Origin of the sequence: Robertmurraya dakarensis, from assembly GCF_900156875.1 — a bacterium.
GTDB classification, from domain to species: domain Bacteria; phylum Bacillota; class Bacilli; order Bacillales; family Cytobacillaceae; genus Robertmurraya; species Robertmurraya dakarensis.
On the sequence record NZ_LT707409.1, the window covers coordinates 1,581,388 to 1,639,058 of the forward strand.

General features: G+C 38.0%; 61 protein-coding genes and 1 riboswitch (2 of these 62 only partly in view). Of the genes, 18 read left to right on the forward strand and 43 right to left on the reverse strand.

Annotated features, from left to right (window positions below; all coding sequences use genetic code 11):
* Positions 1 to 143, forward strand: the 3' end of a protein-coding gene (locus tag CZ487_RS16430) for an ABC-F family ATP-binding cassette domain-containing protein (protein WP_077213357.1). It extends 1,477 nt beyond the left edge of the window; the window shows 143 of its 1,620 coding nt (coding positions 1,478–1,620); the start codon falls outside the window, past its left edge; it ends in the stop codon at positions 141 to 143.
* Positions 144 to 189: 46 nt separating this feature from the next.
* On the opposite strand, the gene CZ487_RS26370 is transcribed toward CZ487_RS16430, so the two are convergent.
* Positions 190 to 327 carry a YuzL family protein gene (locus tag CZ487_RS26370; protein ID WP_139339585.1) on the reverse strand — a complete coding sequence of 46 codons (138 nt, stop codon included), beginning with the start codon at positions 325 to 327 and terminating at the stop codon, positions 190 to 192.
* 107 nt (positions 328 to 434) lie between these two features.
* Here CZ487_RS26370 and CZ487_RS16435 point away from each other — a divergent pair, with 107 nt between their 5' ends.
* From CZ487_RS16435 to pflA, 6 genes are all read left to right on the forward strand, one after another.
* Complete coding sequence (locus tag CZ487_RS16435; protein WP_077213358.1) at positions 435 to 677, forward strand: YkuS family protein; 243 nt, start codon at positions 435 to 437, stop codon at positions 675 to 677.
* A 175-nt stretch (positions 678 to 852) separates the two neighbouring features.
* Complete coding sequence (gene modA, locus CZ487_RS16440) at positions 853 to 1,635, forward strand: molybdate ABC transporter substrate-binding protein (protein ID WP_077213359.1); 783 nt, start codon at positions 853 to 855, stop codon at positions 1,633 to 1,635.
* A gap of 3 nt (positions 1,636 to 1,638) precedes the next feature.
* Complete coding sequence (modB, locus tag CZ487_RS16445) at positions 1,639 to 2,292, forward strand: molybdate ABC transporter permease subunit (RefSeq protein ID WP_077213360.1); 654 nt, start codon at positions 1,639 to 1,641, stop codon at positions 2,290 to 2,292.
* A gap of 112 nt (positions 2,293 to 2,404) precedes the next feature.
* On the forward strand, positions 2,405 to 2,857 hold the full coding sequence (locus tag CZ487_RS16450; RefSeq protein ID WP_077213361.1) for a cupredoxin domain-containing protein: 453 nt from the start codon (positions 2,405 to 2,407) through the stop codon (positions 2,855 to 2,857).
* 361 nt (positions 2,858 to 3,218) lie between these two features.
* Positions 3,219 to 5,444 (forward strand): formate C-acetyltransferase, encoded by a 2,226-nt coding sequence (gene pflB / locus CZ487_RS16455; RefSeq protein WP_077213362.1) that lies wholly within the window; start codon positions 3,219 to 3,221, stop codon positions 5,442 to 5,444.
* Positions 5,445 to 5,522: 78 nt separating this feature from the next.
* Positions 5,523 to 6,260 (forward strand): pyruvate formate-lyase-activating protein, encoded by a 738-nt coding sequence (pflA, locus tag CZ487_RS16460; RefSeq protein WP_077213363.1) that lies wholly within the window; start codon positions 5,523 to 5,525, stop codon positions 6,258 to 6,260.
* Positions 6,261 to 6,304: 44 nt separating this feature from the next.
* Here the strand turns inward: pflA and nadE are convergent, their stop codons facing one another.
* The 3 genes from nadE to CZ487_RS16475 form a co-directional block, all read right to left on the reverse strand.
* Positions 6,305 to 7,123 (reverse strand): ammonia-dependent NAD(+) synthetase, encoded by an 819-nt coding sequence (gene nadE, locus CZ487_RS16465; protein ID WP_077213364.1) that lies wholly within the window; start codon positions 7,121 to 7,123, stop codon positions 6,305 to 6,307.
* Positions 7,124 to 7,162: 39 nt separating this feature from the next.
* On the reverse strand, positions 7,163 to 8,629 hold the full coding sequence (locus CZ487_RS16470) for a nicotinate phosphoribosyltransferase (protein WP_077213365.1): 1,467 nt from the start codon (positions 8,627 to 8,629) through the stop codon (positions 7,163 to 7,165).
* A gap of 102 nt (positions 8,630 to 8,731) precedes the next feature.
* Entirely contained in the window at positions 8,732 to 9,274 is a 543-nt protein-coding gene (locus CZ487_RS16475) for a cysteine hydrolase family protein (RefSeq protein ID WP_077213366.1), read from the reverse strand.
* Positions 9,275 to 9,531: 257 nt separating this feature from the next.
* Here CZ487_RS16475 and CZ487_RS16480 point away from each other — a divergent pair, with 257 nt between their 5' ends.
* The gene (locus CZ487_RS16480) at positions 9,532 to 10,110 is read left to right on the forward strand and encodes a biotin transporter BioY (protein WP_077213367.1); all 579 of its coding nucleotides are present in this window, start codon (positions 9,532 to 9,534) and stop codon (positions 10,108 to 10,110) included.
* A gap of 59 nt (positions 10,111 to 10,169) precedes the next feature.
* On the opposite strand, the gene CZ487_RS16485 is transcribed toward CZ487_RS16480, so the two are convergent.
* The 3 genes from CZ487_RS16485 to CZ487_RS16495 all read right to left on the reverse strand — a co-directional run bounded on the left by CZ487_RS16485 (position 10,170) and on the right by CZ487_RS16495 (position 11,197).
* The gene (locus CZ487_RS16485; protein WP_337189747.1) at positions 10,170 to 10,580 is read right to left on the reverse strand and encodes a hypothetical protein; all 411 of its coding nucleotides are present in this window, start codon (positions 10,578 to 10,580) and stop codon (positions 10,170 to 10,172) included.
* A 119-nt stretch (positions 10,581 to 10,699) separates the two neighbouring features.
* Positions 10,700 to 10,906 carry a DUF6501 family protein gene (locus CZ487_RS16490; protein ID WP_077213368.1) on the reverse strand — a complete coding sequence of 69 codons (207 nt, stop codon included), beginning with the start codon at positions 10,904 to 10,906 and terminating at the stop codon, positions 10,700 to 10,702.
* A 39-nt stretch (positions 10,907 to 10,945) separates the two neighbouring features.
* Positions 10,946 to 11,197, reverse strand: a complete 252-nt coding sequence (locus CZ487_RS16495) for a hypothetical protein (protein ID WP_077213369.1) — start codon at positions 11,195 to 11,197, stop codon at positions 10,946 to 10,948.
* Between the two features lie 233 nt (positions 11,198 to 11,430).
* Here CZ487_RS16495 and sda point away from each other — a divergent pair, with 233 nt between their 5' ends.
* Positions 11,431 to 11,562 carry a sporulation histidine kinase inhibitor Sda gene (sda, locus tag CZ487_RS16500; RefSeq protein ID WP_077213370.1) on the forward strand — a complete coding sequence of 44 codons (132 nt, stop codon included), beginning with the start codon at positions 11,431 to 11,433 and terminating at the stop codon, positions 11,560 to 11,562.
* 78 nt (positions 11,563 to 11,640) lie between these two features.
* On the opposite strand, the gene odhB is transcribed toward sda, so the two are convergent.
* Both odhB and CZ487_RS16510 read right to left on the reverse strand, forming a co-directional pair.
* Positions 11,641 to 12,894, reverse strand: coding sequence for a 2-oxoglutarate dehydrogenase complex dihydrolipoyllysine-residue succinyltransferase (gene odhB / locus CZ487_RS16505; RefSeq protein WP_077213371.1), 1,254 nt, complete (start codon positions 12,892 to 12,894; stop codon positions 11,641 to 11,643).
* A 1-nt stretch (position 12,895) separates the two neighbouring features.
* Positions 12,896 to 15,736, reverse strand: coding sequence for a 2-oxoglutarate dehydrogenase E1 component (locus tag CZ487_RS16510; protein ID WP_077213372.1), 2,841 nt, complete (start codon positions 15,734 to 15,736; stop codon positions 12,896 to 12,898).
* Positions 15,737 to 16,161: 425 nt separating this feature from the next.
* Here CZ487_RS16510 and CZ487_RS16515 point away from each other — a divergent pair, with 425 nt between their 5' ends.
* The 5 genes from CZ487_RS16515 to metH all read left to right on the forward strand — a co-directional run bounded on the left by CZ487_RS16515 (position 16,162) and on the right by metH (position 24,448).
* Positions 16,162 to 16,353, forward strand: coding sequence for an H-type small acid-soluble spore protein (locus CZ487_RS16515; protein ID WP_419865725.1), 192 nt, complete (start codon positions 16,162 to 16,164; stop codon positions 16,351 to 16,353).
* Positions 16,354 to 16,518: 165 nt separating this feature from the next.
* Positions 16,519 to 16,633, forward strand: a riboswitch (SAM riboswitch).
* A gap of 235 nt (positions 16,634 to 16,868) precedes the next feature.
* A complete protein-coding gene (locus CZ487_RS16520) occupies positions 16,869 to 17,981 on the forward strand; it encodes a methionine biosynthesis PLP-dependent protein (protein ID WP_077213374.1) in 1,113 nt (370 codons plus the stop codon).
* Positions 17,978 to 19,123 (forward strand): cystathionine beta-lyase, encoded by a 1,146-nt coding sequence (gene metC / locus CZ487_RS16525; RefSeq protein ID WP_077213375.1) that lies wholly within the window; start codon positions 17,978 to 17,980, stop codon positions 19,121 to 19,123. Before CZ487_RS16520 ends, metC begins: the two co-directional genes overlap by 4 nt.
* 17 nt (positions 19,124 to 19,140) lie before the next feature.
* Positions 19,141 to 20,994, forward strand: coding sequence for a bifunctional homocysteine S-methyltransferase/methylenetetrahydrofolate reductase (locus CZ487_RS16530; RefSeq protein ID WP_077213376.1), 1,854 nt, complete (start codon positions 19,141 to 19,143; stop codon positions 20,992 to 20,994).
* Positions 20,987 to 24,448 carry a methionine synthase gene (gene metH / locus CZ487_RS16535; protein ID WP_077213377.1) on the forward strand — a complete coding sequence of 1,154 codons (3,462 nt, stop codon included), beginning with the start codon at positions 20,987 to 20,989 and terminating at the stop codon, positions 24,446 to 24,448. Before CZ487_RS16530 ends, metH begins: the two co-directional genes overlap by 8 nt.
* Before the next feature lie 17 nt (positions 24,449 to 24,465).
* Here the strand turns inward: metH and CZ487_RS16540 are convergent, their stop codons facing one another.
* The 7 genes from CZ487_RS16540 to CZ487_RS16565 form a co-directional block, all read right to left on the reverse strand.
* A complete protein-coding gene (locus CZ487_RS16540; protein ID WP_077213378.1) occupies positions 24,466 to 24,711 on the reverse strand; it encodes a hypothetical protein in 246 nt (81 codons plus the stop codon).
* Between the two features lie 138 nt (positions 24,712 to 24,849).
* Complete coding sequence (locus CZ487_RS16545) at positions 24,850 to 25,866, reverse strand: aliphatic sulfonate ABC transporter substrate-binding protein (RefSeq protein ID WP_077213379.1); 1,017 nt, start codon at positions 25,864 to 25,866, stop codon at positions 24,850 to 24,852.
* Between the two features lie 16 nt (positions 25,867 to 25,882).
* Positions 25,883 to 26,638, reverse strand: a complete 756-nt coding sequence (locus tag CZ487_RS16550) for an ABC transporter permease (RefSeq protein ID WP_077213380.1) — start codon at positions 26,636 to 26,638, stop codon at positions 25,883 to 25,885.
* Complete coding sequence (locus CZ487_RS16555) at positions 26,635 to 27,411, reverse strand: ABC transporter ATP-binding protein (RefSeq protein WP_077213381.1); 777 nt, start codon at positions 27,409 to 27,411, stop codon at positions 26,635 to 26,637. Before CZ487_RS16555 ends, CZ487_RS16550 begins: the two co-directional genes overlap by 4 nt.
* 150 nt (positions 27,412 to 27,561) lie before the next feature.
* Positions 27,562 to 27,717: a hypothetical protein gene (locus CZ487_RS27225; protein WP_202617843.1), complete on the reverse strand. Its 156-nt coding sequence runs from the start codon at positions 27,715 to 27,717 to the stop codon at positions 27,562 to 27,564.
* Positions 27,718 to 27,867: 150 nt separating this feature from the next.
* The gene (locus CZ487_RS16560; protein WP_077213382.1) at positions 27,868 to 28,440 is read right to left on the reverse strand and encodes a hypothetical protein; all 573 of its coding nucleotides are present in this window, start codon (positions 28,438 to 28,440) and stop codon (positions 27,868 to 27,870) included.
* 202 nt (positions 28,441 to 28,642) lie between these two features.
* A complete protein-coding gene (locus CZ487_RS16565; protein WP_077213383.1) occupies positions 28,643 to 28,987 on the reverse strand; it encodes a hypothetical protein in 345 nt (114 codons plus the stop codon).
* A gap of 137 nt (positions 28,988 to 29,124) precedes the next feature.
* Between CZ487_RS16565 and CZ487_RS16570 the strand changes: the two genes are divergently transcribed.
* On the forward strand, positions 29,125 to 29,322 hold the full coding sequence (locus CZ487_RS16570) for a hypothetical protein (protein ID WP_077213384.1): 198 nt from the start codon (positions 29,125 to 29,127) through the stop codon (positions 29,320 to 29,322).
* Between the two features lie 82 nt (positions 29,323 to 29,404).
* Here CZ487_RS16570 and CZ487_RS16575 read toward each other — a convergent pair whose 3' ends face one another.
* The 14 genes from CZ487_RS16575 to CZ487_RS16640 all read right to left on the reverse strand — a co-directional run bounded on the left by CZ487_RS16575 (position 29,405) and on the right by CZ487_RS16640 (position 39,832).
* On the reverse strand, positions 29,405 to 30,427 hold the full coding sequence (locus CZ487_RS16575; protein WP_237562908.1) for a PAS domain-containing sensor histidine kinase: 1,023 nt from the start codon (positions 30,425 to 30,427) through the stop codon (positions 29,405 to 29,407).
* A 4-nt stretch (positions 30,428 to 30,431) separates the two neighbouring features.
* Positions 30,432 to 30,884, reverse strand: a complete 453-nt coding sequence (locus tag CZ487_RS16580; RefSeq protein WP_077213386.1) for a GAF domain-containing protein — start codon at positions 30,882 to 30,884, stop codon at positions 30,432 to 30,434.
* 15 nt (positions 30,885 to 30,899) lie between these two features.
* On the reverse strand, positions 30,900 to 31,553 hold the full coding sequence (locus CZ487_RS16585; protein WP_077213387.1) for a response regulator: 654 nt from the start codon (positions 31,551 to 31,553) through the stop codon (positions 30,900 to 30,902).
* A gap of 26 nt (positions 31,554 to 31,579) precedes the next feature.
* The gene (locus CZ487_RS16590) at positions 31,580 to 32,233 is read right to left on the reverse strand and encodes a sensor histidine kinase (RefSeq protein ID WP_077213388.1); all 654 of its coding nucleotides are present in this window, start codon (positions 32,231 to 32,233) and stop codon (positions 31,580 to 31,582) included.
* Between the two features lie 251 nt (positions 32,234 to 32,484).
* A complete protein-coding gene (locus CZ487_RS16595; protein WP_077213389.1) occupies positions 32,485 to 33,792 on the reverse strand; it encodes an MFS transporter in 1,308 nt (435 codons plus the stop codon).
* Positions 33,789 to 34,073: a hypothetical protein gene (locus CZ487_RS16600; RefSeq protein WP_077213390.1), complete on the reverse strand. Its 285-nt coding sequence runs from the start codon at positions 34,071 to 34,073 to the stop codon at positions 33,789 to 33,791. The genes CZ487_RS16595 and CZ487_RS16600 overlap by 4 nt, the downstream gene beginning before the upstream one ends.
* On the reverse strand, positions 34,060 to 34,371 hold the full coding sequence (locus tag CZ487_RS16605) for a hypothetical protein (RefSeq protein ID WP_077213391.1): 312 nt from the start codon (positions 34,369 to 34,371) through the stop codon (positions 34,060 to 34,062). Before CZ487_RS16605 ends, CZ487_RS16600 begins: the two co-directional genes overlap by 14 nt.
* Positions 34,372 to 34,377: 6 nt before the next feature.
* Entirely contained in the window at positions 34,378 to 34,569 is a 192-nt protein-coding gene (locus CZ487_RS16610; RefSeq protein WP_077213392.1) for a hypothetical protein, read from the reverse strand.
* Complete coding sequence (locus CZ487_RS16615) at positions 34,559 to 35,083, reverse strand: QcrA and Rieske domain-containing protein (RefSeq protein WP_077213393.1); 525 nt, start codon at positions 35,081 to 35,083, stop codon at positions 34,559 to 34,561. The genes CZ487_RS16610 and CZ487_RS16615 overlap by 11 nt, the downstream gene beginning before the upstream one ends.
* 12 nt (positions 35,084 to 35,095) lie before the next feature.
* Positions 35,096 to 35,653 (reverse strand): 4Fe-4S dicluster domain-containing protein, encoded by a 558-nt coding sequence (locus tag CZ487_RS16620; RefSeq protein ID WP_077213394.1) that lies wholly within the window; start codon positions 35,651 to 35,653, stop codon positions 35,096 to 35,098.
* A complete protein-coding gene (locus CZ487_RS16625; RefSeq protein WP_077213395.1) occupies positions 35,654 to 37,810 on the reverse strand; it encodes a molybdopterin oxidoreductase family protein in 2,157 nt (718 codons plus the stop codon).
* Positions 37,797 to 38,882, reverse strand: a complete 1,086-nt coding sequence (locus tag CZ487_RS16630) for a hypothetical protein (RefSeq protein WP_077213396.1) — start codon at positions 38,880 to 38,882, stop codon at positions 37,797 to 37,799. The genes CZ487_RS16625 and CZ487_RS16630 overlap by 14 nt, the downstream gene beginning before the upstream one ends.
* Positions 38,883 to 39,130: 248 nt before the next feature.
* A complete protein-coding gene (locus CZ487_RS16635) occupies positions 39,131 to 39,421 on the reverse strand; it encodes a hypothetical protein (RefSeq protein ID WP_077213397.1) in 291 nt (96 codons plus the stop codon).
* A gap of 51 nt (positions 39,422 to 39,472) precedes the next feature.
* On the reverse strand, positions 39,473 to 39,832 hold the full coding sequence (locus CZ487_RS16640) for an aminoacyl-tRNA hydrolase (protein ID WP_084783318.1): 360 nt from the start codon (positions 39,830 to 39,832) through the stop codon (positions 39,473 to 39,475).
* 258 nt (positions 39,833 to 40,090) lie between these two features.
* On the opposite strand from CZ487_RS16640, the gene CZ487_RS16645 reads away from it, so the two are divergent.
* Positions 40,091 to 40,663 carry a cell wall hydrolase gene (locus tag CZ487_RS16645; protein WP_077213398.1) on the forward strand — a complete coding sequence of 191 codons (573 nt, stop codon included), beginning with the start codon at positions 40,091 to 40,093 and terminating at the stop codon, positions 40,661 to 40,663.
* Between the two features lie 27 nt (positions 40,664 to 40,690).
* Here CZ487_RS16645 and CZ487_RS16650 read toward each other — a convergent pair whose 3' ends face one another.
* The 4 genes from CZ487_RS16650 to CZ487_RS16665 all read right to left on the reverse strand — a co-directional run bounded on the left by CZ487_RS16650 (position 40,691) and on the right by CZ487_RS16665 (position 45,211).
* On the reverse strand, positions 40,691 to 41,386 hold the full coding sequence (locus CZ487_RS16650; RefSeq protein WP_077213399.1) for a serine/threonine protein kinase: 696 nt from the start codon (positions 41,384 to 41,386) through the stop codon (positions 40,691 to 40,693).
* 120 nt (positions 41,387 to 41,506) lie between these two features.
* Positions 41,507 to 42,532, reverse strand: coding sequence for an FUSC family protein (locus tag CZ487_RS16655; protein ID WP_077213400.1), 1,026 nt, complete (start codon positions 42,530 to 42,532; stop codon positions 41,507 to 41,509).
* Between the two features lie 99 nt (positions 42,533 to 42,631).
* The gene (locus tag CZ487_RS16660) at positions 42,632 to 44,218 is read right to left on the reverse strand and encodes a class I adenylate-forming enzyme family protein (protein ID WP_077213401.1); all 1,587 of its coding nucleotides are present in this window, start codon (positions 44,216 to 44,218) and stop codon (positions 42,632 to 42,634) included.
* Positions 44,219 to 44,233: 15 nt separating this feature from the next.
* Complete coding sequence (locus CZ487_RS16665) at positions 44,234 to 45,211, reverse strand: phosphotriesterase family protein (RefSeq protein WP_077213402.1); 978 nt, start codon at positions 45,209 to 45,211, stop codon at positions 44,234 to 44,236.
* 270 nt (positions 45,212 to 45,481) lie between these two features.
* Here CZ487_RS16665 and CZ487_RS16670 point away from each other — a divergent pair, with 270 nt between their 5' ends.
* Positions 45,482 to 46,381 carry a VanW family protein gene (locus CZ487_RS16670; RefSeq protein WP_077213403.1) on the forward strand — a complete coding sequence of 300 codons (900 nt, stop codon included), beginning with the start codon at positions 45,482 to 45,484 and terminating at the stop codon, positions 46,379 to 46,381.
* 30 nt (positions 46,382 to 46,411) lie between these two features.
* Here CZ487_RS16670 and CZ487_RS16675 read toward each other — a convergent pair whose 3' ends face one another.
* Positions 46,412 to 47,215 (reverse strand): alpha/beta hydrolase family protein, encoded by an 804-nt coding sequence (locus CZ487_RS16675; protein WP_077213404.1) that lies wholly within the window; start codon positions 47,213 to 47,215, stop codon positions 46,412 to 46,414.
* A 189-nt stretch (positions 47,216 to 47,404) separates the two neighbouring features.
* Here CZ487_RS16675 and CZ487_RS16680 point away from each other — a divergent pair, with 189 nt between their 5' ends.
* On the forward strand, positions 47,405 to 48,646 hold the full coding sequence (locus CZ487_RS16680) for a PD40 domain-containing protein (RefSeq protein ID WP_077213405.1): 1,242 nt from the start codon (positions 47,405 to 47,407) through the stop codon (positions 48,644 to 48,646).
* Between the two features lie 113 nt (positions 48,647 to 48,759).
* On the opposite strand, the gene CZ487_RS16685 is transcribed toward CZ487_RS16680, so the two are convergent.
* The 8 genes from CZ487_RS16685 to CZ487_RS16720 form a co-directional block, all read right to left on the reverse strand.
* On the reverse strand, positions 48,760 to 49,905 hold the full coding sequence (locus CZ487_RS16685) for an alanyl-tRNA editing protein (protein ID WP_337189748.1): 1,146 nt from the start codon (positions 49,903 to 49,905) through the stop codon (positions 48,760 to 48,762).
* Between the two features lie 161 nt (positions 49,906 to 50,066).
* Complete coding sequence (locus CZ487_RS16690) at positions 50,067 to 51,035, reverse strand: ABC transporter ATP-binding protein (protein ID WP_077213406.1); 969 nt, start codon at positions 51,033 to 51,035, stop codon at positions 50,067 to 50,069.
* An 18-nt stretch (positions 51,036 to 51,053) separates the two neighbouring features.
* Positions 51,054 to 51,962, reverse strand: coding sequence for a C40 family peptidase (locus CZ487_RS16695; protein ID WP_077213407.1), 909 nt, complete (start codon positions 51,960 to 51,962; stop codon positions 51,054 to 51,056).
* Positions 51,955 to 53,055 (reverse strand): dipeptide epimerase, encoded by a 1,101-nt coding sequence (locus CZ487_RS16700; RefSeq protein ID WP_077213408.1) that lies wholly within the window; start codon positions 53,053 to 53,055, stop codon positions 51,955 to 51,957. The genes CZ487_RS16695 and CZ487_RS16700 overlap by 8 nt, the downstream gene beginning before the upstream one ends.
* Positions 53,056 to 53,148: 93 nt before the next feature.
* Entirely contained in the window at positions 53,149 to 54,774 is a 1,626-nt protein-coding gene (locus tag CZ487_RS16705; RefSeq protein WP_077213409.1) for a peptide ABC transporter substrate-binding protein, read from the reverse strand.
* A gap of 102 nt (positions 54,775 to 54,876) precedes the next feature.
* On the reverse strand, positions 54,877 to 55,875 hold the full coding sequence (locus CZ487_RS16710) for an ABC transporter ATP-binding protein (protein WP_077213410.1): 999 nt from the start codon (positions 55,873 to 55,875) through the stop codon (positions 54,877 to 54,879).
* 5 nt (positions 55,876 to 55,880) lie between these two features.
* Complete coding sequence (locus tag CZ487_RS16715; RefSeq protein WP_077213411.1) at positions 55,881 to 56,834, reverse strand: ABC transporter permease; 954 nt, start codon at positions 56,832 to 56,834, stop codon at positions 55,881 to 55,883.
* Positions 56,835 to 57,671: the 3' portion of an ABC transporter permease gene (locus CZ487_RS16720; RefSeq protein WP_077213412.1), read on the reverse strand. Its footprint extends 96 nt past the window's final position; 837 of the gene's 933 nt are visible here — the last part of the coding sequence; its start codon lies beyond the right edge, outside the window — the gene reads right to left on this strand; it ends in the stop codon at positions 56,835 to 56,837.

Below are 57,671 nucleotides of genomic sequence, written 5' to 3' on the forward strand. Positions count from 1 at the left end.
CTCATGACCATCAATTTATTGAAACAATTGCTAATCGTATCATTGAGTTTACTCCTAAAGGAATGATTGATAAGCAAATGAGTTATGATGAGTATTTAGAAAATGAAGAACTTCAAAAAGAAATCCAGGAAATGTATAAATAATATTCAAAAACGAGAGAGTCTCAAAGGAGGCTCTCTCGTTTTTGAATCATACATCACGTTTTTTCGTCTTTTTTCTAGCTGATGAGACACTTTTTCCATCAATTTCAACATTAGTTGTACCCTGTCCTTCAACTTGTGAAGAGTTTAAGCCAATTGTTGAAGGATCTGCTTTTCTTTTTTTCACTTTATCAGCACCTCCATCCTTACTTTTACATAATTGTCTCGTTTTTATTCAATCGCATATTTTTGTAAAAAAAACACATTCTATTCTATGGAGGAGGTGTAAAAGTTATGGCGAAAATTGGTGTAGAACAATCTCTGAAAAATGTTCAGCAAGCACTTCGGGAAAAAGGCTTTGATGTGGTAGAATTAAGCCAAGAATTAGATGCAAACGGATGCGATTGCTGTGTTATTACAGGACTAGATTCAAATGTAATGGGAATGCAGGACACAGTCATTTCTGGTCCCGTCATAGAGGCAAATGGATTGTCTGCTGATGAGGTATGTCAGCGAGTGGAGCAAAATTTACAATAATATCCTACTAAGACTAAAGATATTTCTTTAGTCTTTTCTTTTTCCTCTCACAAATTTCTCTTATGTTCTATCATCATTTTGTAATCTAATTTACTAAAAATGATTTTATCTATTTTTAACTGCCATTTTCCGTTATAATTCCTAATATGCAACAACCTTTTGGAGGCATGACAGAATGAAATACATAAGCTTAAAAATCTCCCTGCTGCTTATCCTTGCTTTCCTAGCAGGCTGCAGCAATGATTCACCCCAGGACAGTAATGAAGAGATCACTTTAACCGTATCGGCAGCAGCAAGTCTCAACGAAGCCCTTACGGAAATTAAAGCCATTTATGAGGAAGAAAATGACAGTGTTGAATTAGTATTGAATTTTGGCGGCTCTGGTTCCCTTCAACAGCAAATAAAACAAGGTGCTCCTGTGGATATCTTTATCTCTGCCGCTGAACAACCATTTGCAGAATTAGTCTCCAATGACTTAATCGATCAATCTAACCAAACGGAGCTAATTGGAAATAGCCTCGTTCTAATTGCGCCAATGGATTCTAATCTAGCAGCTATTGAAGAATTAACGAAGAGTTCAGTAAAGAAAGTAGCCGTAGGCACAACAGATACTGTCCCAGCAGGTCATTATGCGAAGCAGTCTTTACTCTCAATAGACCAGTGGGAGTCGATTAGCAAAAAAACGGTATTTACGAAGGATGTTAGACAAGTGCTTACTTACGTTGAAACAGGCAATGTGGATGCTGGTTTTGTTTATAAAACGGATGCCCAAGCATCTGAGAAAGTGAAAATCGTTACGGAACTTGCTGACGATTCTCATGATCCAATCGTTTACCCCGCCGGAGTTGTAAAGGCATCTAAAAATCATGAACACGCCGTGCTTTTTTATCATTATCTTCAAACGAATAATGTACAGAAGATATTTGAAAAATATGGCTTTCGCGTATGGAAAAGATAGTATATGAATGAACATTTCTGGTCTCCTGTGAAACTATCAATTGAAGTAGCATCCATATCCTTAGTAATTGTTTTATTTACAGGAATACTATTAGCAAGACTCATGTACCGCAAGAATTTTAAAGGGAAAATCGCTGTCGAAACTGCTATGTTACTTCCCCTTGTTTTACCCCCAACTGTTGTTGGGTTTTTATTAATTGTTATTTTTGGAGTTAATAGTCCTGTAGGAAGATTGATTGACACCATCTTCGGACAGCCTATTATGTTTACCTGGTGGGCGGCAGTACTTGCTTCGACTGTTGTAGCCTTTCCCCTAATGTATCAATCCTGTGTCACCGGATTTAAATCGGTTGATAAAGGGATTGAAGAAGCTGCTAGAGTCGATGGTGCGTCAGAATGGAAAGTCTTTCTTTTTATTACCTTACCTCTGGCTTATAAATCAATTATTTCAGGAGGAATTTTAAGCTTTGCTCGTGCACTTGGTGAATTTGGTGCAACACTGATGTTCGCTGGCAACTTGCCTGGCAAAACACAAACCATGCCTATGGCCATTTATGTTGCATTAGAATCGGGCAATACTGGCTTAGCATGGATGTGGGTAATCATCACAATTGTCATCTCCTTTGGAATGCTCCTAGTTTCCACTTTAATCAAGTAACCGTCACACCATCAGGAGTGGCGGTTTTTTTTGTGAAAAATTTTTAACAATAAGACAAGTATCCCCTTCTTCCTCGCATATGTTAGTAGTGAAAACTTAGGGGGTGAAAGGTTTGCATATTTATATTTTAAAGAAGCGATCATTTTTTATTTTTTTCCTCATCTTTGTCTCTGTCATTTCAGCATCCATTTTGTTCTATGTAAATTCTAAAGCAGTAACAACTTTTAATCAGTCAGAAAAAGGACATGCACGTGAAATTCATCTAGTTACAGGAGAATTTAAAGCTAAAACTGAAGATGGTCAAGAAATTGAGGCATATCGGTGGGATCCTGGAACGATATTTATTAACAAAAATGAAAAAGTAATTCTAAGAATTTATGGAGTAAACGGTAGAGAGCATCCATTCATTATTGAAGGAACGAAAATTGAAGGCGTTGTTAAACAAGGTGAAGAATCCGTAGTGGAGGTTCAATTCAACAAAGAAGGTATTTATCGTTTAGTTTGCTTAACACATCCTGATAAACATAGTAACGGTCCTATGATAGCCTATATAGTGGTAGATTAAACAATGCGGGAGGTGATTCCCTCCCTCCCCTACCTCATTTATCCCTCAAAACATTTTACCAGTATTTGTATTCAAGATTTTTACAAATATCGATCAACTCTTCAATCATTTCTCACGTTACAATAATGCTAACGTTCTATCACCTTAAATTCATCTATAACAGTTTGGAATAACATTCCAATCGTTATAGTACAGATTTTTAATTTTCATTAGCAACTTTTGGACAAGAACTCTTCTTAAACCACTGTTCATAATAAATTCACAAACTATGTGATCACTTTCACAATATACCTGTTATACTTCAAATATAGTTAAAACAACTCACTGTTATAAAAAAATACACATTCAGAGGTGTTTATACATGGAACAATGGAATGGATTTTCTAACGGAACTTGGCAGAAAGAAGTAAACGTTCGCGATTTTATACTAAAGAACTTCACTCCATATAAAGGCAATGATACTTTCTTACAAGGGCCATCTGAAGCTACATCAGATTTATGGAAGCAAGTAATGGAATTAACAAAGCAGGAACGTGAAAAAGGCGGCGTTCTTGATATGGATACTGAAATTGTTTCAACGATCACTTCACATGGACCTGGTTATCTAAATCAAGACTTAGAGAAAGTTGTCGGTGTACAAACAGACCAGCCATTCAAGCGTTCCCTGCAGCCATTTGGCGGAGTTAGAATGGCTGCGCAGGCTTGTGAATCTTATGGCTATGAAATGAACAAGGATGTTGAAAAAGTCTTTACGGACTTCCGTAAAACTCATAACCAAGGTGTATTTGATGCCTATACCGATGAAATGCGGCTTGCTCGTAAAGTAGGAATTATCACAGGTCTTCCAGATGCATATGGCCGTGGTCGTATCATCGGTGACTATCGCCGCGTTGCCCTTTATGGTGTAGACTTCCTTATTAAAGAAAAGCAAAAAGATTTCGCTAACACTTCATCTGTCATGTCAGAAGATGTGATTAGATTGCGTGAAGAAATGTCAGAACAGTATCGTGCTCTCCTAGAGTTAAAAGAATTAGCAAAAAGCTATGGTTTCGATATTTCAAAACCTGCTTCTAACGCTAAGGAAGCTTTCCAATGGTTATACTTTGGTTACTTAGCTGCAGTAAAAGAACAAAACGGTGCAGCGATGAGTTTAGGCAGAGTGTCAACTTTTTTAGATATCTATATTGAAAGAGATCTAGAAAATGGAGTTCTAACAGAGCAAGAAGCACAGGAGCTTGTGGACCATTTTGTCATGAAACTCCGTCTAGTAAAATTTGCACGAACACCTGATTATAATGAATTATTCAGCGGTGATCCTACTTGGGTAACTGAATCACTTGGCGGTATGGCTCTTGATGGACGCCCATTAGTGACAAAGAACTCTTTCCGCTTCTTGCATACACTAGATAATCTCGGACCAGCTCCTGAGCCAAACTTAACAGTGCTATGGTCTAAACAGCTACCTGAAGGTTTTAAAGACTATTGTGCAAAAATGTCGATTAAAACCAGCTCTATTCAATACGAAAATGACGATATCATGAGACCTGAATATGGGGATGATTACGGGATCGCTTGCTGTGTGTCAGCCATGAAGATTGGGAAGCAAATGCAGTTCTTTGGTGCTCGTGCAAACCTTGCAAAAGCTCTTCTTTATGCTATTAACGGAAACAAGGATGAAAAGAAAAATGTTCAAGTAGGTCCTGCTTACTCCCCTATTACTTCAGATGTTTTAAATTATGATGAAGTGATGAAGAAATTTGACAGCACGATGGAATGGTTGGCGGGTCTTTATATTAATACATTAAACATCATACATTACATGCATGATAAATATGCATATGAAAGAATTGAAATGGCTTTACATGATACAGAAATCGTTCGTACAATGGCAACGGGAATTGCTGGTTTAAGTGTTGTTGCTGACTCATTAAGTGCGATTAAATATGGAAATGTTAAAGTAATTCGCGATGAAAATGGTTTAGCTGTTGATTTTGAGGTCGAGGGTGACTACCCTAAGTATGGAAATAACGATGACCGTGTTGACAGCATTGCGGTAGAAATTGTTGAAATCTTTATGAAAAAACTTCGCAAGCATCAAACATACCGCAACTCTGTTCACACGATGTCAATCTTAACGATCACATCAAATGTCGTATACGGTAAAAAGACAGGTAACACACCTGATGGCCGCCGTGAGGGTGAACCATTTGCACCAGGCGCAAATCCAATGCATGGCCGTGACACAAAAGGTACACTAGCTTCCCTATCATCAGTCGCAAAGCTTCCATACAGCTACGCAATGGATGGGATCTCTAATACATTCTCCATTGTACCAAAAGCATTAGGAAAAGATGATGACAGCCGTATTAAAAACCTGGTAAGTATTCTAGATGGCTATGCTGTTAAACAAGGACACCACCTAAATGTTAACGTCTTTAATAGAGAAACTCTTTTAGATGCTATGGAGCATCCAGAAGAATATCCACAATTAACGATTCGTGTCTCTGGCTATGCTGTAAACTTTATAAAATTAACAAGAGAACAGCAACTAGATGTTATTAACCGTACCTTCCACGCTACAATGTAACGAGCAAAAAAAATTGTATTTATAAAGATGGGGAGTTCCTGCCTGCTCCCCTTTCTTCATTCGAAAGGAGTTTTCATCATGAACGGAAATATTCATTCTATTGAAACATTTGGAACAGTTGACGGTCCTGGAATCCGTTACGTTATTTTTACTCAAGGTTGTCTCTTACGCTGCCAATTTTGTCATAATGCGGATACTTGGGAGATTGGAACTGGTAAACAAATGTCTGTTTCCGAAATCATCGATGATCTTAAATCATATCTCCCTTTCATCGAGGCATCTGGCGGTGGAATTACTGTAAGCGGAGGCGAACCTCTTCTGCAAATTCCTTTTCTAATCGAGTTATTTAAAGAATGTAAAAAGCTTGGGATTCATACCACCATTGACTCATCTGGCGGATGCTATTCACATGCAGAACAATTCCAGCAAAATCTAAAGGAATTATTAAAGTATACAGATCTTATACTTTTGGATTTAAAACATATTGACCGAAAAAAGCATATTAAATTAACAGGAATGGCAAATGATCATATACTGGAATTTGCTCAATTCTTATCAAGTCAAAATGTGCCAATATGGGTCCGCCATGTTCTAGTACCAACCATTTCCGATGAAGAACAAGACTTGAGAAGACTTGGTGACTTTATCGGTACTCTTACAAATATTGAAAAAATTGAGGTTCTTCCATATCATAAATTAGGTGTATACAAGTGGGAAGCACTTGGACTAGATTACCCTCTTAAAGATATCGAACCACCAAGCGATGAAAAGGTTGAACTAGCTTATAAACACTTAACAGCAAAGGTGACTCTCTAGAGAGTCACCTTTTTTGCGCAAAGCTGCCTTTTATATGGGATCGGCTATTTCCACCACTCATCAAACATAGTAGCAGGTAATTGTCGTTTGTGCTCTGAAAGTAAATAGCGTTTTTCAATCTTTTCTGCGACATTAGGCGGCACTTTCTTTCCCTCTAAATAGTCATCCAACTCTTCATAAGTAATCCCTAATTCTGTTTCATCAGCCTGCCCAGGAGTATGGTCTAATAAATCAGCAGTTGGAACTTTTAAATAAAGTCTTTCTTCTGCCTTTAATTCCTTCAACAGCGCCTTTCCTTGTCGTTTTGTTAGTCCAGAGAGCGGGAGAATATCTGCCCCGCCATCTCCATATTTTGTATAAAACCCAGTAACTGCTTCAGCAGCATGGTCAGTTCCTACCACGAGCAGCTGTTCTTGACCACCGATTGCATATTGCGCTATCATCCTCATGCGGGCCTTAACATTCCCCTTATGATAATCTTTTAATGGCTCCCCATGTATCATATCAAATTCCTTTTTTAACGCATCAACAGAATCCTTGATATTGAAAACATACTCTTCATCGGGCTTTATAAATTTTAGTGCTCTCCTTGCATCATCTTCATCTAGCTGAATGCCATATGGAAGACGAACTGCGCAAAATTTTGCTTCATATCCTTCACTTCTTAACTCTTCAACTGCTAGCTGCACAAGTCTTCCCGCTAAAGATGAATCCTGTCCGCCGCTTATTCCTAAGACAAACCCCTTTGCTTTTGTTTTCCTAAGATAATTCTTTAAAAACTCAATCCGACTTCTAATTTCTTCTTTAGGATCTATGTTAGCTTTAATATTTAAATCTTTCATGATTTTTTCCTGTACATTCATAACAGTCAACCCCCTTCTTTCAAGATTGTAATGCAAATACTATGATTTCATTTCTTTTATTTTCGTTCTTACTTCTTGTATATTTCGCATTTTATTGTCCCAACACTTCTGGCTTAAGTCGACAGGATATTCTTCAGGATTTAAGGAACGAGTATATTCCTCCCAAAGAAGTTTTAGATTTTCACTGCAATATGCCTGCATTTCAGGCAGACTCGGTGATTGATACACTAAGTTCCCACCTGTAAAAATATCTTTTTGCAGCTCCTTAGCCTCAAAATCAGTTACAAACTTACTAATAAATGTGTGAACTGGATGAAACATTTTAAGCGGTTCTTCTTCCACCGGGTTTTCATCCTCAAGTGCGATATAGTCACCTTCTGATTTATGGTTCGTCGAATTAATGATTCGGTAGACTCTCTTAAGGCCAGGTGTTGTCACTTTTTCAGGGTTCCCGCTAATTTTAATTGTGTCAGTCATTTTTCCATTTTCGTCCTCAATAGAGACTAGTTTATAGACAGCTCCTAATGCCGCCTGATCATAGGCGGTAATTAGCTTTGTACCAACCCCCCAACTATCAATTTTGGCATCCTGAGCCTTTAAATTCATTATCGTGTACTCATCTAAATCGTTTGAAGCAACAATCTTTGTATCAGTAAAACCAGCGTCATCTAACATTTTCCGGGCTTCCTTTGAAAGATAGGCCAGATCCCCGCTATCCAATCTTATCCCCACAAAATTTATTTTATCACCAAGCTCCTTAGCCACACGAATCGCATTTGGTACACCCGACCTTAACGTATCATATGTATCCACTAAAAAGACACAATCTTTATGCCTTCTAGCGTACTTGTGAAAAGCTGTGTACTCATCCCGATATGCTTGAATCAGTGAATGTGCATGTGTCCCTGAAATAGGTATCCCAAATAACTTTCCAGCACGAACATTTGAAGTTGAGTTAAAACCGCCTATATAAGCAGCCCTAGTTCCCCATATGGCAGCATCCATTTCCTGTGCTCTTCGTGTCCCAAATTCCATTAAAACTTCATCACCGGCAACTTGTTTTATCCTTGAGGCTTTTGTTGCGATTAAGGTTTGATAGTTCACAATGTTAAGCAGAGCTGTTTCAACAAGTTGTGCCTGCGCAAGCGGCGCCTCTACCCGCATCAAAGGCTCATTTCCAAATACTATTTCCCCTTCCACCATAGATCGTATATTTCCTGTAAACTTTAATGTACTCAGATACTGGAGAAAATCATCACCATATCCTGCTTCTTTTTTTAAATATTCTAAATCAGATTCCGTGAATCTAAATTGTTGTATGTATTGAATTGCTCTTTCTAATCCAGCAAAAACAGCATACCCATTTCCGAATGGAAGTTTTCGAAAATACAATTCAAATACAGCGTTTCGATTATGTATCCCATCCTCCCAATATGTTTCCGCCATATTGATTTGATATAAATCAGTATGCAGAGTTAAGCTGTCATCTCGATAGAATTCATCCATATTCATTCTCCTTCACTTTTACTTCAATGCAGCATGAGTATGCACAAACATCATTTCATCAACATATTTGAGCACCCTCAACAATAATCTACATCAGCTATTTCATATTATTGAACCATTTAAACATCCTTTTATATGTTCTAATGCCCATTTATGACCTGTTTCATTAAAACTAGCAACAGCTTTTTCATGGACAAAGATATTGAAACCTTTATTATAGGCATCTACTGCTGTATGCAGGACACAGATATCAGTGCATACTCCCACTAAATGAAGATCTGTAATTCCTCTTTCTCTCAATTTTATTTCTAAGTCCGTCCCAGCAAATGCACTGTATCTAGTTTTATCCATCCAATAGACATGATCGCGGTCTCTGTTTTTTTCATAAACTTCTTTTAGTTTACCGAACAAATCTCTGCCGCTCGTACCTTCTATATTATGGGGCGGAAAAAGTTTTGTTTCTGGATGGTGTGGATCATCTTTTGTATGTAAATCTATCGCAAAGACAACATAATCTCCTTCACTAATAAAAGTTTCGGTTATCTTCGATATTTCCTCTTCTATCGCTTCCCCTGGTTCACCGCAAGGCAATGCACCATTCACAAAATCAACGGTATAATCAATGTTTAAAAGTGCCTTTCTCATAGGACCCATCCCCTTCTAAATAAAATGTTATATATTATTTAAATTTTAACTCATTTTAATGAGATAATCACGTTCGATAACATATATAAGGAAAAAGAAACTGCTTATGGTAACTGCTAATTAAAATAATAAGACCAGATTTTTTTCTACTTAAATAGGAAAAAATCTAGAAAAGATGTTGACAAATATTTCAGATAATTTTATAGTTTATATGTCAACTGAAAATGCATAAAGGTTAACCAAAAGGAGATAGACGAATGACTAAAGAACAACTTAAATTAAGATCAATGATTCTGACAGCTCTCTTTGCTGCTGTCATTGGAGTTTTAGCGCAACTGACAATCCCTCTCCCGCTTGTCCCAATTACCGGACAAACACTAGCAATTGGACTTGCTGCTACCATATTAGGCGCTCGTTACGGTACCCTTTCTGTTATTTTGTATTTAATTATAGGTTCTGCAGGTGTACCTGTTTTTGCAGAATTTTCCGCAGGGATTTCAAAACTTGTTGGTCCAACTGGAGGATTTTTAGTAGGCTTCGTTCCAGCTGCCTTTTTGATGGGAATATACATGGAAAAATGGGGTTTTAACTTTAAAAACGCGTTAATAGCAAATATAATCGGGATGATTGTCACATTGATATTTGGTACAGTTTGGCTGAAAATATCTGCCAGCCTAACATGGACAGCCGCCTTTGCCAGCGGGTTTACCCCATTTCTAATCGTTGGTATCATTAAAGCTGCACTTGCTTCATGGATTGGCATTACCATTAGAAAACGTTTAATATCCGCTAGATTATTAATTTCAGCTCAGAAGAATCTGGACCATAGTATTTAATGACTTAGAGTTGTCGTTTTGACAGCTCTTTTTTTATGCACATAAGCCTTATGAAAATATTATCTCTTACTTAAGATATCTTGTATAATTTCAATATGTACCGATGCCCAAGCTTTTTCACGAAAATGAATAATAGCGCTAAAGGTAAGAACCAAAACATAAATAAATACGAATATTGCCCATAATAGACTCCCCTCTTTAAAAAGAAATTGCTGGAGCTGAGTAGAAAATAAAAATAAAAGCCATGGAATGGAAGTGACAAAGATTGGAATAATTCCCGAACCATTTTTTTCCTTAATCATTCGATAATAAATTAGTTTTAAAGCACTGCTGTCGATGTTTTGATAAGTGTTTTTAATTTCTTCTATCTCTCTCAAATTTTTAAGTTGTTGAACAGCTAATTTGTTATTAGTTCGCTCTCTTATTTGAAGATATAATCTATGGGCATCTCCTCGAAAAGTAAACAACACTTTCAGCACTCCCTACAACATATTAATTGAGCTTTTATTTCTAACATAATAATAGCAGCCTCAAAAGTCGTTAATTACGAAATTTAAGACCGCTATTTATTAAGTAGAAGTATTATTATTTACTGAATGTCTTCAAAATAATCCTTGTAAAATCCCCCAACTTTACCAGAATTGTCTACAATAAAGTAGAACTCCTCTGTTTCATTTTTTACATCATAAATTTCTCCTACAGTTAATGCGTGGTTAACAATGTATTTTTCTGCATTAGTATGAATACACTTTACCTTTTTTAACGTTTCCGAGTTGTTCCATGTTAAATGTCTCATTACTGCCACTCCTTCTTGTATTACCATTTCCAACCTTTATTATATGGAATAATCGATATAACTCGCAACTTTATTTTCCTTTCTTTTTCGTTTTGATGGAAAATGAAAGAGTCTTTTTCGGACTTTATGGATATTTTCTTGATCGAAAGTAAACATCTCTCCAGTGACAACATTTTTTAATGTTACATAACTTTTATCACATATGGTATCTATACGAATAAATTCCAAAAACTCATAAGATTTGTTTTCATACACCACTTCATAATAGCCATTTTCGGTAAATAACTTCATTATATGACCCTCTTTCTAAAATGGTGATAGTTTTATTTACCACAAAATGCGCTTGTATAAAACATAGTACATTTAATAATTAGTGCAAATGGCTTTAGTGCTTTTTGAATTCCGTAAGGATATGTCGTTTTTTTAATTGTTACAAATATGTTAAATGGGTTTTCAAAATCTTCAAAAAGATTTACAATAGATAAACAGTCAGAATATTATATCCTTTTCCAGGAGGTATGCAAATGAAGATTATGAGTAACGAATTGTTGATTGTCTCGTATCGTGATGCATTAAAATCAGGTAAGGATGAGGAATGGGCCAAACTTTTGAAAGATGAAATCAGAAGAAGAGGCTTGAAACCGTTTAAGAATTAGATCTCAACTGGCTTATAAAAATTCAATAAAGCTCATCAAAAAAACCCACCGTTTGCAAACGGTGGGTTTCAATATTTCTTATGCTTCAAATAACAGTGATTCAGGGTCTTCAAGTAATTGCTTAACTCTCACTAGGAATGTCACAGCTTCTTTACCATCAACAATTCTATGGTCATAAGATAGAGCAACATACATCATCGGACGGTTTTCCATTCTTTCAGCATCGATTGCAACCGGACGCATTTGGACACTATGCATACCAAGAATACCGACTTGGGGCCCATTAAGGATTGGAGTTGATAATAAAGATCCAAATACTCCTCCATTTGTGATGGTGAATGTTCCACCTTGTAAATCTGAAAGCGCCAATTTATTAGAACGAGCCTTAACAGCAAGTTCTGAAATATCCTTTTCGATTTCAGCAAAATTTTTGCGGTCCGCATCACGTACAACAGGTACGACAAGGCCATCTGGAGCAGATACGGCAATACCGATGTCATAGAATTTCTTTAAGACAATTTCATTACCTTGAATTTCTGCATTTAATAAAGGATTCTTCTTCAACGCTGCTACAACAGCCTTTGTGAAGAAAGACATAAAGCCCAATTTTACATCATTCTCTTCTAAGAATTGATCTTTACGACGCTTACGAAGATTCATTACATTTGTCATATCAATTTCGTTAAAAGTAGTTAGCATTGCAGATGTTTGCTGTACATCAACAAGTCTGTTCGCAATCGTTTGGCGGCGGCGCGACATACGAATTCTTTCAACTGGCTTCGTTGTATCTTGAGACTCTTGAGCTTTTGGCTCTTGTTTTGGTGCTTGAGCTGCAGGTGCTGATGTTTGTCCAGGAGTAAAACTTGAAACATCTTGTGCACGTACTCGTCCAAGCGGATCGGCTGTCGGCACCTGGGAAAGATCAATGCCCTTTTCTCTAGCTAGTTTTCTTGCTGCTGGAGAAGCAATCGGACGATTTGTATTGTCCACTGTTGTTGTTTCTGGCTGTTGTACATTTTTTTCAGGTTGTGTTTGAGGCGCTGCTTCTTGTTTCTGCTCTTCTTTTGCAGGTTCTTCAGATGCAGCAGCGGCTGTACCACCCTCTTCAATAATCGCAATCGCTTCACCAACATTAACTGTATCGCCTTCAGCAAACTTAACTTCCTTTAAAACTCCGCTATATTCGGAGATAATTTCGACGTTCACTTTATCTGTCTCTAATTCTACAACATAGTCGCCTTTTTCAATTGCATCACCAGGCTGCTTTAACCACTGTGCGATCGTACCTTCTGTAATTGATTCTGCTAATTCTGGGACTTTAATTTCTGCCACCTTAATTTCCTCCTTCATCCGTACGCGTTAATGCTTTTCCAATAATACATGATTGTTCCATTTTGTGTACATCCGGGTCACCTTCCGCTGGGCTAGAACGACGACGGCGGCCAATATAGCCTATTTCTATATGCTTCGGAGCAATGTACTTTAATCGAGGTTCCACAAACGTCCATGCACCCATGTTTTTTGGTTCTTCCTGAATCCAATATATTTCTTTTAGATTAGGATATCTCTCAAAAATTTCCTGAACATCTTGAATTGGGAAAGGATAGATTTCTTCAACTCTAACTAAATGAAGCCAGCTGTAATCCTTTTCTTTGTCCATTTGTTCAACGAGATTGACCATTATTTTACCCGAACCAAGAACAATACGTTCAACTTTATCTTTGTCAGCACCCAAACCTGGCTGTTCGATTACAGGCTTAAATTCCCCTTCACTGAGCTCAGATCCTGCAGAAGCAACTAGCGGGTTACGCAGCAAACTTTTTGGTGTCATCATAATCAGAGGTCGAACTTCCTCTTTCGTTAAGATAGCTGCTTGCCTTCTTAAAATATGGAAATATTGTGCTGCAGTCGTCACATTAGCTACTGTCCAGTTGTTTTCTGCAGCGAGTGTTAAGAATCGCTCAATTCTGGCACTTGAATGCTCAGGTCCTTGTCCTTCATAACCATGTGGAAGCAGCACTACTAAACCTGATTTCTCACCCCATTTAGCTCTTCCTGCAGAGATAAACTGGTCAAAGATTACCTGTGCAGTGTTGGCAAAATCACCAAATTGCGCTTCCCATAAAACAAGTGTTTCTGGCGCAAAGACATTGTATCCATATTCAAATCCAAGAACTGATCCTTCTGATAATGGACTGTTGTATACAGAAAAAGATGCTTTTGCTGTTGACAGATTGTGCAACGGCGAGAATGATTCGCCTGTTTTTTGATCGTAAAGAACAATATTTCTATGAGCAAAAGTTCCTCGTTCTGAGTCCTGTCCAGAAAGTCTTATAGGAGTTCCGTCAGATATGATTGAAGCGAATGCAAGTGTTTCTGCAAGTCCCCAATCAATCTTTTCATTCTCCTCAAATGCTTTTAGTCTGCGTTTTAGAATTCTCTCTAACTTTCCAAATACATTAAAGCCTTCAGGCCATGTTAATAGTTCCTCGTTGATTCTCTTTAAGAGATCTAATGGCACAGCCGTCTCAATTTTTGGCAGGCCTTTCTCAACGACAACAGGTGGCATTGGTTCCTTTACTTCATTCTTTTCATTTGGAACTTTTTGGTACGCATCTTGAATTTTATTCAAAACACTCTCGCTGATTTCAGTAATCTCCTTATCAGAAAGAATGCCTTCTTCAGTAAGCCGCTTAGCATACAATTCTTTTACAGTTGGGTGTTTGTGAATTAAATTGTATAGTAACGGATTGGTAGTCATCGGTTCATCCATTTCATTATGACCAAAACGACGGTATCCCACCAAATCAATTAGAAAATCCTTTTTAAATGTTTCACGATATTCACATGCAAGTTTCGCTGCTGCCAAGACAGCCTCTGGATCATCTGCATTTACATGAACAATAGGAATTTCATAACCTTTTGCCAAATCGCTAGAGTAACGAGTCGATCTGGAATCAGTTCTCTCTGTTGTAAAACCAATCAAGTTGTTTGCAATAATGTGAATACTTCCACCTGTGCGGTAGCCTTTTAATTGGCTTAAGTTTAATGTTTCCGCAACGATTCCTTCTCCTGGGAAAGCTGCATCCCCGTGTACTAGAATCGATAGTGAGGAGCTTAAATCCTCTTTTGCATAACCTTTTAATGTTCGGTCATCCTGGGATGCGCGAGTGAAACCTTCTACCACTGCACCTACGAATTCTAGATGTGAAGGATTATTGGCAAGAGTTAGTTTCACATTAGATTGGTCTTCTTGATATTGACGATTAAGTCCTAAATGGTACTTAACATCTCCTGTCCAGCCGAAGTTAATGCCGATTGAACCTTCTGATGGTACAAGCTCTTTATTAGGCGCATGCTGGAACTCAGCAAATATCATTTCATATGGTTTACCTAGTACATGAGCAAGGACATTTAGTCTTCCCCTGTGCGCCATGCCGATATTGATCGTCTTAGCTCCATTGGATACGGAACTTGAGATGATCTTATCAATTAATGGTACCATTGAATCCAAACCTTCTATTGAAAAACGCTTTTGACCTACAAATGTTTTATGTAGAAATTTTTCGAATTCCTCAACTTCTGATAGTCTATTTAAAACCGATTTTTTCTGGTCACGGTTTAAGCTTGGTAATAAACTTCCAGATTCAACTTTTTGGCGAAGCCAAAGTTTTTCTTTTATGTTATTCACGTGTCGGATTTCAAACGCAATCTTCCCACAATAAACTTGTTTTAAATAATTAATTGCATCATAACCATTCTTAATATTAGAAGGAATGTCAGTTGAAATGACCTTAGCAGGCAGCCCCTTTAAATCAGAGTCTGTTAATCCAAAATACTCTTGTTTGATTAACTCCGTTTCTGCCTCTCTTTGATATAACGGGTATATATCTGCCGCAAGATGACCATACCCTCTAATCTTATCCGCCAAATCTGTTGCAGCTAGAATTTTTTCTACCTGTGGTCCTCCTGCAGCAGCAATTGGCCCAGCTTCATTTTGAATTCCTTTTTCCTCATTTTGCGGCGGACCGTATGCTTCAAAGTAATCCCTGATCTCCTCATCTACTGAATCAGGATTTTCGAGAAATTTCTCATATAAATCCCATACATACCCTAGATTAGGACCGTGAAACCCTTGCCATGCAGGTCCTTGACCATCGTATGGCTTACCCATTTAAATAACCCCCAAAATTATTACTAATAGTGGCTTATACTCCTTTATATCCAGATTCTAATATATCAGTTTTCAGTCGGTTATTAGAATAATAATATTTTTCAGAGGATAAACCGTTTCCAATTGCTATTTTAACACTTTCACCCAACTATCTCAAAAGTTTTTAACATCTTTATAGTGAAAAATTTTTTTATTTAATCATAAAAATGTTTTTATACTAAAATAGTAAATTTTTTCTAAAAAGAAAGAAAACTTAACAGTCGTTAGGTTTTCATTAACTTTACTATTTTTCCGCTTTTTTTGACAATTGGTTTATAAGAAATCAAAAAAAGTCATCATAAAGTTGCGAAAAGAACTTTTTCTGCGAATAGAGGATAAATTTCACCTTAAATAGACATATTATATATGATATTATTTTAGGAGGAATGAAATTCGTGAATGTCGGTCGTGCAAAGGAAATAGTAGAAAGTGCGGAGATTCATCATGTTTCCTACGATGGTAAGCCTGTGATCATTCAACATGTTGATGAAAAGACAAAAATGGCAAGAATTTATTCAAGATCTAATCCAGAAAATGAGCAAGACGTTCCGGTGTTAAATTTAATTGAAGAAATATAGCAATCAGTACTGCTAATGAATTACAATAAGAAGCAGAGCTGCAGCCTTTCGTAAACTCAAAAGGCTTTTTACACCCTATATAACATTTATAAATTCATTTTCACTTTTCTTACTATTGACATTAATACGTTGGTGTAGTAAAGTTTAGAAAATTAAATTAATGGGTTCTTATCAAGAGAGGTTGAGGGTCTGGCCCTGTGAAGCCTCAGCAACCTGCAGTGGTTTTTTACATATGCAAGGTGCTAATTCCAGCAAGTTCTTGAAACTTGGCAGATAAGAAGGATGGCTTGTTAACGGTTTGAAAGTCTTCTTCTTAAAGAAGACTTTTTTATTTTTATTAAGCTGCAGAGCAATTGTCAGTTGATTAGGATTTCTGCAGCTATTAACGTATAATAATTAATGTTGACTATTCAGCCGGGTTTACTTATTCATCATTATCTGCTATGCGAACTTTCTTGATAGAATGCTAGATTCTAGATTTAGAAACTATCTCGTAACTTAAGGAGTGTTGTTTAATGCATCAAGTAGAAACAAAGCTTGCACAAATTGGAAATCGAAGTGAATCAATAACAGGTGCGGTAAATCCCCCCGTTTATTTTTCAACTGCCTACAGACATGAGGGGATTGGAGAATCCACAGGCTATGATTACTCTCGTACAGGAAATCCAACTAGACATGTACTTGAAAACGCCATTGCCGAACTCGAGGATGGCGAACAGGGCTACGCTTGCAGTTCAGGCATGGCAGCTATAATGACAATTCTTTCTCTATTCAAATCCGGAGACGAATGGATTGTCTCCAAGGATTTATATGGGGGCACCTATCGCCTGCTAGAACAAGGTTTTAAAAAATGGGGTCTAAAAGTTACATATGTAAACACAAGTTGTCCTGATAACATCGCAGAAGCAATGACCGAAAACACAAAAGCAATCTTTCTTGAAACTCCTACAAACCCATTAATGGAAGTTACCAATATAAAGGATGTCGCAGGTATTTGTAATGAAAACGGAGTACTGCTGATAGTTGATAACACATTCTATACACCTTATATTCAAAAACCATTACAAGATGGCGCTGATATCGTCATCCATAGTGCAACAAAATACTTAGGCGGTCACAATGATGTCCTAGCCGGGTTAATTGTTGCAAAAGGGAAAGAACTTTGTGAATCACTTGCTTTATATCATAATGCAGCAGGAGCTGTTTTAAGTCCTTTTGATTCTTGGCTTTTAATACGTGGAATGAAAACACTAGCATTAAGAATGGAAAGACATGAACAAAACGCAAAGGAAGTCGTTCAGTATTTAAAGGAACACGAGGCTGTGAAGGATGTACTTTATCCAGGCCGCGGCGGCATGATCTCCTTTCGAATTCAGGACGAAAATTGGGTGAATCCATTTTTAAAATCGTTGAATTTGATTACCTTTGCAGAAAGTTTGGGTGGTGTAGAAAGCTTTATCACATATCCAGCAACACAGACCCATGCCGATATTCCGGAACAGGTTCGTATTGAAACCGGTGTTGATAATACATTATTACGTTTTTCAGTCGGAATTGAAAATGCAAGTGACCTTATAAATGATTTACAGCAAGCCCTATTAAAAGTAAGTTCGGAGGTTTTATCATGAGTGAACATCATTATTCATTTGAAACAAAATTACTACACAATCAACATAAATTTGATCCCGTAACTGGTGGAGTCAGCGTACCTATTCAACATGCATCAACATTCCACCAATCAAACTTCGATACATTTGGAAAGTATGACTACAGTCGAAGCGGCAATCCCACTCGCGAAGCATTAGAAGAAGCTATTGCGGAATTAGAAGAAGGAGCAAGGGGATTCGCCTTTTCTTCTGGAATGGCTGCCATTTCAACCGCCTTTCTTCTATTATCTAAGGGTGATCATGTCGTTATTACTGAAGACGTATACGGAGGTACATTCCGTATGGTCACAGAGGTGCTGGTACGCTTTGGAATTGAACACACTTTCGTTGATATGACAGACTTGCAAGCTGTAGAAAACGCAATCCAGCCAAATACAAAGGTTTTGTATGTAGAAACTCCTTCTAATCCCACATTAAAGGTTACTGACATCAGGGCAGTTTGTGAACTTGCTAAGAAGAATGATGCCTATACTTTTGTGGACAATACTTTTTTAACTCCTGCCATCCAAAAACCTTTACAATTAGGGGCAGACATCGTACTTCATAGTGCAACGAAATTCCTTTCAGGACACAGTGATGTTGTTGCAGGACTTGCAGTTGTGAATAACGAAGAGCTTGGCAAAAAATTAGCCTTTTTACAAAATTCATTTGGTGCTGTACTGGGCGTTCAAGATGCATGGCTTGTGCTAAGAGGTTTAAAGACTCTATCTGTCCGCTTAGAAAAATCTGTAGATTCTGCAAATAAATTAGCACATTTTTTAAAGTCTCATCCGCGTGTTAAGAAGGTATACTATCCAGGTATTGAGGACCATCCACACTATCATTTGCAATTAAGTCAAGCTGCAAATGCCGGTGCTGTACTTTCTTTTGAACTTGAGAACGAAGAAGCTGCCCGCTCTCTTGTGGAAAATGTAAAAATCCCTGTCTTCGCTGTAAGCTTGGGAGCTGTCGAATCTATTCTTTCGTATCCAGCTAAAATGTCCCATGCTGCGATGCCAAAAGAAGAACGTGAAAAGCGCGGAATTAGCGATAGCTTATTTAGATTATCAGTTGGCTTAGAAAACGCAGATGACCTTATTAAAGATTTATCTGCTGCCTTATAATTGAAAGGGGTAAGTTTATGAGTTTCCTAGAGAAGTTAAAACAGCAAATTTTAATAGCAGACGGTGCAATGGGAACCCTGCTTTACTCCTTCGGAACAGACAGCTGCTTTGAGCAAATTAATCTATCACATCCTGATGATATTTTAAGAATTCATGAAACTTATATCGCTGCTGGATCAGATGTTATCCAAACGAATACCTATGCTGCCAATTATTTAAAGCTTCAGAGATATGGGTTAGAGGATCAAGTGAAGGAAATCAATAAGGCTGCTGTGACCATCGCCAAAAAAGCAGCTGGGAACAGTACCTATGTACTTGGTACAATCGGTGGCAATCGGGGTATTAACATGAAGGCCATCGGTATCAATGATATTAAAGAAAGTTTTCAAGAACAATTATCCTCCCTTCTCTCAGAAGGTGTTGATGGAATTTTACTAGAAACTTTCTATGATTTTGAAGAAATCAAAACTGTTCTGCAAATTGCAAGAAAAGAAACGAATATCCCAATCATTGCTCAAGTCTCGATTCAAGAGATTGGTATTTTGCAAGATCGAACACCGTTGAATGATGCATTTGATATTCTTGAAAGCTTAGGTGCAGATGTCGTCGGTTTGAATTGCAGATTAGGACCACATCATATGATTAAAAGTTTCGAGCAAATTCAAATTCCTAAAAAAGCGTTCTTATCTGCTTACCCTAATGCCAGTCTACCAGCTTATATAGATGGAAAGATTCATTTTGAGGGAGATGCAGACTACTTCAAAGCATCTGCAAGAGCTTTTCGTGAACAAGGTGTTAGATTGCTTGGAGGGTGCTGTGGAACAACACCAGAACATATCAGAGCATTTTCAACAGAATTAAAAGGGAAAGCTCCGATTACAGAAAAAGTAATAGAACAAAACAAGTCTGAATTTATTTATGTTGAACCCGTACAAATTGAAAGAGACGAAGTTCCGTTGCACACAATTGCAAAAGAAAGACCTTCTGTTATTGTTGAACTTGATCCACCTAGAAAATTGGATACTACGAAATTCTTTGAAGGCGCTAAGAAGCTAAAGGATACAGGTATCGATGCGATTACCTTGGCAGATAATTCACTAGCCTCCCCGAGAATTTCAAATTCAGCTCTTGCCCATTTAACCAAGACTAAAATTGGAGTTCGTCCACTTGTGCATATCACCTGCAGAGACCGTAACATTATTGGCTTACAGTCTCACTTAATGGGTCTTCATACCCTGGGATTAAATGATATTTTAGCGATAACCGGCGACCCTGCCAAAGTTGGTGATTTTCCAGGTGCTTCTTCCGTTTATGATGTGTCTTCTTTTGAACTGATAAAGATGATTAAACAGTTTAACGAGGGGCTGTCTTTATCAGGGAAAGACCTAGGGCAAAAAGGAGCATTCTCTGTTGCAGCTGCTTTTAATCCTAATGTCCGATCAGTTGAAAAAGCTGTACAACGGATGGAAAAGAAAATTGATTGCGGCGCAGATTATTTTATTACTCAGCCAGTTTATTCAGAAGAAAAGTTAAGAGAGGTATATGATGCAACAAGGCATTTAAGCACTCCTATCTATATTGGACTGATGCCCTTAACAAGCAGTAAAAATGCAGAGTTCTTGCACAATGAGGTTCCTGGTATTAAGATTTCTCAATCTATTCGTGATAAAATGTTTGCGCTAAAGGATGACCCTGTACACTCAGCTCGTGAAGGCGTTGCAATCACCAAATCATTAATTGACGCTGCAGCAGAGTTATTTAACGGTATATACTTAATTACACCATTTTTACGTTATGAAATGACCGTTGAGCTTGCTCAATATGCTAGAGAAAAGAGCACCGAGTTGTTAAGGAGGAAGCAAAATGTCTAAACAAGCATTACAAGAACAGTTAAATAAAAAAATCTTGATTATGGATGGTGCCATGGGAACCATGCTCCAACAGGCAGATTTAACTGCGGATGACTTTGGCGGTGAAGAGTATGATGGCTGTAATGAAAATCTAAATTTCACCAGGCCTGATGTCATCGAGTCTATCCATCTCCAATACCTTGAGGCTGGCGCAGACATCATCGAAACAAATACTTTTGGCGCCACAAGAATTGTGTTGGATGAATATAATCTCGGTTCTAAAGCTTATGAAGTCAATAAAGTAGCTGCATTATTAGCTAGAAAAGCTGTTGATCAAATGTCCACACCAGATTGGCCGCGTTATGCAGCAGGTTCTATGGGACCAACTACGAAGACGCTAAGTGTCACAGGCGGTTCCACCTTCGAGGAGCTAAAAGCCTGTTACGAAGAACAAGCTTTAGGGTTGATTGATGGTCAGGTCGATCTTTTCCTGCTTGAAACGAGCCAGGATTTGTTAAATGTAAAAGCGGCATTTTTAGGAATTAAACAAGCATGTGAAAAAAGAAATGTTAAACTGCCTATCATTCTTTCAGGTACGATTGAACCAATGGGGACAACTCTGGCCGGGCAAACAATTGAAGCATTTTATATTTCTATTGAGCATATGAAGCCTTTGGCTGTCGGTTTGAACTGTGCTACCGGTCCTGAGTTCATGCAGGATCATATTCGTTCCCTATCCGGTCTCGCAACGATGGCAGTGAGCTGCTATCCGAATGCAGGTCTTCCTGATGAAGAAGGCAATTACCATGAGACACCTGATTCACTTGCAAAAAAATTAGGCGGATTTGCTGCTGAGGGCTGGTTAAATATTGTCGGCGGATGCTGTGGTACAACTCCAGAACATATTAGAGCAATTGCTGAAGAGATGAAAAATTACAAACCTAGAGAGCCTGTGAACACAAAATCTCATATGGTGTCAGGAATTGAACCTTTTATTTATGATGACCCTACCTTAAGGCCTATTATGGTTGGTGAGCGGACTAATGTAATTGGATCAAGAAAGTTTAAACGCCTGATCCAAGAGGGAAAATTTGAAGAAGCAGCAGAAATAGCTAGAGCTCAAGTTAAAGGTGGCGCTCATGTTATCGATATCTGCTTAGCCGACCCTGATCGTGAAGAAATGGAAGATATGGTGAACTTCCTTAAAGAAGTAACGAAAAAAATAAAGGTTCCCCTTGTGATTGATTCTACGGATGATAAAGTAATCGAAAAAGCATTAACCTTTTCACAAGGAAAAGCGATTATTAATTCGATTAACCTTGAAGACGGCGAGGAACGATTTGAAACAATCTCTAAGCTTGTTCATCGTTTTGGTGCAGCTGTTGTGGTTGGAACAATTGATGAAAAAGGCATGGGAGTTACGGCGGAAAGAAAACTTGAAATTGCAGCAAGATCGTACGACCTGTTAGTCAATAAATATGGTGTGTCTCCACAGGATATTATCTTTGACCCGCTTGTATTTCCAGTTGGTACAGGAGATGAGCAATACATCGGCTCAGCAAAAGCAACTGTTGATGGCATTCGCATGATTAAAGAAAAATTCCCTGAGACATTAGCCATCCTTGGTGTCAGCAATGTATCCTTTGGTTTGCCGCCTGTTGGAAGGGAAATCCTGAACTCTGTGTTCCTATACCATTGTACACAGGCTGGCCTCGACTATGCGATTGTCAACACGGAAAAACTAGAAAGATTTGCTTCCATTTCAAAGGATGAAGTTGAAATGGCTGAGAAGCTATTGTTTGAGACAACGGATGAATCACTTGCAGGTTTTACTGAGTTCTATCGTGATAAAAAGAAAGAATCAAAAAGCATCATGCCAGATATGACACTTGAAGAAAGATTAGCTTATTATGTCGTAGAAGGTACGAAAGAAGGGTTAATACCTGACCTTGAACTAGCACTTGCTGCCTACCCTTCCCCACTTGATATCATTAATGGTCCATTAATGGATGGTATGAAGGAAGTCGGTCGTCTATTTAATGATAACGAATTAATTGTAGCTGAGGTCCTGCAAAGTGCTGAAGTAATGAAAGCTTCGGTTGCTCACCTTGAACCGCATATGGAGATCAATGATTCTTCTTCTAGTAAAGGAAAGATTGTATTGGCAACGGTTAAGGGGGATGTCCATGATATAGGCAAAAATCTAGTCGATATTATTTTAAGTAATAATGGCTTTGAAGTGGTCGACTTAGGTATCAAAGTCACCCCTGCTACATTAATAGAAACGATTAAGAAAGAAAAGCCAGATATGATTGGTTTATCCGGTCTCCTTGTTAAATCAGCACAGCAAATGGTATTAACAGCGCATGATCTAAAACAAGCCGGCATCGATATACCGATTTTAGTAGGAGGAGCGGCTCTATCAAGGAAATTTACAGATACTAAAATCTCTAAAGAGTATGATGGACTTGTTCTTTATGCGAAGGATGCAATGAATGGATTAAACATTGCAAACCAGGTACAAGATCCTTCTGAACAGAAGAAGCTATATGAAATAAAACAAGCCAAGCTTACCGAAACAAAACCTGTCTATGTACCCCCTGCCGGTTCAACTGCAACAGCGGTCATGACAAAGCCAAAAATCAGTACAACTGCACCTGTGTTTATACCAAAAGATACAAAAAGACATATACTAAAGTCTTATTCACTAGCGCATATTGAACCGTATATCAATAAACAGATGCTGCTAGGCCACCACTTAGGGGTAAAAGGAAAAATCGAAAAGTTATTGCAGGAGAATGATGAAAAGGCTGTGAAGATTAACCAAGTGGTTCAAGAATTGATGTTAGAAGCTAAAGAAAAATCTTGGATTACACCTGCAGCCCTCTATCAATTTTTCCCAGCGCAATCAGATGGAAATAAAGTCATCATTTATGATCCAAATGACCACGGGAAAGTAATTGAACAGTTTGAGTTTCCTAGACAGGAGTTTGGTGCACATCTTTGTCTTGCAGATTTTCTTAAATCTGTTGATTCTAATGAAATGGATTATGTTGGATTTTTTGCAGTAACAGCTGGTAAAGGAATTCGACAAGCAGCTGATCAGCTGAAAAATGATGGCCGTTTCTTAGAGTCTCATGCTCTTCAATCATTAGCATTAGAAAGTGCTGAAGGTTTTGCAGAACTTATCCATAGGCAGATGCGTGATGCTTGGGGATTCCCTGACCCTGCCAGCATGACCATGAAGGAACGGTTTGCCGCAAAGTATCAAGGACAGCGCTTCTCATTTGGATATCCTGCTTGTCCAAACCTGGAAGACCAAGAAAAGCTCTTTAACTTAGTTCGTCCAGAAGATATCGGCATTGAGTTAACAGATGGTTTTATGATGGAACCAGAAGCATCCGTTACTGCCATTGTCTTTGCACATCCGGAAGCCCGATATTTTAACGTATTAAAGAATCAATCACTATACTAAAAAAAACTCGTTCCCAATTATATGGGGAACGAGTTTTTTTCTAACCCCTTACCATGGGAAGAAACGTTTTCGATTTCTATCCTCTGCACCAAGAACATCATCATGGTGTTTATTACGACGGTCCATTGACGGTCCATTTCTTCTGCTGCATCTTCATCTCTATCAAAGCGTCTCTTATCCCTTGCTTCAATTACTATCACTTCATCTGCGTGAATGATCACTTTGTCTGCCCGAAAAATCGGTTGTTTTCTATTCTTAGACAAAAGTAATTCCTCCTTTCTATTCGTATAATCTATCTTACGCAGGCAGCTCGGGAGTGAGTGGACAAGTATAAAAAAAAAAGGAAAAGGGCATCAAAGAATTTTCACTTTGATCTCTTTTCCTTTTGTCATGACGTAGAATTAACGTCCTGCAGTTGTTGTCCCGATAAATTGTCCGTCAATAAGATCTGTAAAGTCTGGTTGTTCTTTCAAGAATTTTAATGCATATGAGCTGTCAGCAAACGCTTGAACTGCATCCTGGTCAACTTCATAAGTAAAGCCAATTCTTTCCCACGCTAGGTCAACAACTTCTTTAGACAATTCCTGTTTAGTTGTATCTTTAATATCCTTAATCGTAATTTCCTTAGCTTCTTCTGGATTATCATTTATAAATTCTACTGCTTGTTTATGAGCATTTACGATTTTTTCAATTGTTTCAGGATTATTTTCAATCATTTCTCCGCTAGTAACCAATACAGAAGCCGGTAATGTTTCACCAAATGATACTTCATTCCACGGAATTACTACTTCAGCATTTGTTTCAATTTGAATTTGCGCTGCCCATGGTTCTGGTGCAACAGCCACGTCAATCTTTCCTTGCTCAAGCATTGCTGAGTACTGTGCTGGGTTCCCAGTTAAGTGCTTCATTGTACCGCCAATACGTTCTGATGTTACACCTAGATCCTCAAGATATGTCTCATATTGTACATCATGTGTGCAGCCGATTCCTGGTGTGATGAATGTCTTTCCGGAGAAATCTTCCGGAGATTTAATATCGCTGCCTGCCTTCGCTAGTACAACCGTACCACCCGTTGAGCCACCAGCAATAATCTTTACATCTGCACCTGTTGTATAGTTATTCATCGCTGGTCCTGGTCCGACTAAACCTGCATCAACATCACCCGTTTTTAATGCAGTCATGAATGATCCGCCTTCGGCAAATGTTCTGTATTCAATTACAGTACCGTCCCCAAGTTGTTCTTGGAAAAAGCCTTTTTCTTTTGCAACCATTGCAGGAACATGATTGATATTTGGAAAATAACCGATGACGATTTTATCTTTTGAACCTGTAGATGCATCGTCACTTGACCCGCAAGCTGCAAGAATTCCTGTCAACAACATAACGGTAATAAAAACTAAAAATGATTTCTTTTTCATTTCTTTTTCCCCCTTTTTAAGTTTCAAGTCCCCATCTTTGCATAACTGATTTTTCTATTTTTGAGAAAATCAATTGATCGACAATTGATCCAATAATACCGATTATTACAATAACACCAATTACGAGACTCATATTCCCGAAATCTGAAGCGTAACGGAGAGTGTATCCGAGTCCCGGTCCAGTACTTAAAAGTTCTCCAGCCATCAATGCGCGCCACGCAAATGCCCATGCAAGCCGGGCTCCTGTGACAACATACGGAATTGATGCCGGAAAAATCACTCTAGTAAATAAATCAATGCCCTTAGAACCCATCGTTTGTGCTGCCCTAATATACAATGGTGAAACGTTCTTAATCCCCATTCTAACATTTAGCGTCATAACAAACGTGCCGCCGAGAACAACAACAAAAATAACAGATACTTCATTAAGACCAAACCACATGATCGCAAGTGGCAGCCAGACAATACTAGGAACGCTTTGAAGAGCCAAAATCACTGTTCCAATGGTCTCATCCGCACTTTTAGACTTTGCTAGAAGAATCCCTAACAGAGCCCCAAGTATTAGTGAAATGACTAAGCCAATTGCCAGCCTTTGAAAGCTTGCGATTAAATCATAGATTAATGTTTTATCTAAAAATCCTGCCATCAATGCCTCTCCTACCATTGTTGGTGATGGTAGAATCGTAGGCAGCCAAAGCTCCAATCGGGAACCTAATTCCCAAACAACGATCACTGCAGCGAAGAAAATAAGACGCTTGATATTAGGATTCATATGGCCAATTCCTCACTAACCACTTTATCAATTTCTGTCTTTAAATAACTCATGATATGTTCCTCAAGTTCAATGATTTTTTTCTTGTGTTCTTCGCGTGGTCTTGGAATATCAACTTTAATATCCTGTAGGATCGTCCCTGGTTTCGTTCCCATGACAATAATTCGATCAGAAAGCTTAATAGATTCAGATATACTATGTGTGACGAATAGAATGGTTTTCTTTGTTTCTGTCCAGATCGTTTCGAGCTGGGTGTGCAAACGTGAACGGGTTTGTTCATCCAAAGCACCAAACGGTTCATCCATTAACAGGATTTCCGGATCCATCGCTAATGCTCTTGCTATAGCAACACGCTGCTGCATTCCACCGGACAACTCATGAGGATAATGGGAAACATACTTCCCTAACTGAACCATTTGTAAGTATTTTTTTGCTCTTTCTTCAGCTTCTCTTTTAGGTACTTCTTTCTTTAACGGAAAAGTAACATTGTCCATCACATTCAACCAGGGAAAAAGTGCTGCCTGTTGAAATACCATCCCGCGGTCTTTGCCTGGTTTCTCGATTTTTTTATTATTTACAAGAATATCTCCGCTAGTAGCTTTCGTTAGTCCTGCCACAATATTCAGAAGCGTTGATTTACCACATCCAGATGGTCCAAGAATGGAAATAAATTCACCCTTTTCTATCGTTGTATTAATATCTTTTAATACATCCACTGGGCTTTGATCTTTATTTAAGAACTGTTTTTGTATATTATTAATTTCAATAAACATAGTTTATACCGCCTATTCTAATAAATCTTATAAAATAACTCGGATTAGATGGTTTTAATTATAATCTATTCACAGTGGTTGTCAATATTTCTTATTAAAAATTAGATTATTATTAAAAAAAACATCTACAATAAAAAGAGACAACCAACACTAAGGTTGATTGTCTTCATCTTTATCCATTAGTTCCATTTCAGCTTTCATTCTCTCTTCCTCTTCATCAACACTGATTCTTGCTATTTGTTCTACAAGTTGGTGATGTACAATGTCCATATCTTCTTGACATTCGAAAGGCTGCTTTTTCTCCATATTCTTAATTACACTCCTTTGATCTTGAAATCAAAGCATCATAAAATAAGCATTTCGTAAACATTTAATTGCTCTTCTTTTGTTTGTTATAGTGTCCCCTTATGCTGAAAATGAATGCATGAAAAATGAATCATATTAAAGCTTCAGCAGCTATTGAAACTTTATTCCTGTTAGTTTCGAAATCGATTTACAAAACTTAAACCAATCTTTTGGAAAGCATTGTAATCCTTCACTTTCATAGACTGTCGCTTTTGTTCTTAGTTTCACACTCCAACTCGTCCCATCTAATACCAATGAATCTGGCTGGTAATCTTGTTCCCAGTCCCAGATCTTCAAACGGTATATCTCTTTCTTAAATTCTTCCACGCTTCCAACGTTATACACACGCTGCCTTTCTTTCGGCTGTGGAGAATCAAAGATCAGATCAAAAAAGTAAAACCTATTTCTAGAAAAATCAACGGTTAGCTTATAGGATGGCCCAAGTATTCCTGCAATATATACGGAAAGAGAAAGAAATTCTTTTTCTTCACGGATTGAAACAAGATCATTTTCAACTGAAAACAAGTCCTTTTTCCTGCTAACAACGGACTTAATATGTGAAAGCTGTACAGGTCTTTTGCGAGGACTATTAAGCGGCATTTCGTTCAACTCATTCAAAATCGAAGTGAAAGTCACTGGACCTTTTTTATCGATGATGTCTAGAATTATTTCATACATATTCATTGTAATCATTTCCTTCAAATTTATATCAAAACAAGTAAAATGAATAACATCTAATTAATATAAGTACCATGAAACTTGTCCAAAATCATTCTAAAGAATATCTTTTTTAAAATTATAAGGGATTAAACTTTAAATGAATGTAACAAATGACACGTTCACGAATATTTTACAAAAAAAAAATTAACCCCCAAGCTCCGGGCGGTTAATTTTTATGATTTTTAAGCGTCAGTATTTCTTCTTCAGTTTTTGCAATCTTTAGAAGTTGGCTGTCCATTCTTCGGTTAATTTGTTCAACATGGCTTTGATAGGTCTTTTCGAATCTCGTAATCGCACCTTCAATAGCATTGATAATTTTCGGCTGTTCTCCTAATTTTTGAACTAATTCTTTTATGTCTGTAATATCAATTTGATTTACTGTCACTCGATGCTCAATACTATCTACTTTTTCAAGCCTTGCCAGTCTAGTTTCAATTGTATTAAGTTTCTTTTCGAAATTTTCATTCATATTATGAAGTAGTTGTACTACTTGTTGAAGTTCATTTTCCATGCTGCCATGCCCCCTTATATTTTCTATTGTACCATTATCACCATTCCTATTATGTTTAATATTTTGTCTGTTTCTTGACATTAGCAAACATAATAATAGCCGATAATGCTCAATATAACTTCGAGGAGGTGGATGCTATGGAGCAAAATCAACCAGGCAGTAAACAAATGCCGGATTTTAAAGAATTGACAGATCGAATGATTGCCAAACCTTCTACTTCACCAAAGCTGGTAATCAAAACAAACTTAGATCCTAAAACAATTGCCGATGAAAATCCCTATTATCATCAGCAAGGAAACGACGAAAAAGAATTCACGGAATACTTTGATGAGTGATTCTCAGACTCGATGATGGTATATATTACCAAAATCGAGTCAGTTTCTTTTTAAAGTGCTTTTAATTTGTGAAGGTATAAAATTACGATAAGGGTACCTCAAAAATAACCTTTGTGCCTTTTCCTGGTTTAGATGTAATCGTTAGTTCACCTTGAACTGCACGACTTCTTTCTTCCATGCTGAATAAGCCTACTCCACGTGTCAGCAAACTCATATCAAAGCCTTTCCCATCATCTTCAACCATCACACGCACGATGCCATCTATCTGCCGAATAGTGACAGCCACCTCATCTGCATCAGCATATTTACGTGTATTTGTCAGTGCCTCTTGTATAATTCGGTAAATCGCAATCTCTTTATTCATTGGTAGTCTTTTATCCAATGAACACTCAAAGCGGACATCTATCCCGTAGTGCTCTGAGCAGCGGCTTAAATAACTTCGAATAGCGGGAACTAAACCCAGATCATCAAGTACAGACGGACGAAGTTCCCATGAAATTTCACGAATTTCTTGTATTAAATCGGTAGCTTCTTTTTGCATCTGATCGATTAAAGGATGGTTTATTTGTGATTGTAAAATATTAATCGTTATAAGATGACTATAAAGATTTTGACCGATCCCATCATGTAAATCCCTAGAAAGCCTTTTCCGTTCCTCTTCCTGAACGTCGATCAATTTCAGCGTCATCTCTTGAAGCTCTTCTTCCATTTCCTTTCGTTTCGTAATTTCATAACGAATCGCTAAATACTGATAGGGACTCCCATCCTCTTTAAGAAATGGCACGATGGTTGTATCCACCCAATAATATGAACCATCCTTTGCACGATTTCGTATCTCGCCTTTCCATACATTACCTGAAGAAATCGTTCTCCATAAATTCTTAAAAAACTCCTTAGAATGGTAGCCAGAATTAACAATTCGATGGTCTTCTCCAACTAATTCTTCCCTGGAATATTTAGATATCTCACAAAATTTATCGTTCACATGCTGTATAATCCCTCGTTCATTTGTATACGCAACAATGGCTGATTCATCTAATGCATATTTTAAATCAAATAGCTCTTTGTATGCATTTGCACCATCTGATTGTTGTGGCTTTTCCACGTTGTCACCACCTGTCTTCATCCAAATGAGTATTCATCAATTCTTCTATTTTAATAGCTGCTTTTTGAACGCTCTTTTGTTGTTCTTCCTCGAAAATACGCTTATTCTTTCTTTCCCCGACTAATAAAACACCCTTAGCAATCCCATTGAGATGAATGGGTACCGCATAAGAATGCAATAAGTTTTCAGCTAACATAATCGGATATTCAAGTGCTTTTCCTAATATGTTATTTGGAAAATCAGCAATCATCATCGGCCTGTCTGTTGATATGACACGACCTGCAATTCCCTTTCCATATCGAACTGTTATCCTTTTATATTTGTCATTGCGGTTTCCTGCTGCGACTAGCCATCTAATATTTGGTCCTATTCTATCTTGAAAAGCATAGCCAACAAAATCACATTGTATATGTAATAATAGCTCATCACAAACTCGAGCAATTGATTTATTTTTCATGTCAATAGTCGTCCTTTATAACCCGTATCCTAGTAAACCCTTTTTTAAAGCATAGGCAACTAACTCTGGTCTCGTTTTCATCTGAAGCTTTTCCATTAAATTACCTTTATGTGTTTCGACTGTTTTTACGCTAATGCCCAGTTGTTCAGCGATATCTTTATTGGCATATCCCTTTGCGATTAGTGTAAGCACTTCTCTTTCACGATCTGATAGAATATTAAAGGGATCCGCATCACCATTCTTCGCATTGTTTAAGTACTCTTCCATTAATCGTTTGGTTGCAGACGGATGAAGATAAGCATCTCCGTTTGATACTGATAAAATAGCCTGAATAAGTTCATCATGAGGAGCACTTTTTAAAATACAGCCGGAAGCTCCTGCTTGTATAGCGCGAAACAAATATTCTTCATCATCGTGCATCGTTAATATTAATATAGATATTTCTGGCAATTGTTTCTTTAATTCAGATGTAGCTGAAAGACCATCCTTTCCATGAGGCATGCTCAAATCCATTAAGATCACATCAGGTGTGAGTTCTTTAGCCTTTTCTATCCCCTCATTTCCTTCGGATGCCTCTCCAACCACCTCCATTTGCGGGTGATTATTTAAAAGCATTTTTAATCCCATTCGAACGACAGCATGATCGTCTACAAGCAAAATTTTTATCAAATCCTGTTCCCCCTAAACACGGTTGCCTACGATTGCAACGGTAAAAATAATTTAATAACCGTTCCTTCCCCTATAACTGATGATATGATGCAATTTCCACCAATAATTTTCATTCTTTCTATCATCGCTGCTATCCCAGCTGACTGTTGAACTTCTTTATCTACATCAAAACCCTTACCAAAATCCTTAACAAGGATTTCAAGGCAATCAGACTTCCAGACTACATTGATTTCGATTTGTAGGGAATCAGCATACTTTGCGATATTTACCAATGCTTCTTGACAGACCCGAAACAAAGTCATCCGATGATGTTCGGGTAACCGGCTTTCTGTCCCATCGTTAATGAAATCAACTAAAATACCGTAAGTAGAGGTGTATAGCTTTAAATAGCTTTTCAAGGCAGGAATAAATCCTAATGTCGTTAGAGTTGGAGGATGTAATTCAACCGCTAACAGGCGAACCTCTTGAATGGTCTTTTCCAACAATTCTCCCATTTCGTGGATATATCCTTTCAAACTATCTCCTTCCACACTTGTCTCTAAAAATTGAAATCCAGTAAACACACTATATAATGTCTGCCCTACACCCTCATGCAGTTCTAGGGCGATTCGTTTTATTTCCTCTTCTTGAGATTGAATTATATAAGAGCTAATTTGATTTCTAGAAGGTAAACTCTCCATCGGATTTCCCCTTACCCCTTGTTTTTATAGGCTTAATGTACACAATTCTATCATAATATACCATATAGATTAAAATCTCATTACATCAAACATAATAAGTTAATTTTCCTTATAATAAACATTTCAAAAAAGAATGAAAGTGATAAATATCTTTACAAAAAAATGACCAGCTCTCCTATTGATAAACATGGAAGAGCGGTCATTCTTAGATCCATAGAAGTTCGTATTTCGGACTACTGCAGCCCTGTTTTCTATGACGCTTTTGCAATTTTCACTTGTTTTTTCGCTGTTCTTTGGTAATAGTACCAGTTTAGAGCCATTGAAATGATATATAATGCGATAAAGAAATAAAGTGCTGTTACTGGTGATCCCGTTGCGCTTGTTGACCAGCCAAATAATTGTGGAATAAAATAAGATCCATATGCAGCAAAGGCAGCTGTGATTCCTAATACAGGTGCCGCTTCTTTCGGAACAAAGATCTCTGGGATCATTTGGAATGTTGAACCAGAACCAATACCAGAAGCGAGGAACAAAATTAAGAATGACGCCAGGAATCCTGCAAACTCTTTTGCATTAGTAAAATAAATAACTCCACCTGCACCAATAATCATGACGATAAATACCCAAGCTGTAACAACTGCTCCGCCAAGCTTATCCGAAATCCATCCACCAACAGGTCTTGCTGCTGCTGCTAGTAGAGCACCCAAGAAAGCAAGAGACACATGTTCAGGAAATTGAGAGCGAAGAAGCAGTGGAAAAGCTGCTGAATATCCGATGAATGAACCAAAAGTTGCTACATATAATACGGTCATGATCCATGTATGTTTTCTTTTTAAAACAACAAATTGATCTGCAACTGATTGACTAGTATTTGGAAGATTATCCATTCCAAAATAAGCGACAATCGTCATAATGATAATTGGGATTACCCAGATGAATGCTGCATTTTGCAGCCAAACGGTTTCACCATTAGCCATTACTTGACCTTCTCCAATAAATGCAAACGTGCTAGATGCAATAATAAGCGGTGTAACAAATTGGACAACAGAAACTCCCATGTTTCCTAAGCCGCCATTGATCCCAAGTGCTGTTCCTTTTTCGGATTTTGGGAAGAAGAAACTCAAATTTGATGAAGAAGAAGAAAAGTTTCCTCCACCCAATCCGCAAAGTGCTGCTAACAAGAGCATGACAGAATAGGGTGTTTCTGGGTTTTGCACAGCAAAACCGATTCCGATAGCAGGGATGATTAGTACGGCTGTAGAAAATACCGTCCAGTTTCTACCTCCAAATTTACCAACCCCAAAAGTATAAATAAAACGAAGTGTTGCCCCTACTAGTCCTGGAATCGCAGCCAATGTAAACAATTGCTCTTGTGTATAAGTAAATCCTGCTTCCCCTAAGCTTGCTGCTACTACAGACCAAATTTGCCAAACGATAAAAGCTAGCATTAAGGAAGGCACAGAAATTGAAAGGTTCCTTTTTGCATGCTTTTTACCTGTCTCTTGCCAAAACGTTGGATCTTCTGGTGTCCAGCTTGTAATCCGCTTATTTTTACTCATTGTTCTTCTACCCTTCTAATAATATAGGTTAAATTACTTAACTGGTCATAGGCACTCCACTGCTTGTCCTCAAATAAGACCGTTGAACCAAGGGGGACTGCAAAGAATTTTTGTTGATCAAAGTAGATTCGGACATGTGTATGATCGGGACATAACTCTACTTTTGTAACTTCTTTACGGATGAACGGGGCACGATCATCGCCTTCCTCATCTTGAATCGCTACTTCTACAGCTGCTGACGCTATAAATTCCGATAAACGTTGTAAATTAATGAGTTCCACAGCTGCTGCATCCTTTCTTTACGGGGTAGACGAACATTTTATATCCTTGCAGATACTTCCAAAAATGCTCTCCTCCCCGATCTTCTAAAAATTCTATTACTTCTTCCTCTGACTGAAATCTGCTCATGCCTTTTACCTCGGCAATCACCATTTCGGCATCGTCAATTTGTTTTTCTTCTAAGTACCAATGGAGACGGATCTCTTTAAATAGCTCTGCTAGCATCTCCTGTATATCAGAACCGAAATTTCCTTTCGCCTCTCTTACAAAACAGAAATCCAAAAATGTTTCACTGTTCATACTAGTTCACACCTTCTGTTTTTTATCGCTTTTATAAACGAATAACGCAATTGGGAATACGATCAAGTTTAGTACACAAAAGATAATCGCATTTTCATAGTTTTCAAATTTAAACTGGTGAACCATTTTTTGTGTAAAAACAATATTCAGCGCTAAGCACACAAGCAAAATTCCAAAATATATATGTTTACGATTCATAGCGCTTCACCCTCACTGCGTAAACTGCACCCTTATCAACTTTCACTTCGATGGTCGGTAATGGACGTCTTGGCGGTCCTGCAGTTGGTGCCCCTGTTTCAACATCGAATTTGCCATGGTGACATGGACAGAGCATTTCACCTTTTTCCTTTTGCCAAAAAACCGGACACTGTAAATGTGTACAAGCACTGTTATAGGCAACAAACTTTTCTTCTGACAGCCTTATTAAAATCGCATCATCATGCTCGCCAGGAAACTTAAAGTCTACCGCTTCCCCTACAGCTATTTTGTTTAAATCTGCAATTTTTTTGTGGGGATACTCTTTATCTCCTAAACCCATTAATTCTTTCGCTGCAACAGCTCCCCATGGAAGAGAAGAGACAGCGAATACTCCAGCTGCGCCTACAATGGTTTTCATGAATCCGCGTCGATCTAATTTTCTTTCATTGTTGCGATTTATATTATGTGTGTAATTATCTTCATCAAAGGGGATCCTATTATTTTTGTCTGACATGATTAATCCCTCCTAAAACAATTTCGTTACGCCTTGTAATATACCAGGCAAATTGACTTTTACGTTCGTTTCACTTTCTAAATGCATGCTTGCAACCCATTTACCGTTATCCAAGTTAAATTGCTTTTGTTTTGCTTCGATCTCTTCATCTGTTAGCCATTGAAGCGTATTTGACGGACAAACACTAGCACACATTGGTGGAATACCATCTTTCGTACGATCAATACAGAGGTCACATTTATACATCAGATTTTGTTCTGTATCAAACTTAGGAATTCCATAAGGACAGGCAATCGTACAGTTTTGACAGCCGATACATTTTTCCACAAGAGCTGAAAGAACAGCTCCTGTTTCATGAATTTGAATCGCTTGTGCCGGACAGCTTCTTGCACAGGCCGGGTTCACACAGTGAAGACACATAAGCGGCATCGTTTGTCTGTTAACAAGCGGATTAACATCATAGACATAGTTTCGGTTTCTTTCATCATGCCCGCCGCACTGTGTGCAGGCAGCGAGGCATGAACGGCAGCCGATACAATTTTCAAGTTCTAAATATAGCCTTTTCTTCATTTATTGCACCTTCTTTACTGCTACTTTTTCGATCTGTGCAGCACACGCTTTAAATTCAGGCATTCTTGACATCGGATCAAGAGCTGCAATCGTTAATAGATTAATAGAATCTTCGTGACCAAAGTGATATGGTACAAACACAGTATCTTTCCGAATGGCTTCAGTAATTTTTACTTTATACACCGCTTCTCCTCTTCTTGTAAAAAGGCGGACACGTTCTTCATGCTTGATTTTATATTTTTCAGCTGTTTCTGGATGTACCTCAACAAATGGTTCTGGGCACATATCATATAAAAACTTTATACGTCTTGTTTGATTTCCTGATAAGTAATGGAACACGACACGGCCTGTTGTTAATCGCAGCGGGTAGTTTTCATCAGGTTCTTCAGCCGGCGGACGGTATGGCAATGCGCAAATTTTTGCTTTTCCATCTGGATGATAGAATTTTTTATCTAAGAACATATGCGGTGTTCCTGGGTCATCTTCACTTTTACAAGGCCAGAACACTCCATCTTGTTTCTCAATTTTGTCCCATGTTGCACCAGAATAGTCTGCATATCCGCCTTTCGTTGCTCCTCTAAATTCATCTGCAACATCTTTAGCAGTTTTTAAGTGCGAGAAGTATTTTCCTTTTCCTAACCGTTCTGCTAACTCTACTTGAATCTGCCAGTCAGGCTTAGACTCTCCTACAGGCTCCTGAGCTTTGTTAATTTTGATAATGCGTCCTTCAATATTTGTCACTGTTCCTTCATCCTCGGACCATGTAACAGCTGGCAGTACGACATCTGCAAATTCAGCTGACTCAGATAGATAGAAATCAGAACATACCATGAAATCAAGACCTTTTAATGCTTTACGGACAAAGTTCTGATTTGGCGCAGATACTGCTGGGTTTGAACATAATAGATATAATCCGCGTATTTCTTTTTGATCCATTAATTCGAACATTTCATATGCGGATACACCTGGTTTTGGCATTTCTTCCGGAGTGATCCCCCAGAAATTGCACACTTCTTTAACATGTTCCGGGTTTGTTAGCTTACGGTAACCTGGAAGCAAATCCGATTTTTGACCGTGCTCACGGCCTCCTTGGCCATTACCTTGACCTGTGAATGTGGCAACACCGGATTTAGGACGGCCAATTTTGCCCGTAACTAAAGCCATATTTGTATAAGCAGACACATTATCTACACCCTTATGCTGCTGCTCAACACCACGAGCAAACATCACAACCGCATTAGGGGCTTTTCCGTAGATTTCTGCTGCACGGATAATTTTTTCAGGAGCAACTCCTGTTAACTCGCTTGTATATTCTGGAGTAAATTGTTTAACAAGCTCTTTTGTTTCTTCAAAACCATTTGTGTGATTGTTCACAAATTGTTCATCTGCAAAGCCGTTTTGGATTAATAAGTTAAGTATTCCATTAGCCAATGCAAGGTCTGTACCTGGCATCAAATCAAGGTGCAAATCAGCTCTTCTTGCAATCGGCGTTTCACGAGGATCTACTACAATGATATAGCCTCCTCTTTCCTGTACGTTCCAAATGCGGAACATAGAAGTTGGATGACATTCAGCTGTATTGCTTCCTGCTATAAACAAGCAGTCTGTCTCATGGATATCTGTCCAAGGTAATGTTGAACCGCGGTCCACACCGAATGAACGAAGGAATCCACCTGCTGCACTAGACATACAGAATCTTCCGTTATAATCAATATAGCGTGTTCCAAGAGCGACACGAGCAAACTTGCCTGTTAGGTAGCACTTTTCATTTGTCATTGACACGCCGCTAAAGACGGACAGGCTGTCTTTCCCATATTCCTTCTGAAGCTTTTGGAAGTTTTGAGCGATTAGATCGTAGGCTTCATCCCAACTTGCTTCTCTAAATCCTTTTGTCGTTCCCTTTAATGAAGCATCGTCACGAATTAAAGGTTTCAAGATACGATCATCATGGTTTGTTTGCTGATAGGCTGTAACTCCTTTAGGACACATTTTTCCGACTGTCACCGGCCAGCTGTAACGAGGTTCCACCCCGATAATTTTATTGGTTTTTGTATTTACACGTAAATTCATCCCGCAATAGCTGCAATGTGTCTTTACAAGTGTTTCATTAGGATGAACAACGTTTTGAACTTCTTTAAAAAATTTATCCCTTTGCATTTTGGTTTGCCTCCTTCACCTTTACTTCATGTGTAGGGAATCCTGAGAATTGAGCAATACGATATTTCCTGCGGCAAGGCAGACACAACTCTGCAAGATGGAAATCTTCCTTTTTAAATTCAATTTCGTTCGTTGCTAAAACGCTCAGCACATCTTGTGATTGTTCAGTTGATACAAATTCTTCTCCGCAAACTTTACAAGGTTTCATTGATTGTTCTCCGTAGTGTTCTCTGTAATTTCTTGCAAGCACACTCATTGGTCTGAATGGGATATGTGCCAGCTTGCCAAAAGGCAGGTAGATTAATGTAATAATGACAGAATACTGATGGATTAAGGACATTACTGAATGTCCCCAGCCATGTAAGAACATGTTGATAAATGTTAGTGCAAGTCCTGTAATACTTACGAATAGCAATAGGTATAGCGGCATAAAATCGTACATAAATTTCTGCTCTGCACGAGCCTGCATATTCTTTAAGCGACGGTAAAGCGCCATTGTCACACCAGCAATTACCATAATAGCCGAGATATTTAATGCATTATAAGAAAGGTAGGCAATAAAACCATCAGCTGGAATTGTAATTAAGCTAATCCCCATTGCAACGATCGTATAATAACCATTTTCCGGCATTGTAAAATACATCCAGCCAAACACAAGAGGAAATGTTACTAAACAAGCTAACACGCAGCCCCAGCCTATTAATAAATGCTGTGTCCAACGATATACTCCTCGATTCCAAATAAATCTGTAAGTTGCTAAATGCTCTACTGTTGTTTGTGGTGTTGTTTTTCTAAAAAGCAGCTTTAAACCTTTTTTGATAAAAACTTTTGTAGGCGGCCTTTCTCCCCAAGCGATAAATCGGTAAAAGAATCCGCCTAAAAATACAATTGTTCCAACCATGTATCCATATAAATTTAGGTCAACATGCGTAAACATTCTCGTTCCGATAAAAGTTAAAATTGCAAGTCCGAGCACTGAGATAAACATTGATTTTGCAAAATGTGAGGCAAATGCGTGATTTATGGAATGTTCTTTTTTGACTTTTGGTTTCGTGGCAACTTGTGCTTCCATTGTTGGTCCTCCTTGAATCAATTAAGTTAGTATCATTGTAAAAGGAATTGTTTTTTTGCCGTATCGGGGAATTTCCCTATCGGATGAGTAAAACTCCCTTACCAGCCAATTTCCACGATACTAAAGCTGACAAAACCCTTGATATACAAGGGTTTTATCTAATGTGGCAGATTTGTTACGAATTCAATTTACTATGCAAAACGATCAATTTGCACAAAAAAAGTCCATGCAAAGTATGCATGAACTTTCTACCTGCTCATATCGCCAACAAAAAGAATATAGGCGAGAAATACGATTAAAACTAAAGTAAATCCCACTGTAAATATACTTCTAAGAGCAGCCTTCCAATTATAAATTCCTGAAAAGCCGATTATTCCTAGGAGCAAAACCGTTAAAGCAAAATACAACGCAATTTCAAGGGGATGAATACCAATCCACATGATAATTCGGTAACTAATTGAATGAAATGACAAAATAATGACAAATACTCCACAAACCCATGACATATAAAAGGACAAACGATTTATGGATTCTGCCATGATCTCATCCCCCTTTTATCACAGTAAAAAGATACGTTTTCTCCTTACACTCTAATACAGTGAGAACTCACCAATAAAGCGTTGTCCTATAATTCTTGGCATTGGCGGTAATGTAACAACCGTCAAGGAGCCAGCGGGCACTTCAGTTAGGCCAGCATCCCTAATGGAATAGAAGCCATTTTCCTTAAGCTTCTGCAGCTGATCATCACTGCCTTTCAGAACAATTTTACTCATTCCTGATTGATACCATTCCACGAAATAATTAAAGTAATCAGGAAATTGACAATTGTTTGCACTTACCATATTTATCGTTGAAATGGTTGCGGCATGGGCAACCTGAGCTGCAACCTTTCCTGGCCTCATTTCTAAGTCACTATTCACAACAAAATATTGAACAATATCGTTATCCATGAATACCCCTCCTGCCATTTCAGTTGTTTGCCTTATAATCATTTATACGGTTAAAGGAGGATTCTTATGTTTTTTCATTGTGAATTGAAAAATATCGATATTTATCCTTTTTTTATATTACTGTTATATTACAAAGTTTACGTTTTGGATACCTGTCCCTTGATATATAAGGGTTTATACAAGTTGGTAAATTTTAGACGATGTCTCTATTATTCTAGCATGATAATGTAAGGGAGAGCTTTCAAGGAGGTATTTATTATGAAAAAACTAGTATCAGTCGTAGCATTTTTCACATTAATGTTTGGGATTCAAAGCAGTACATTAGCGGCAACATCACATACTGTAACAAAAGGTGATACTTACTGGAAAATTGCTTCAAAATACGGAGTTCCTGTACAAAAATTAATGGCATCAAACAATGCTAAGAGCAGCTATTTAGATATTGGTCAAAAAGTGGCAGTTCCTGCAACAACTGTAACAAGCGCAGAAAAAGATTTACTAGCGAGATTAGTAGAAGCAGAAGCAAAAGGTGAGCCTTATGCAGGCAAAGTTGCTGTTGCAACGGTTGTATTAAATCGAGTTGACAGTGATATTTTTCCAAATTCTATACATGCAGTCATTTATCAAGCTGGGCAATTTACTCCTGTAAGTAATGGAGAAATTAATAATCCTGCAAGCGCAGAATCGAAACATGCAGTAAATGAAGCAATTGCATTCCGCGGGCAAGGAAACGGGTCTCTTTACTTTTATAACCCAAGCAAAACATCCAACCAGTGGCTTCGTACAAAGGCAGTTACGACTACCATTGGTAACCATGTATTCGCAAAATAAGCACTCCATTTGGGGTGCTTTTTTACTTTAACTTTTTCGATTACTAGAAGATATCGAAAACATATCATAGAGTTTACTGAGCTTTTTTATAAACTCCTCGTACTGAAAGACTGTAGATTGATTGAACCACTTTCTTACACTTTCAACAACCCATAGAGGCACTGGTTTCCCTTCAATAAGGTGATAATAATCTTCATACCCTCTCTTTAAGTATTCCCAACGGTAATCATTTCCTTCTTTCATATATTCTGAAACATCAACTATCTTTGCCCTGCCATTATGCATTAATATATTTTTCAAATGAATGTCCCTTGGATTCAATCCCTTTTCTATTACTTCACTACGTGCATTTTCCACATCAATGATTACTTGTTTAGGGATAGGGATTCCTCTTACAACACAATCATATAAAGTAACGCCCTCTTCAAAACTTATAATCATATAATTTACGCCGCTGCCATAGCAGTGCGGATAAAAATTTGATTCTCCTATATTTCTATAAACGTCAAGTTCCATTTTTAATTTATCACATTTTTCGTTTGCAAAAACTTTAATCGCTTTGTCTGGAGCTGGCAAGAAACGAAAGACTGCAGCATCTGTTCCAGCGGCAATTAATTTCAAATCTTTATGATCCCCTTTTATTTTTACCTGTTCATTATTGGGAGATGACTGTACTTCTATACGCCTAACAGCCTTTTCTATTAATATTTTTTCATGATTCATCCATTCACAACCTTTGATAATTCTTGATGACCAAAATAAAAACAGCGGTCGGGAAATGTCACGATCCGCTGTTTCCATTATATATTGATATGTGATTTTTTACATAAATAAGGACTCAATTTATTTAATTTTTAAATATTGCTCTATAAGCCTATTTAAGCGCTGTAAATGAAAGGAGTACTCAAAGATTGACGAACCTATCGTAATTAAGCGCTGCTTATCCCTGCGGTCTTCCGCTTCTATATTAAGGACATCTTCTAGAAATGTCCCGCTATCTTCCAATATATCTTTTCTAAGATGACCTTCATTCGTTTTTACCTTTCCTTGATATTTTAGCAGCAAATATTCATGTTGTTTCGTTAAAGCTTCTAAGTGTTGATCAAAAAAGACATTAATCTCATTATTTTTTTTGATTTGAAAATAATGTTCTTCAATAATTTCTAAAACTTCCTCTCCTTGCTGCAGACATCTTAGCATTTGCTTAAAGACGACGATTTCTCTCGTATCTAGAGGGTTTAATTTGGCCATTTTGGATCTTTCTTCATTAAATAGATTAAAAAGTTCCTCTAATTTATTGATATCTTTCGTTAAACGATCAAATTCTTCTTTATAAGACTTTTCTGTGAGCTCATCAGATATGGCTGTTCTGATTAATAATGACATATTCTGAAAAACCTTTTCACTATTCTCTAGGTAATTCTTTTTATATTTTGGAGGGAAGATAGTTAGATTCACCAAAAAGGCTGAGCTAATTCCTATTAAAATGATTAAAAACCGGTTAATGGCAAACATCCAATCCTCAGTACCGGTAGCACTCATGACAGCAAGCACCGTTACTAATGTCAGAGCAATATTACTTTCCATTTTCAGCTGCAAGCATACCAAGATCACCATAATCATGACTAGCCCAATAATAATAGGATCATTTCCAATAAAATGAATTGCAAATAATGCAACCGCTGCACCGAGAGTATTCGTGATGAGCTGATCTAAGAAATATTTCCAAGTACGATAAATGGATGGCTGAACTGCGAAAATGGCAGCCACTCCCGCAAACGCAGCCTGCTCCAGCTGTAGAAAATAACATATGTATAAAGCCACTGTTACAGAAATTCCTGTTTTTAAAATCCGCGGTCCTAAAGTCAAAATAATTCATATCCTCTTTTCTATTCAAATCTATTATGTTAATCATATTATAATGCAAAATGAAAAAACTTCAGCACCAAAATGCTGAAGTTTTTGAAGCTACCTTAGAGTGTGCTTTAATACTTTTCCTGAAGCAGTCTTCGGTAATTCTTCCATAAATTCAAATAATTCCGGGACTTTGAACTTTGCTAAATACTGTTTGCAATAAGAGCGAATAGCATCCGTACTGTCATCGTTCAAAGTATCTGATACGATGATTGCTTTAACTCTTTCTCCAAAGATTTCATCCGGTACAGCAACAACCGCTGCTTCAATTATCTCCGGGTGTTTCTTTAAAACATCTTCAACCTCGATGGAAAATATCTTTTCTCCACCTCTATTAATCATATCTTTTTTACGATCCATGATATAGATAAAACCATCTTCATCTACTTTTGCGAGATCTCCTGATCGCCAGTATCCATCAATGAAAGAGGTTTTGTTTGCTTCAGGATTATCCCAATATTCCCCGATTACCATTGGCCCCTTGATGAGCAGTTCTCCAATTTCATTTACACCCGCCTCGTTGTCATGATCATCAACAATCTTCACATCACCAGTTTCCACTGGCAGTCCCACCGATGTCGCTTTTGACATTGGGTAGCTTGCGGGCATAATCGTTGTAGGCGATGTAGTTTCTGTTGCTCCATAAACGTTATGATAGGTAGCATTCGGAAACACTTGCTTTAGCATTTCTAACGTTTGCTGATAAATAGGAGAACCACCGTATCCGACCATTTTCACAAAATCAAAAGAATACTCCTTTAATAATGGACTTGTCGCCATCATTGCAAAGATAGTAGGAACATTCAATTGAAAATTCACCTTGTATTCATAGCATTGCTTAATATACTTTTCGTTTTGATAGGTCTTTAGAATCACCATCGATCCACCAATATATAAGATATGAAGAAATTGTGCTACCAAACCAGTAACATGAAAAAAAGGGACGGCAAGCATAGTCCGTACATCCTCGGTTGAGTTATAAGCGCGCTGAAAATGCATGATACTATGAATGACGTTAATATGACTGATTGTTGCCCCTTTTGGACGGCCTGTTGTACCTGAAGTATATAAAAGAAAAGCTGGATCCGTTTCAGTCAACTCAACCTCTTTTGGTGGCTGCTGCTCAGCTAAGAGGGTAGAGAAACGATCATACTTGGCAGACGCATTACCGATACATACTAAATTTTTAGTGTATGGCATTACTTCGCTGTCGTATTGGTTACATTCCTCAACCAAAGAGCAAAGCTCTTCATCTGCAATAATTAATTTTGGTTTTGAATGGCTAAGTATATAAGTAATTTCAGGTGCTGTGAGCTTAATATTAACCGGAACCATGATGATTCCACTCTTGATACATGCTAGCACGACGGTGGCAAATTCAAAGCGATTACTAATTAAAGAAACAATCCGATCGCCCTTTTGGATATTATATTTATTTTGCATAGCTGCAATTAGAGCATCAGACTCTTTATCCAATTCCTGATAAGTCATATATCCGCCATCTAAAATCAATGCATCTTTATTTCCGAATTTGCTAACCGTATTTTTCACAACTTCTCTTAATGTAGAAGGTCTGTTTGCAAACACTTTCACATTCTCTCTTCCAAAGAGAGTTACTTTTGTTATATCTTTTACTTCCAAAGAGAACCCCCTCCCTTACGCACTGAAAATGTTTCTTGGATTATCAACCAAGATTGCATCAATATCCCCATCTGTAACACGGCTTTCTTTTAAAACAGGAATAATATTTTTGAAAATATGGTCAATTCCCCAATTTTCTACCATCGCTGCCATTTCTTCTGGCCATTGAGGTTCAGCACCTAACCAAATGTTTACGGTATCATGTGATAGGGTTATTTGATTAGCGTATCCTCTTCCAATAAGTCCGACTAACACTGCGATTCTTTCACTATCAAGAGGCGTACCAACAAGGCCTTCAAGTCCTACACGGTCAAATCCTACATATACACCGTGCTTAAGAGTATCAAGCTGATAACGGATATCTGTGTTCCCACACATATGTCCAACAACTGTTTTCTTAGGGTCGGCTCCGGCTTCAACCAATAATGCAGCCTGTTCTGGACCCATCGTTCCTTCCTGAGTATGTGTAATGATTGGAACACCCGTTGCTTGTTGTGCTTTAGCTGCTACTTTGATCATCAATTTTTCATAATCGGTAATGGTATCTTTGCTTGTCCCTAATTTAATCACACCAGGCCTAATCCCTGTTTTTCCAATCCCATTCGTAATTTCACCGACAAGTAGCTCATATAGTTCTTGTTCAGCTACTCCTAGTGTCTGCTTGAATTTGAAATAGGCTGGTGCCCCTTCACCTTCATAATAATATCCTGTGGAACAAATAATATGGATTCCGCTTTGTTCAGAAATCTCCTTTAAGATCTCAGGCTCACGTCCACAATCATTAGGAGTTGCATCCACGATTGTTTTTACACCCTGAGCCTTTGCTTTATTTGCAACTTCCACTCCGAGTCTTACCAGCTCAGAACGTTCTTTTACGTGGACAGTGTTTCCATAATAGCCAGGAAATCCGAAACAAAAGTGCTCGTGCATTAATGTTTTTCCTAGTTGGTCAGATGACACCGGTCCTAATACCGTATTTACCAATTTACTCATCAAATTACCTCCTAAAAATGTTTTTCAAAAATACATTTACTTAGTTGTCTATTAATTTTATATGATATTCTAGGCTGCTATTATTCTACTTTTAATAATATTACGAAAATTCTTTAAGTTCAATAAATTACCTTTTTTCTTTTATATAGTTCAATAGTCATTGTTTCTAGTTATCAGACTTCACAAATTAAATAGGAATAAAATCAAGTTCTCTACTAAACAATAAACTGATGCCCTCATCATAATGTTAAATTTAAATGGAGGTTCGAAATGAGATTTTCATGGATGCTCGCATTCCTTCTCCTCGTACAGCAAAGCGGTCCCGCTATAAATTTGGTACTTGAAGAAAAAGGAGATGTCATTGCTGTTGTCAATAGAGAGGAATTTACAATGCCCGTTCCAGGATTAGAAACTGTAGTTAATAGGGAAAAGCTTAATGAACTTTTAGATCAATTAGATCAGCAAATTCGAAAACCAGCGGTCAATGCATCGCTTGATCATTTTGGAAGAATCATCCCCGAACAAGCAGGTTATAAGTTCAATCGGGAAGCTTTCCTAAATCAATTTTATGAGTATTTTTACTCGAATAGTTCGTTAAAAATAGAAGTACCTACATCAGTTATCTACCCTAGAGTGGACAGTGAACTACTTTCAGATATTAAAGTAAAACGAATCGGTCAGTATATTACGTATTATAATTCTAGAAATACATCACGTGCGAAAAACATTTCATTGGCTGTGGAAGCAATTAATAATCAGGTTGTGTTTCCCGGAGAATCATTTTCATTCAATAAAATTGTTGGAAAGAGGACAGAAGCTAGAGGATACATGAAAGCTCCTGAGATCATAAAAGGGAAAGTAATAGAAGGAATAGGCGGAGGAATCTGTCAGGTGTCATCGACCTTATTTAATGCGATCGATCGTTCGGGTGTTAAGATTATCGAGCGCTACTCTCATAGCAAACGAGTACCGTATGTTCCACCTGGCAGAGATGCGACTGTCAGCTGGTACGGGCCGGATTTTATATTTAAGAATGATTATAATCAGCCGATACTAATTCGGGCCAGAGCAATGGAAGGAAAGGTAGTTGTCTTTATTTACTCCTCAGAAGACATTAATTATGAACCCAAAAATGTACCTGGCGGTTTATTCAACATACTTAGCCATTAAGAAATGACAGTAAAGAACTCACTGTCATTTCTAATGGAATGCCAACTCTTTTCTGTGAGAGGATAACCAGTTTCGTGTTGCTGAAATCAACTCATTAAAATGTGCTGTGGATGAGAATGTATGGTTAGCATTAGCAATAATCTTTCTTTCACTTGAACCTGCCGTTCTTTGAAGAAAAGCTTGATAATATAACTCACTGTATTCGACAGGGATTTCATCATCACCAGATCCGTGCAAAATTAGGACATCCCCTGAAAATGCATGCAATTCTGTCAGAGGGCTAAACATGGATAAGGATTCAAAATACTTTTTTTCAAAAGAATAGCCTAAATAATCTACTGGGATTGATTTTTTAATGGAAGGGATGTTATGAACTCCTACAATATTAATAATGTCCCTGAATGGCTTGGCAACTGCTGACCATATTACCAAATTTCGAACGCGTTGATCACGTACAGCTGTAAGTACAGCAGTAGCACCGCCTAGGCTGTGGCCTAGAAGATAGATTTGATTCTTGTCTACTTTGGAAAGCTTTTCTCCAAAATCTATTACAGAACGCGTTTGATCAATAAAATCATCTAGTCCTGTTTGACCGTAAACTCCTTCGCTTTCTCCGCAGCCGCTATAATCAAACCTTAAGACGATGCTCGGATCTTTTGTTAACTCCATTGCCGCCTTAACGAACAATCGATCAACGCCAATTCTGCTCCCAACGAACCCATGACAGATAATAATTAGTGGATATTCAGCGAGTGAAGACGATTGTTCATTTGGATAATGAATTGTTCCAGTAAGTTCTTTATTTTTCCATGGTATAGTGACTTGTGTTGCCATTGCTCTCAGCCCTTTCAGCATGTTTGGTTTTAATTCCGAGTATTTTTATAAGAATACTATAAATCATACTAAAAGATCCGTCAACCATATTTGTTTTCAGGGTGGTCCTTAATTGTTTTACCATAATGTATAAATTTGTTTAATAATAAGGAAATTAGAAAGAGACAATATACGCTTTGAGGTGTAAAAATGAAAAAGTTGATTCGAATTTTAATCATTTTTGTTATTTTACTAACCTTCCCTCAGGTCTCCTATGTAAATGCAGAAAATGAAAAAGACATAAAAGCTGCATTCATACGTGATGGCAACCTTTGGACGGTTATCAATTCGAAGGAAACAGAAATTACGCAGTCAGGTCACATCCATGGACCTTTATGGTCATATGATGGAAGCTGGATTCTCTATCAAAAGCAAGCCCCCTCGCAATTCGAAGAGGAGCAGACTCAAAATGAAATCTGGGTGTATAATACAAAAACGGAAGAAAAAAAGAAGGTTTTTGATGATGGCTATAATCCACAATGGTCGCCAATAAAGAATATGATTGCCTTTCAGGACAATGGTGTGTTAAATATTTCTGATTTGGAAAAATTCCACAATTTCGCATTAGGTATCTCTAGTTATGAATGGTTTCCAGACGGCGAAAAGATTTTACTTTCTTCACAAGCAAATCTAGAACCAAATGGTTGGACAAACCCTGTTCTATACACTAAAGAAGTGCCGGACTTTTTTGAAAACGAAAACCTCTTTGGAAATGTTCACGAGTTGTTTACCATTCCAGGTAAACTTCAAGTAGATAATAAAAATATTATGTCAATTAATGCGCATTCCTTTTTCTTTTCACCAAGTGGAAAATGGGTATCCTTAATTGTTTCTCCCACTGCTTCTATGGCAATGGATAGTAATATGCTCTGTGCCATAACGGCAGACGGTGAAAAATTTGAGGTTCTAGATGAAATGATTTATCACATTGGTAAACCTAAGTGGGCTCCTTCGAAGGATATTTTAGCGTATATTGCTGGAGGGGGACGAATCGTTTTTGGGTTTAAAGATAAAAACCTTAAATATAAAGAATTCCCTGTCTCTTCATTAACACCAAACAACTATGCCGAGCTTAATTTTACTTGGGTTAACGATGAGACTCTCATTACATCCAGGGTAGAAGCACGTGAATGGTCTAATGAAGTTTCCGAACATCCGCTGCCATCACTTTATACCATTAACTTACAGAATAACCAGCAAACAAAAATAATGGAGCATCCAGCAAGTCTAGGGGATTACGATCCACAATTTTTAAAAAATGAAAAAAAGCTTGTCTGGTTCCGAGGGAAATCAATAACAGACAACAATCGTAATATTTGGATTTCAGACCAAGACGGTTCCAATTCTAAATTATGGTTAAAAAACGTTGAAGAGATTGTATTTTATGAATGAAAGATCATGAAGTAAGCTGTTTTTCGGGTCATCACAGTAAGAGTGATGACCCCTAAACATTTAATCTCCAATTATTTCAATTATCTTCGCTAACAAGTCCTCACCGGTCAAGACTAATGGACCGCCGCCTTGTGCTGCTGATTCGCTCCACCACCCTTGCCGTTTATTAAAGGCAGAATTTGGGCAGCGATAGATTTCATGTTTAATTTTCCTTTTGCACCTCGAACGCAGACAAATTGCAGTCCCCCCTCACTTTCCGTTATGAAAAAGACTTCGGTACCAGCATCTATGTTCACCATTATTTTCGCAAGTTTCTGCAGTTCTTTAACATTCCGGTTTTGGAAGACCTTTCCCATTACTTGAAACCCGTTCTTAAAAATACTTTGCTTTAACAGTTCTCGTGCTTCATATTCTAATAATTCCTCTTTCAATCCTTCAATTATCTTTTCCTGATGCTTTCCATTTTGTAATAAACGTGTGACCGCGACTGTCATCTCTTGTTCTGGAGAACTTAAAAGCTTGTTCAAATCCTGCAAGACTTTATGTTTATGGTGAAATTGTTTTATCACTCGATTTCCGCATATAAATTGCAGTCGTATGTTTTTCTTTTGTCTTTCCATGTTTAATACTTTAAGAGCCTGAACTTGCCCTGTTGAAGAAGGGTGGATTCCTCCACAACCGTTATAATCAAATTCCGGAATAATCACGAGACGAATATTCTCTGAAACAGAAAGCTGCTTCCTGAGAGTATAGTTGACTGCTTCCTCCATCGTAACCCATTTCGTTTCAATCTGACGGTTCTCTAATATGATTTCATTTGCACGTCTCTCTGCTTGCAGCACCATATCGTCCGATAGATTTTCAGTATTGAGATCAATCGTACAGAATTCTCTACCGAGATGAAAGCTTACCGTTACTATTTCAAATAGTTCTACAAAGGATGCAGTTAAAATATGCTGGCCGTTATGCTGCTGCATATGATCAAAGCGCCGGTCCCAATTAATTTTCCCTTTTATTAAATCCAATCGTGATAACGGCTCTTTAACAAAATGCCTGATCTCACCCTCCACTTCCTCGACATTTACCACTTCGATTCCATTAAGAATACCTGTATCAAATGGCTGCCCGCCTCCTGTTGGATAAAAGGCGGTTTGTTCTAAGACAACATACGTGTTCCCTTTTTGATCCTGCTGCTGTCTTATTCCTCTAGTTTGAAACTCCTCTATGTATGCATCTTGATAAAATAATCTTTCGTTCAAAATAATCCCCTCTTTAGTAACTAGAATACTTTTAATTATAGCTAAAATATATACCAATCAAAAATACCACAGCCATAAGAACTGTGGTATTTTTGATTACCTTTCTGGAATCAATACTTTATAGGTAACTTTCTATCCAAAGAAGGAACAAACCTTCTTCGTTAATCCTTCTTGTATAAATGACATGCAACGAAATGATCTTTATCGATTTCTTGCCATTCTGGTTTGATTTCTGCGCACACATCCATTGCCGCTGGACAGCGGGTTCTAAACACACACCCACTCGGTGGATTAATTGGAGACGGCAGATCACCTTCAAGAATAATTCTTTCACGCTGATCCTCCACATCGGGGTCTGGAATTGGAATAGCGGATAGAAGAGCTTTTGTATATGGATGAAGAGGATTGGTATACAATTGATTGCTGGATGTTAGTTCCACAAGATTTCCTAAGTACATCACCCCGATCCGATCACTAATTTGCTTAACCATTGAAAGATCATGGGCAATAAATAAATACGTTAATCCTTTTTCTCTTTGAAGCTTTTTTAATAAATTAACCACTTGGGCCTGCACGGACACATCAAGTGCAGAGATCGGTTCATCTGCAATGATAAATTCAGGATTTAGTGCTAGTGCACGTGCAATCCCTATTCTCTGTCTCTGCCCGCCGCTAAATTCATGTGGATAGCGATTGGCATGATCTCGGTTTAACCCTACATCCTCAAGCAGCTGATACACACGTTCTAGCCGCTCTTGTTTATTCGGCAGTATCCCATGAACCTCCATTGGTTCCGAAATAATTTCACGTACAGTTGAACGTGGATTTAGAGACGCGTAAGGATCCTGGAAAATCATTTGTATTTTTTGATGCAGGGTAAATTTCTCTTTTTTATTTAAAGAATGAACGTTTTTCCCATCAAAAACTACATCTCCATCCGTTTGATCATATAGGCCCATAATGGTTCTTCCCGCTGTCGATTTACCACATCCAGATTCACCAACAATACCAAACGTTTCCCCTTTAAAAACCTTAAATGTAACACCATCAACCGCCTTAAGCGTTTCTTTCTTTGATAGAAAAAAATATTTTTTTAGGTTGTTAACTTCTAGAAGTACTTTTTTCTCCAATTTTTTCTTCCTCCAAATCTACCAATAACGGCTTGCTGCACAAAGCTCTTTTTCGTAAATCGTTCCTTCTAAACTAATAATCTCAATACTTTTTCCTGTCTTTGGAGAATGGATCATTTTACCATCACCATAGTATATTCCTACATGATGAAGCTTACCTTTCCCTTCATCATAAGCAAAAAAGAGAAGATCTCCTGGTTCTATTTCTGCTAACTTAATACTTTTACCATTCTTTGCTTGATCTGTTGCATCTCTCGGAATGATATAGCCATTTGCTTTACACATGTTATAGCTGAATCCTGAGCAATCATATCCATAACTGCTCATCCCGCCCCAAAAATAAGGAAGGTCTAAAAATTGTTCTCCCGCTGCAACAATATCGGGACCTGTTCCCTTCCATCTTTCTTTGAAACTTGGATATTGTATGACACTAGAGTTTTTTAGCATTCCATAACCAGTAGGTGTTAGGACTTTTATCCAATCACCCTCAACACCTTCTACTGGTAATATCGTTTGGTAACTTAGCTCTATTAAGGGCTGAATATCCTCGCTATATAGCTCAGCTTTCTTGCTTGTTACAACCGCAATTGGTGAGGATTGTACATTCCAATCAACTGCTTGAGTAATCTGAGCTTTCGGAACCCATCCAGGGTATCCTCTTTCATCCTTAGAAGACGTTTGGTTTAGAAGGATAACGTTTGCCCATTCATCTTTCTCACCAATGATCAATACTTCTTCCCCATATAAAGCTTGAGTTTGGACCAGATTTGCATCACATAATTCTAAAAGCTTTTCATAGTCTAAGCTATCAATCCAGTCTTGAACATTAGTTGTACTTGTTAAAGCCTGTTCATCAATCATTCTAGGTGAATCGGCATTTGTCCATATTGTTGAAACTGGAACATTCACGACCCCTTTTCTATCCACGAGGAACTCCCCCTTCAGTCTCGATGCTTTCTATTCCTAAGCCCGCCTTTTCAGAAAATGTAATCTTTCTGCCATTATATCGAATGCCGCCTTTTACAATATCTTTTGCTAGCATTAGCGGCGCATCAAAATCAAATCGGGTAATATTCTTTTTGCTAGCTGCAAAATGTGCAGCTGCTGTAATGCCTAATCTTGTTTCTATCATACTCCCAACCATACATTCCATTCCATTAAGTTCTGCTAATTGGTTAATAATGGTTGCTTGATAAATCCCGCCTGATTTCATTAATTTAATATTGATAGAATCTGCACTTCTAGTTTTGACCACTTCAAAGGCTTGTTTTGGGGTAAACACACTTTCATCTGCCATAATCAGCGTATCTACTGCATCTGTTACCTTTTTAAGGCCTTCGATATCATGCGCTTTTACCGGCTGCTCCACTAACTCAATATCAAATCCAAGATCTTCCATTTTCCGAATAATCTTAATCGCATCTTTCGGTGTCCATCCTTGGTTCGCATCAAGCCTAATTTTAATATCCTTACCTACTACCTTTCTTATTTCGGAAATACGAGTAAGATCGGTAGAAACATCATCTTTCCCTACTTTTACTTTTAAAACATTGAAACCCTGCTGCACATAAGATACAGCATCCTCGCCCATTTCCTCAGGACCGTTCACACTAACAGTAAAATCTGTTTCTATTTTGTTTTGAAATCCTCCAAGAAATTGATAAAGAGGTAAACCACAGTGCTGTGACAGACAATCATAAATAGCCATATCAACCGCTGCCTTCGCACTAGAATTTCCAACTAGAACAGTCTGGAGCATTTGGAAAATTTCTTCATGGTTTAGTAAACTTTTTCCCGTTAATACTGGCTTAAAGACTTGGTTTATGGCGAAGTCAATACTAGATAAGCTATCACCAGTAATAACATGAGTTGGCGGGGCCTCCCCCCATCCAACAATGCCATTGTCACAAGTGATTTTGAGAATGATTGAATCCGCAATATGAACTGTTCTTAGAGCCGTTTTAAATGGTTTTATTAATGGAACTGCTGCTCTAAATGTATCGATATTTGTAATTCTCACTATGTATCATCCTTATTAGAGTTTTAAGAAATTATAAATTTATAGAGAAAAGGGGATGTCCTGAAGAACACCCCTCTTTTATTTGTAAACAGCCTATTTTTTGTCTGCCCACTTGAATTCAATATAACCAACTGGGTGAAGAACAACGCCTGTGACATCATCATTAAGCAGCAGCGGCTGGTTATAAAAATGAACCGGCGCAACTGGAGCTTCCTCGATTAAAATCTTTTCCGCGTTGTATAGGTTTTCAAATCGTTTTGCTTCATCGCCTTCGTTCTTCGCTGCTTCAATAAGTGCATCGAATTCGGCATTACTCCATCCTGTACGATTCATTGAATGACCTGTTTGAAAGCCTTCAAGTGTGTTAATTGGATCTGCAAAGTCATTTAAAAATGAACTTCTAGAGAACTGGTATTTCAATTCCTTTTGTTCGGAAACAAACACGCTTGATTCAACACTCGCAAGCTTAATGTCTACTCCTAGGTTTTCTTTCAGCATTGGCTGAACTGCTTCTGCGATTTTTTTGTGTGTTTCACTTGAACTATATGTTAATGTAACTTCCGGAAGAGTTTCATATCCTTCCTCTTCCATCCCTTTAGCTAGCAATTTTTTTGCTTCTTCTACATTTGTTTTAATAAGATCACCATTTGCTTCACGGAAATCCTGGCCGTTTGCATCTTTAAATCCAGGAGAAACAAAGCCATAAGCTGGTTTTTCTTGGTTTTTCGTAACATAATCAACAATTTGCTGCTGATCAATTGCTAAAGCAAAAGCTTTACGAATATTTTTGTTTTGGAACGGCTCCATTGTTACATTAAAGCGGTAGAAATATACACCAGCTTGGTCGGCTACATCTACTTTTCCCTCTGCATAAAGCTGTTCACTTAACTCAGGCGGTACTTTTGATGCATCCAGTTCCCCTGTTTGAAACATTTGATACTCTGTATTAGGATCATCTACTAACGCCCAATTAATTTTATCGACTTTGACCGTCTCTGCATCCCAGTATTGATCATTTTTCTCCATAACTAAATGGCTGTCATGCTCCCACTCCGTTAAGTTAAATGGTCCATTTCCAACGAACGTTTCTGCCTCTGTAAACCATTCTGGATTTTCAGTTGCAACACTTTCGTTAATTGGGAAAAACGTTGGCAGAGAAATAATATTTAAGAAATAAGCTTGTGGACTCGTTAAGGTTACTTCTAATGTTTTCTCGTCTAGAGCCTTCACTGCTACATCCTCAGGCGAACCCTCTCCGCTATTATATGCTTCTCCACCTTGTATTAGATATCCTAAAAATGCTGATGAAGCTGCCAACTCTGGGTCTAAAGCACGTTTCCATGCAAACACGAAATCACCTGCTGTCAAATCATCACCATTTGACCACTTAGCATTTTCACGAATATGGAATGTATATGTTTTTCCATCTTCGGAAACATCCCATTTCTCAGCAATCGCCGGCTGAGGCATATGGTCCTCACCCAAGCGTGTCAAACCTTCCATCAGGTTATTTAATGGATTCCATGAAACCGCATTAAAACCAATTGGAGGGTCAAAAGAAGTTGGTTCTTGTCCATTATTCCAATTTAAAACCTTCTCGCCGCTCTTTTCAGCTGACCCATCGTTACCTGTGTCTTCCCCTGCGTTGTCATTTGCTGTACACGCAGCAAGAAGAAGTACGAGGAATGAGGCCAGTAAAAGTGACCACAATTTCTTCATTGTATTTCCTCCTGTATTAACCTTTATTCCACTCTATCAAAGAATTTTCCTGAAGAATGGTATATGAATAACCTTTAGAGAACGTAATTTCTCTAAAAGTAATTACCTTATGTTTACTTTCATTTTCTTTGCCCGCTCATCTTGAAGCCAGCATTCTACCAGATGTTCATCGCTAAGTTTTGTCTCGAATGGATAAACCTTTTCACACACTTCCATCGTATATTGACATCTTGCTGCAAATGCACAGCCATGAGGCGGTGAAAATAAATCTGGCGGAGAGCCATCAATTGGCTTAAGATCTCCGCTCTCTACATCCAAGCGCGGAACTGAGTTCAGGAGTCCTTTCGTATAAGGATGCTGAGCCTTATAAAATATTTCTCTTCGATTGCCTGTCTCAACAATTTTCCCTGCATACATAACGGCAATCCGATCCGCTACTTGGGCAACAACGCCTAAATCATGTGTGATTAGAATGATCGAAACCCCAGTCTTCTTTTGGATATCTCTGAACAAGTCAAGTATTTGTGCCTGGATGGTTACGTCTAACGCGGTTGTTGGTTCGTCGGCAATTAGTACCTCTGGTTCACACACAAGACTCATGGCAATAACAATTCTCTGCCTCATGCCGCCGCTGAATTGATGAGGGTATTGCTTCATACGGCTTTCAGGACTAGGAATTCCTACAAGCTGAAGCATCTCCACTGCTTTTTTTCGAGCTTCATCACGGGAAATGTTCTTATGCTGAATGATCCCTTCTGTGATTTGATCCCCTACTTTTAGCGTTGGATTCAGCGCCGTCATCGGATCTTGAAAAATCATTGAAATATCCGCACCGCGAATTTTCCTCATTTCTTTATCTGTTAGTTGAACCAAGCCTTTTTCTTTAAATAGGATTTTTCCATTTGTAATCTTTCCTGGAGGGTTAGGAATTAATTTCATAATGCTTTGTGAAGTAACACTCTTTCCACAACCTGACTCACCCACAATAGCAAGCGTCTCACCCTTGTGCAAATCAAACGTTACACCTCTAACAGCCTTAACTTCCCCTCCATATGTTTTAAAAGAAACATGCAAGTCTTGTACCTGTAGTACTTTTTCCATCAGCGTTACCTCCTTAACTTTGGATCAAGAGCATCCTGCAATCCATCTCCTAAAACATTAAACGAAAACATGGTTAAAGAGATAAAGAATGCTGGAAAGAACAGACGCCACCAATGTCCTGATAGAATGACCGGCAAGGCATCACTTGCCATTGATCCCCAGCTTGCAAGAGGAGGCTGAATACCAATCCCCAAAAAGCTCAAGAATGCCTCAGCAAATATCGCCGCTGGTACCGTTAATGTCATTTGTACAATAATCGGTCCCATCGTATTCGGTAAAAGATTTTTTCGAATAATCCTTGAAGTCTTTGTTCCAAATGTCTGAGACGCAAGAACAAATTCATAGTTTTTGATTTGCAGTACTTGACCCCGTACCATCCTGGCCATTCCAACCCAGCCTGTTACAGATAATGCTAGAATAATTGAAAATAACCCAGGCTCCAGCACAACGCTGACCAAGATAACGACCAAAAGATATGGCAATCCATATAAAATCTCAACAAATCTCATCATATAATGATCAACTTTACCGCCTTTGTAGCCAGCAATTCCACCATATGTAACACCCACGATAAAATCTATTAATGCGGCAACAACTCCAACAAATAAGGAGACACGTGCCCCTTCCCATGTCCGCGTAAATACATCCCGGCCAAGTTCATCTGTTCCGAACCAATGCTCTGCAGAAGGCGGCTGATTTTGGTTTTCAAGCACCTGTTGATCGCCCGGGTGCGGTGAAATGACAGGGCCGAAAATAGCCATAACTACGAGTAGAATTAAAAAAATTAGTCCCAGCATCGCTAATTTATTTTTTACTAGCCGCAGCCAAGAATCTTTCCAATATGAAACACTTGGTCTTACTACCTGTTCGGCCTCATCTCTATTTTTCTCTTTTGGAACAAACCATTCATCGAGAATATCCGGCGCAAGCTTCGGGTCTTGTTGTTTATTCAGCTCCATTTATTTCCCCTCCCCTTTATGCAGCTTAATTCTCGGGTCTAAAATACCATAAGCAATATCTACCAAAAATAGCAGAAAGATTAATAGTGCACTATAGAAGACTGTCGTGCCCATAATAACTGGATAGTCTCGGTTATTAATACTATCAACGAAGTACTTACCCATTCCTGGAATTGCAAAGATTTGTTCAATAACAAATGTACCTGTCAAAATTCCTGCCGCTAGAGTTCCTAATACTGTTACGACAGGTAAAAGGGCATTTTTCAATGCATGTTTAAAGACAATTTTAAATGGTGAAAGCCCTTTCGCCACTGCTGTCCGAATATAATCTTGCGTTAACACCTCTAGCATACTTGAACGTGTTAATCGGGCAATAATAGCCATCGGCCCTGTCGCAAGCGCTAATGTCGGCAGCACCATATGCTGCCAGCTTTTCCAAGTAGCAACAGGTAAAATCCCCCAGTTCACAGCGAACTGTTGAATGAGAAGTGTTGCCATCACGAAGTTTGGGATAGAGATACCGAAAACAGCTATTGTCATCGCTATATAATCCACTATGCCATTATGTCGGAGTGCAGCAAACACGCCAAGGGTAATTCCAGAGATGATCGCGACAAGTAATGTTAGCATTCCAAGTTCAAATGAAACTGGAAATCCTCTTCCCAGCATTTCATTCACAGTATCTGAAGGTTTTTTAATGGATGGGCCAAAATCCAATTGTATGACAGATTTTAAATAGCTGACATACTGTACTGGAAGAGGCTTGTCCAAGTTAAAATGTGCTTCTAGGTTTTTCTGTACAGCTTCACTTGTAGTTCGCTCCTCGTTAAACGGGGA

What these genes read in the sequence shown, in the direction of transcription:
- CZ487_RS16495 (WP_077213369.1), bottom strand. Translation starts at nt 11,197, where the DNA reads ATGAAGTTATTTACCGAAAATGGCTATTATGAAGTGGTGTATGAAAAC.
- CZ487_RS16710 (WP_077213410.1), bottom strand. Translation starts at nt 55,875, where the DNA reads ATGGAAAAAGTACTACAGGTACAAGACTTGCATGTTTCTTTTAAAACA.
- CZ487_RS16610 (WP_077213392.1), bottom strand. Translation starts at nt 34,569, where the DNA reads ATGAATCGTAAACATATATATTTTGGAATTTTGCTTGTGTGCTTAGCG.
- CZ487_RS16620 (WP_077213394.1), bottom strand. Translation starts at nt 35,653, where the DNA reads ATGAAGAAAAGGCTATATTTAGAACTTGAAAATTGTATCGGCTGCCGT.
- CZ487_RS16480 (WP_077213367.1), top strand. Translation starts at nt 9,532, where the DNA reads ATGACTAAAGAACAACTTAAATTAAGATCAATGATTCTGACAGCTCTC.
- CZ487_RS16640 (WP_084783318.1), bottom strand. Translation starts at nt 39,832, where the DNA reads ATGGATAACGATATTGTTCAATATTTTGTTGTGAATAGTGACTTAGAA.
- CZ487_RS16670 (WP_077213403.1), top strand. Translation starts at nt 45,482, where the DNA reads ATGAGATTTTCATGGATGCTCGCATTCCTTCTCCTCGTACAGCAAAGC.
- metH (WP_077213377.1), top strand. Translation starts at nt 20,987, where the DNA reads ATGTCTAAACAAGCATTACAAGAACAGTTAAATAAAAAAATCTTGATT.
- CZ487_RS16615 (WP_077213393.1), bottom strand. Translation starts at nt 35,083, where the DNA reads ATGTCAGACAAAAATAATAGGATCCCCTTTGATGAAGATAATTACACA.
- modA (WP_077213359.1), top strand. Translation starts at nt 853, where the DNA reads ATGAAATACATAAGCTTAAAAATCTCCCTGCTGCTTATCCTTGCTTTC.
- nadE (WP_077213364.1), bottom strand. Translation starts at nt 7,123, where the DNA reads ATGAATGTACAGGAAAAAATCATGAAAGATTTAAATATTAAAGCTAAC.
- CZ487_RS16515 (WP_419865725.1), top strand. Translation starts at nt 16,162, where the DNA reads ATGAAATTCGTGAATGTCGGTCGTGCAAAGGAAATAGTAGAAAGTGCG.
- CZ487_RS16665 (WP_077213402.1), bottom strand. Translation starts at nt 45,211, where the DNA reads ATGAGTAAATTGGTAAATACGGTATTAGGACCGGTGTCATCTGACCAA.
- CZ487_RS27225 (WP_202617843.1), bottom strand. Translation starts at nt 27,717, where the DNA reads ATGGAGAAAAAGCAGCCTTTCGAATGTCAAGAAGATATGGACATTGTA.
- CZ487_RS16510 (WP_077213372.1), bottom strand. Translation starts at nt 15,736, where the DNA reads ATGGGTAAGCCATACGATGGTCAAGGACCTGCATGGCAAGGGTTTCAC.
- sda (WP_077213370.1), top strand. Translation starts at nt 11,431, where the DNA reads ATGAAGATTATGAGTAACGAATTGTTGATTGTCTCGTATCGTGATGCA.
- modB (WP_077213360.1), top strand. Translation starts at nt 1,639, where the DNA reads ATGAATGAACATTTCTGGTCTCCTGTGAAACTATCAATTGAAGTAGCA.
- CZ487_RS16570 (WP_077213384.1), top strand. Translation starts at nt 29,125, where the DNA reads ATGGAGCAAAATCAACCAGGCAGTAAACAAATGCCGGATTTTAAAGAA.
- CZ487_RS16550 (WP_077213380.1), bottom strand. Translation starts at nt 26,638, where the DNA reads ATGAATCCTAATATCAAGCGTCTTATTTTCTTCGCTGCAGTGATCGTT.
- pflB (WP_077213362.1), top strand. Translation starts at nt 3,219, where the DNA reads ATGGAACAATGGAATGGATTTTCTAACGGAACTTGGCAGAAAGAAGTA.
- CZ487_RS16595 (WP_077213389.1), bottom strand. Translation starts at nt 33,792, where the DNA reads ATGAGTAAAAATAAGCGGATTACAAGCTGGACACCAGAAGATCCAACG.
- CZ487_RS16555 (WP_077213381.1), bottom strand. Translation starts at nt 27,411, where the DNA reads ATGTTTATTGAAATTAATAATATACAAAAACAGTTCTTAAATAAAGAT.
- CZ487_RS16490 (WP_077213368.1), bottom strand. Translation starts at nt 10,906, where the DNA reads ATGAGACATTTAACATGGAACAACTCGGAAACGTTAAAAAAGGTAAAG.
- CZ487_RS16470 (WP_077213365.1), bottom strand. Translation starts at nt 8,629, where the DNA reads ATGGATGAATTCTATCGAGATGACAGCTTAACTCTGCATACTGATTTA.
- CZ487_RS16580 (WP_077213386.1), bottom strand. Translation starts at nt 30,884, where the DNA reads ATGAAAAATAAATCAATTGCTCGAGTTTGTGATGAGCTATTATTACAT.
- CZ487_RS16545 (WP_077213379.1), bottom strand. Translation starts at nt 25,866, where the DNA reads ATGAAAAAGAAATCATTTTTAGTTTTTATTACCGTTATGTTGTTGACA.
- CZ487_RS16520 (WP_077213374.1), top strand. Translation starts at nt 16,869, where the DNA reads ATGCATCAAGTAGAAACAAAGCTTGCACAAATTGGAAATCGAAGTGAA.
- metC (WP_077213375.1), top strand. Translation starts at nt 17,978, where the DNA reads ATGAGTGAACATCATTATTCATTTGAAACAAAATTACTACACAATCAA.
- CZ487_RS16625 (WP_077213395.1), bottom strand. Translation starts at nt 37,810, where the DNA reads ATGCAAAGGGATAAATTTTTTAAAGAAGTTCAAAACGTTGTTCATCCT.
- CZ487_RS16650 (WP_077213399.1), bottom strand. Translation starts at nt 41,386, where the DNA reads ATGAATCATGAAAAAATATTAATAGAAAAGGCTGTTAGGCGTATAGAA.
- CZ487_RS16590 (WP_077213388.1), bottom strand. Translation starts at nt 32,233, where the DNA reads ATGGAGAGTTTACCTTCTAGAAATCAAATTAGCTCTTATATAATTCAA.
- CZ487_RS16715 (WP_077213411.1), bottom strand. Translation starts at nt 56,834, where the DNA reads ATGGAGCTGAATAAACAACAAGACCCGAAGCTTGCGCCGGATATTCTC.
- CZ487_RS16635 (WP_077213397.1), bottom strand. Translation starts at nt 39,421, where the DNA reads ATGGCAGAATCCATAAATCGTTTGTCCTTTTATATGTCATGGGTTTGT.
- CZ487_RS16675 (WP_077213404.1), bottom strand. Translation starts at nt 47,215, where the DNA reads ATGGCAACACAAGTCACTATACCATGGAAAAATAAAGAACTTACTGGA.
- pflA (WP_077213363.1), top strand. Translation starts at nt 5,523, where the DNA reads ATGAACGGAAATATTCATTCTATTGAAACATTTGGAACAGTTGACGGT.
- CZ487_RS16680 (WP_077213405.1), top strand. Translation starts at nt 47,405, where the DNA reads ATGAAAAAGTTGATTCGAATTTTAATCATTTTTGTTATTTTACTAACC.
- CZ487_RS16705 (WP_077213409.1), bottom strand. Translation starts at nt 54,774, where the DNA reads ATGAAGAAATTGTGGTCACTTTTACTGGCCTCATTCCTCGTACTTCTT.
- CZ487_RS16560 (WP_077213382.1), bottom strand. Translation starts at nt 28,440, where the DNA reads ATGAATATGTATGAAATAATTCTAGACATCATCGATAAAAAAGGTCCA.
- CZ487_RS16645 (WP_077213398.1), top strand. Translation starts at nt 40,091, where the DNA reads ATGAAAAAACTAGTATCAGTCGTAGCATTTTTCACATTAATGTTTGGG.
- CZ487_RS16530 (WP_077213376.1), top strand. Translation starts at nt 19,141, where the DNA reads ATGAGTTTCCTAGAGAAGTTAAAACAGCAAATTTTAATAGCAGACGGT.
- CZ487_RS16630 (WP_077213396.1), bottom strand. Translation starts at nt 38,882, where the DNA reads ATGGAAGCACAAGTTGCCACGAAACCAAAAGTCAAAAAAGAACATTCC.
- CZ487_RS16605 (WP_077213391.1), bottom strand. Translation starts at nt 34,371, where the DNA reads ATGAACAGTGAAACATTTTTGGATTTCTGTTTTGTAAGAGAGGCGAAA.
- CZ487_RS16475 (WP_077213366.1), bottom strand. Translation starts at nt 9,274, where the DNA reads ATGAGAAAGGCACTTTTAAACATTGATTATACCGTTGATTTTGTGAAT.
- CZ487_RS16565 (WP_077213383.1), bottom strand. Translation starts at nt 28,987, where the DNA reads ATGGAAAATGAACTTCAACAAGTAGTACAACTACTTCATAATATGAAT.
- CZ487_RS16435 (WP_077213358.1), top strand. Translation starts at nt 435, where the DNA reads ATGGCGAAAATTGGTGTAGAACAATCTCTGAAAAATGTTCAGCAAGCA.